Origin of the sequence: Chromohalobacter sarecensis (assembly GCF_023061135.1) — a bacterium.
Classification (GTDB): domain Bacteria; phylum Pseudomonadota; class Gammaproteobacteria; order Pseudomonadales; family Halomonadaceae; genus Chromohalobacter; species Chromohalobacter sarecensis.
The window spans coordinates 226,859-278,344 of the sequence record NZ_JAKGAN010000006.1 but is presented as its reverse complement, the minus strand read 5'-3'; the positions used below and the strand labels follow the sequence as shown (position 1 = coordinate 278,344).

Annotated in this window: 40 protein-coding genes (1 of these 40 running past the window's edge); 18 read left to right on the top strand and 22 right to left on the bottom strand. The window is 62.3% G+C overall.

The features are described 5' to 3' along the window. From L1071_RS11785 to L1071_RS11765, 5 genes are all read right to left on the bottom strand, one after another. The coding region (locus tag L1071_RS11785; protein WP_246975092.1) for an ABC transporter ATP-binding protein at positions 1 to 848 on the bottom strand (848 nt) is incomplete at its 3' end. Continuing rightward, positions 845 to 1,969: a FecCD family ABC transporter permease gene (locus tag L1071_RS11780; protein WP_378109689.1), complete on the bottom strand. Its 1,125-nt coding sequence runs from the start codon at positions 1,967 to 1,969 to the stop codon at positions 845 to 847. The genes L1071_RS11780 and L1071_RS11785, both read right to left, overlap by 4 nt. Before the next feature lie 49 nt (positions 1,970 to 2,018). After that, positions 2,019 to 2,990, bottom strand: coding sequence for a FecCD family ABC transporter permease (locus L1071_RS11775; RefSeq protein ID WP_246975098.1), 972 nt, complete (start codon positions 2,988 to 2,990; stop codon positions 2,019 to 2,021). A 115-nt stretch (positions 2,991 to 3,105) separates the two neighbouring features. After that, on the bottom strand, positions 3,106 to 4,023 hold the full coding sequence (locus tag L1071_RS11770) for an ABC transporter substrate-binding protein (protein WP_246975090.1): 918 nt from the start codon (positions 4,021 to 4,023) through the stop codon (positions 3,106 to 3,108). Between the two features lie 410 nt (positions 4,024 to 4,433). After that, on the bottom strand, positions 4,434 to 5,144 hold the full coding sequence (locus L1071_RS11765; protein WP_246899586.1) for a dienelactone hydrolase family protein: 711 nt from the start codon (positions 5,142 to 5,144) through the stop codon (positions 4,434 to 4,436). A gap of 226 nt (positions 5,145 to 5,370) precedes the next feature. Between L1071_RS11765 and L1071_RS11760 the strand changes: the two genes are divergently transcribed. After that, complete coding sequence (locus L1071_RS11760; RefSeq protein ID WP_246975089.1) at positions 5,371 to 7,161, top strand: assimilatory sulfite reductase (NADPH) flavoprotein subunit; 1,791 nt, start codon at positions 5,371 to 5,373, stop codon at positions 7,159 to 7,161. A 10-nt stretch (positions 7,162 to 7,171) separates the two neighbouring features. Next, on the top strand, positions 7,172 to 8,902 hold the full coding sequence (locus L1071_RS11755) for an NADPH-dependent assimilatory sulfite reductase hemoprotein subunit (RefSeq protein WP_246975088.1): 1,731 nt from the start codon (positions 7,172 to 7,174) through the stop codon (positions 8,900 to 8,902). A gap of 60 nt (positions 8,903 to 8,962) precedes the next feature. Here the strand turns inward: L1071_RS11755 and L1071_RS11750 are convergent, their stop codons facing one another. The 10 genes from L1071_RS11750 to L1071_RS11705 form a co-directional block, all read right to left on the bottom strand. Then, the gene (locus tag L1071_RS11750) at positions 8,963 to 9,898 is read right to left on the bottom strand and encodes a diiron oxygenase (RefSeq protein ID WP_246975087.1); all 936 of its coding nucleotides are present in this window, start codon (positions 9,896 to 9,898) and stop codon (positions 8,963 to 8,965) included. Positions 9,899 to 9,924: 26 nt separating this feature from the next. Next, positions 9,925 to 10,545 (bottom strand): anthranilate synthase component II, encoded by a 621-nt coding sequence (locus L1071_RS11745; protein WP_246975086.1) that lies wholly within the window; start codon positions 10,543 to 10,545, stop codon positions 9,925 to 9,927. Further along, positions 10,529 to 12,418, bottom strand: coding sequence for an aminodeoxychorismate synthase component I (gene pabB, locus L1071_RS11740; protein ID WP_246975084.1), 1,890 nt, complete (start codon positions 12,416 to 12,418; stop codon positions 10,529 to 10,531). The genes L1071_RS11745 and pabB overlap by 17 nt, the downstream gene beginning before the upstream one ends. A gap of 242 nt (positions 12,419 to 12,660) precedes the next feature. Continuing rightward, positions 12,661 to 12,930 (bottom strand): DksA/TraR family C4-type zinc finger protein, encoded by a 270-nt coding sequence (locus tag L1071_RS11735; RefSeq protein WP_246975082.1) that lies wholly within the window; start codon positions 12,928 to 12,930, stop codon positions 12,661 to 12,663. A gap of 53 nt (positions 12,931 to 12,983) precedes the next feature. Next, the gene (locus L1071_RS11730; protein WP_246975080.1) at positions 12,984 to 15,335 is read right to left on the bottom strand and encodes an FdhF/YdeP family oxidoreductase; all 2,352 of its coding nucleotides are present in this window, start codon (positions 15,333 to 15,335) and stop codon (positions 12,984 to 12,986) included. 196 nt (positions 15,336 to 15,531) lie between these two features. After that, a complete protein-coding gene (locus L1071_RS11725; RefSeq protein ID WP_246899575.1) occupies positions 15,532 to 15,933 on the bottom strand; it encodes a GlcG/HbpS family heme-binding protein in 402 nt (133 codons plus the stop codon). A 31-nt stretch (positions 15,934 to 15,964) separates the two neighbouring features. Next, on the bottom strand, positions 15,965 to 17,233 hold the full coding sequence (gene glcF / locus L1071_RS11720) for a glycolate oxidase subunit GlcF (protein ID WP_246975078.1): 1,269 nt from the start codon (positions 17,231 to 17,233) through the stop codon (positions 15,965 to 15,967). 2 nt (positions 17,234 to 17,235) lie between these two features. Then, positions 17,236 to 18,360, bottom strand: coding sequence for a glycolate oxidase subunit GlcE (gene glcE, locus L1071_RS11715; RefSeq protein ID WP_246975076.1), 1,125 nt, complete (start codon positions 18,358 to 18,360; stop codon positions 17,236 to 17,238). A 26-nt stretch (positions 18,361 to 18,386) separates the two neighbouring features. Next, positions 18,387 to 19,886: a glycolate oxidase subunit GlcD gene (glcD, locus tag L1071_RS11710; RefSeq protein ID WP_246975074.1), complete on the bottom strand. Its 1,500-nt coding sequence runs from the start codon at positions 19,884 to 19,886 to the stop codon at positions 18,387 to 18,389. A 207-nt stretch (positions 19,887 to 20,093) separates the two neighbouring features. Further along, on the bottom strand, positions 20,094 to 21,788 hold the full coding sequence (locus tag L1071_RS11705) for an L-lactate permease (RefSeq protein WP_246975072.1): 1,695 nt from the start codon (positions 21,786 to 21,788) through the stop codon (positions 20,094 to 20,096). A gap of 385 nt (positions 21,789 to 22,173) precedes the next feature. Here L1071_RS11705 and L1071_RS11700 point away from each other — a divergent pair, with 385 nt between their 5' ends. After that, positions 22,174 to 22,884 (top strand): glutathione S-transferase N-terminal domain-containing protein, encoded by a 711-nt coding sequence (locus L1071_RS11700; RefSeq protein ID WP_246899568.1) that lies wholly within the window; start codon positions 22,174 to 22,176, stop codon positions 22,882 to 22,884. Positions 22,885 to 22,937: 53 nt separating this feature from the next. After that, the gene (locus tag L1071_RS11695; RefSeq protein ID WP_246975069.1) at positions 22,938 to 23,696 is read left to right on the top strand and encodes an SDR family NAD(P)-dependent oxidoreductase; all 759 of its coding nucleotides are present in this window, start codon (positions 22,938 to 22,940) and stop codon (positions 23,694 to 23,696) included. 1 nt (position 23,697) lies between these two features. On the opposite strand, the gene L1071_RS11690 is transcribed toward L1071_RS11695, so the two are convergent. The 5 genes from L1071_RS11690 to L1071_RS11670 all read right to left on the bottom strand — a co-directional run bounded on the left by L1071_RS11690 (position 23,698) and on the right by L1071_RS11670 (position 28,474). Then, positions 23,698 to 24,117 carry a GNAT family acetyltransferase gene (locus L1071_RS11690; protein ID WP_246975067.1) on the bottom strand — a complete coding sequence of 140 codons (420 nt, stop codon included), beginning with the start codon at positions 24,115 to 24,117 and terminating at the stop codon, positions 23,698 to 23,700. A gap of 27 nt (positions 24,118 to 24,144) precedes the next feature. Then, positions 24,145 to 26,196 (bottom strand): FUSC family protein, encoded by a 2,052-nt coding sequence (locus tag L1071_RS11685; protein ID WP_246975066.1) that lies wholly within the window; start codon positions 26,194 to 26,196, stop codon positions 24,145 to 24,147. 7 nt (positions 26,197 to 26,203) lie between these two features. Next, on the bottom strand, positions 26,204 to 27,073 hold the full coding sequence (locus L1071_RS11680; RefSeq protein ID WP_246975064.1) for an efflux RND transporter periplasmic adaptor subunit: 870 nt from the start codon (positions 27,071 to 27,073) through the stop codon (positions 26,204 to 26,206). Then, complete coding sequence (locus L1071_RS11675) at positions 27,074 to 27,292, bottom strand: DUF1656 domain-containing protein (protein ID WP_246975062.1); 219 nt, start codon at positions 27,290 to 27,292, stop codon at positions 27,074 to 27,076. A 192-nt stretch (positions 27,293 to 27,484) separates the two neighbouring features. After that, entirely contained in the window at positions 27,485 to 28,474 is a 990-nt protein-coding gene (locus L1071_RS11670; RefSeq protein WP_246975060.1) for a LysR family transcriptional regulator, read from the bottom strand. A gap of 199 nt (positions 28,475 to 28,673) precedes the next feature. Between L1071_RS11670 and L1071_RS11665 the strand changes: the two genes are divergently transcribed. From L1071_RS11665 to modC, 4 genes are all read left to right on the top strand, one after another. Continuing rightward, a complete protein-coding gene (locus tag L1071_RS11665; RefSeq protein ID WP_246975058.1) occupies positions 28,674 to 30,653 on the top strand; it encodes a ligand-gated channel protein in 1,980 nt (659 codons plus the stop codon). A 151-nt stretch (positions 30,654 to 30,804) separates the two neighbouring features. After that, complete coding sequence (modA, locus tag L1071_RS11660) at positions 30,805 to 31,602, top strand: molybdate ABC transporter substrate-binding protein (protein WP_246975056.1); 798 nt, start codon at positions 30,805 to 30,807, stop codon at positions 31,600 to 31,602. Next, on the top strand, positions 31,602 to 32,297 hold the full coding sequence (gene modB, locus L1071_RS11655) for a molybdate ABC transporter permease subunit (protein WP_246975054.1): 696 nt from the start codon (positions 31,602 to 31,604) through the stop codon (positions 32,295 to 32,297). Before modA ends, modB begins: the two co-directional genes overlap by 1 nt. Then, positions 32,290 to 33,384 carry a molybdenum ABC transporter ATP-binding protein gene (gene modC / locus L1071_RS11650; protein ID WP_246975052.1) on the top strand — a complete coding sequence of 365 codons (1,095 nt, stop codon included), beginning with the start codon at positions 32,290 to 32,292 and terminating at the stop codon, positions 33,382 to 33,384. Before modB ends, modC begins: the two co-directional genes overlap by 8 nt. Positions 33,385 to 33,390: 6 nt before the next feature. Here modC and L1071_RS11645 read toward each other — a convergent pair whose 3' ends face one another. Beyond that, positions 33,391 to 34,251, bottom strand: a complete 861-nt coding sequence (locus L1071_RS11645) for a DMT family transporter (RefSeq protein WP_246975049.1) — start codon at positions 34,249 to 34,251, stop codon at positions 33,391 to 33,393. A 242-nt stretch (positions 34,252 to 34,493) separates the two neighbouring features. Between L1071_RS11645 and L1071_RS11640 the strand changes: the two genes are divergently transcribed. The 10 genes from L1071_RS11640 to ilvD all read left to right on the top strand — a co-directional run bounded on the left by L1071_RS11640 (position 34,494) and on the right by ilvD (position 49,705). Next, the gene (locus L1071_RS11640) at positions 34,494 to 34,979 is read left to right on the top strand and encodes a DUF192 domain-containing protein (protein ID WP_246975045.1); all 486 of its coding nucleotides are present in this window, start codon (positions 34,494 to 34,496) and stop codon (positions 34,977 to 34,979) included. A gap of 205 nt (positions 34,980 to 35,184) precedes the next feature. Further along, positions 35,185 to 35,991, top strand: a complete 807-nt coding sequence (locus tag L1071_RS11635) for a sulfite exporter TauE/SafE family protein (RefSeq protein ID WP_246975042.1) — start codon at positions 35,185 to 35,187, stop codon at positions 35,989 to 35,991. 250 nt (positions 35,992 to 36,241) lie between these two features. After that, positions 36,242 to 37,219 carry a TAXI family TRAP transporter solute-binding subunit gene (locus L1071_RS11630; protein WP_246975039.1) on the top strand — a complete coding sequence of 326 codons (978 nt, stop codon included), beginning with the start codon at positions 36,242 to 36,244 and terminating at the stop codon, positions 37,217 to 37,219. 158 nt (positions 37,220 to 37,377) lie between these two features. Next, positions 37,378 to 39,975, top strand: a complete 2,598-nt coding sequence (locus tag L1071_RS11625) for a TRAP transporter permease (RefSeq protein ID WP_246975036.1) — start codon at positions 37,378 to 37,380, stop codon at positions 39,973 to 39,975. 220 nt (positions 39,976 to 40,195) lie between these two features. After that, positions 40,196 to 40,987, top strand: a complete 792-nt coding sequence (locus tag L1071_RS11620) for an MOSC domain-containing protein (RefSeq protein ID WP_246975033.1) — start codon at positions 40,196 to 40,198, stop codon at positions 40,985 to 40,987. 167 nt (positions 40,988 to 41,154) lie between these two features. Then, positions 41,155 to 41,652, top strand: coding sequence for a putative pterin-binding protein (locus L1071_RS11615; protein WP_246975030.1), 498 nt, complete (start codon positions 41,155 to 41,157; stop codon positions 41,650 to 41,652). 2 nt (positions 41,653 to 41,654) lie between these two features. After that, positions 41,655 to 43,862 carry an ATP-binding protein gene (locus L1071_RS11610; protein ID WP_246975028.1) on the top strand — a complete coding sequence of 736 codons (2,208 nt, stop codon included), beginning with the start codon at positions 41,655 to 41,657 and terminating at the stop codon, positions 43,860 to 43,862. A gap of 28 nt (positions 43,863 to 43,890) precedes the next feature. After that, on the top strand, positions 43,891 to 45,132 hold the full coding sequence (locus L1071_RS11605; protein ID WP_246975025.1) for a DUF945 family protein: 1,242 nt from the start codon (positions 43,891 to 43,893) through the stop codon (positions 45,130 to 45,132). A gap of 91 nt (positions 45,133 to 45,223) precedes the next feature. Continuing rightward, positions 45,224 to 47,680, top strand: coding sequence for an endopeptidase La (gene lon, locus L1071_RS11600; RefSeq protein WP_246975022.1), 2,457 nt, complete (start codon positions 45,224 to 45,226; stop codon positions 47,678 to 47,680). Positions 47,681 to 47,995: 315 nt separating this feature from the next. Further along, entirely contained in the window at positions 47,996 to 49,705 is a 1,710-nt protein-coding gene (ilvD, locus tag L1071_RS11595) for a dihydroxy-acid dehydratase (RefSeq protein ID WP_246975019.1), read from the top strand. Positions 49,706 to 49,767: 62 nt separating this feature from the next. On the opposite strand, the gene L1071_RS11590 is transcribed toward ilvD, so the two are convergent. Beyond that, on the bottom strand, positions 49,768 to 51,486 hold the 3' portion of the coding sequence (locus tag L1071_RS11590) for an aconitate hydratase (RefSeq protein WP_246975017.1). The gene runs 225 nt beyond the window's last position; 1,719 of the gene's 1,944 nt are visible here — the last part of the coding sequence; the start codon falls outside the window, past its right edge; the stop codon is at positions 49,768 to 49,770.

Sequence of the window (51,486 nt, the reverse complement as noted above, 5' to 3'; positions counted from 1 at the left end):
GTCGCGCTGCCGTCGAGGGCGTCGCGTGTACGGCGTACATTGGTGAGCAGTGGGGCACCGGTGGCGGGGTCGGTCATCAGCGTGCAATCGACGCCATAAAGCCGCCGCACTAGATCGGCCGTGACCGTCTCTCCCGGCGGCCCTTCGGCGAGAATCTGACCTTGATGCATGGCGATCAGGTGATCGGCGTAGCGACAGGCGCCGATCAGATCGTGGATGACCATGACGATGGTCTTGCCCGCAGCAGTGAGCGAGCGAATGAGCTCGTAGACCTCGACCTGATGCCCAAGATCGAGCGCCGAGGTGGGCTCGTCGAGCAGCAGCGTCGGGGTCTGCTGGGCGATGGCCATGGCGATCCAGGCACGCTGCCGCTGGCCGCCGGAGAGCGCGTCTACCGGGCGCTCGGCAAGCGTCGTCAGCCCCGTCAGCTCGAGCGCTTCATCGACGCAAGCCTTGTCGTCAGGAGACCACTGGCGTAGCCAGCTTTGGTGCGGGTGACGCCCGAAACGCACCAGTTCGGCCACGGTCAGCGCCTCGGGTGCATGGGGTTGTTGCGGGAGTAGCGCCAAACGCTTGGCTAACTGTCGGCTTGGTACGCGCTGGATGTCGGCGCCATCGAGCAGGACCGCGCCCGCGCGCGGCTTGAGCAAGCGCGACATCCCCGACAGCAAGGTCGACTTGCCACAGCCGTTGGGGCCCACGATGGCGGTGACCTGGCCGGCAGGAAGGCGCAACTCGAGCCCCTCGATGACGGGCACGTCGCCATAGGCGAGCGATAGCCCCTGCGTCGCGATGTCCGGGGCGCTTTCGTCATCGGGGGGTGCGGAAACGAATGCCTCTTGGGTCATGGGGTCGTCCTGGCATTGGGGTTCAAGAGTATCCATAGGAGCAGCGGGCTGCCGATCAAGGCGGTGACGATGCCCACCGGCACTTCGATGGGGGCGAGTATCACGCGCCCTAGCAGGTCGGCGGCGAGCATGACGATGGCACCTGCCAGGGTCGCGCCGACCACGGGTACTGTGTTTCGAGTGCTGATCTGGCGTGCGAACTCCGGGCCGATCAGCGCCACCATGCCTACCGGGCCGGCCACCGCCACGGCCAGCCCGGTGAGGATCACCGCTACGCTCAACGCCATCAGCCGACAGCGGCTTGCCGAGACGCCCAGGCTGGTGGCCACGGCGTCGGAGAGGCGCATCACGGTCAGCGAGCGTGTCAGCCGGATGGCCGCCAATAGCGCGGGCAGTAACGCCAGTGAGAGTATCGATACCGCATGCGCGGGGCGTGCGTTGAGGCTGCCCACCGTCCACGGATAGGCGGCGTTGGCAGCATCGATGGAAACCCGCGTCAGCATGAGTTGGGTAATGGCGCCGAATACCGCGCCCACGCCGATGCCGGCGACCAGGAAGCGATAGCCGCGCACGCCGATGCTGCCGGTCAGTCCGAAGGTCAGCGCGGCGGCGACGGCGGCGCCGGTCAAGGCCATGGCAGGCGGCGCCAGGCTGATCCCAGTGCCGACCACGGAGGCTACCGCGAAGGCCGTGGCGCCATTGTCGAGCCCCACGATGCCTGGTGTCGCCAGACGGTTGCGCGCCACCGTCTGCATCAGGCAACCGGCCAGCGCGAAAGCTCCCCCGGTGACGAGCCCGGCCACGACGCGGGGGAGGCGCAGTTCATGGACCACGAAAATATCCAGCGCACTGCCGTGGCCGAGCAGTGCCCCGAGCATTGCCGGCCCGGACAGCGTCGCGGCACTGCCGGTCGCCAGCGATACCCCAGTCAGCACCATCAGGAGCCCCGCCAGCAACAAGTTGGCGAGCAAGTTGCGCTTGTCGATGATGATCCGTAGTGGCGGACGTTTGCCCAGCGGCAGCGTAAGGAGAAGTTTGCCCGTTTGCGCCTGGTTCGACGCCTGCGTTCGAGAGAACGGTGTCACTTCGTATTTTGTGGCACGCGAGGCGGTGGAAAGCATATTCGACATGGGCGGCTTGTTCGTTATGGACGACTTCGACATGGATGGCTTACAGCATCGGGAGTCGGCGGCGGCGGACTACGGCGATCAGCACGGGGGCACCGATCAGCGCGGTGATTACCCCTAGCGGCAACTCGGAAGGTGGCACCACGAGTCGCGAGACGATATCGGCACTGACGACGACAATGGGCCCTAGTGGCAGACAGAACCACAAGGTGCGCCGAATGTCGGGACCGGCCAGCGCCCGCGCGGCGAAGGGCACGACCAGCCCCACGAAGGTGACGGGGCCGGCGATGGCCGTGGCGCCGCCGACCAGCAGCGCGACCACGACGATCACCAACAGACGCACCACGCGGGGGTGATGCCCCAGGCCGATGGCGACATGCTCGCCGAGCGCCAGCGCCGCGAGCGGGCGCGCGAGAATGACGGTCAGCAATGCAGCTAGCGCCAGGCTGGGAGCCAGCGGCATCAGGTCTGTGGCGTCCCGGCCGGCGAGGCTACCCACCACCCAGAAGCGGATCTCATCCGCCGTGTATTGATCGAACAGCAGGATCAGCGACGATAGAGAGTGCAGCAAACCCGACAGAATCGCCCCAGCGAGAATGAGGCGCACCGGGTCATTACCGATGCCTTGCAGGCGCGCTGCAGCCAGCACGCACAAACATCCCCCCAGGGCGCCGAGTTGAGCGACCGAGATCCGCAGCGTGGCGGCATCCGCTCCCCACAGGATCGCCAGCGTCACGGCGAAGGCACTGCCCGCGCTGACGCCCAGCAGCCCGGGTTCCGCTAAGGGGTTGCGCGTCACCGCCTGCAGCAGCGCGCCCGCGATTCCCAGAGCGATTCCCACCACCAGGCCGATTCCCAGGCGCGGCAGGCGTAGCTCGCCGATCACGAAATGGGCTTCGCTATCGTGCATGGCGGCGGCGTCGAAATCGCTCAGCGCTTGCCAGGCGCGTCCGGGACCGACGTCCCCGGCCCCGAACAACAGACTCAGCAATGCGATGGCCGCCAGCAAGATCATCAATAGGCCCCATGTGACGACCGGCGAGGGCGACGCACCGGACCAGCGACAGGCTTTCAGGCTTCTCATGACGCGGCTATCGGCGTGACGATTGATGAACGACGCCATGAAGCAGTCACTTCATTTCGTGCATGGCGGTGTCGATGTCGTCGAGGATCGCCTGCGCTGCCATCGGACCGGAGGCGCTGGTCCATAGCTGGCCGCTGACGCTGATGACGTGGTCCTGCTGCACGACGTCGAGGCGGTCGAAGGCCGGCGACTGTTTGGCCGCTTGGTAAGCCTCATCGCCCTCGGCATTCAGCGTGGCCAGGAACAGCCAGTCATTATCGATCTTCGACAGATTCTCCAGGCTCAACGGATCGCTGTGTGGGCGCCCTTCCTTGACGGTATCGCCGTCATCGACCGTGAAACCGCTGCGCGCGAGAAGCGTATTGGAGAAGATTTGCGGCGCCATGACGATGGCACCTTGCGGCATCCAGCGAATCAGGCTGGCCGTGGGTGAGTCCGCGACGTCCTCGCGAATTGCCTGTGTCTGAGCATCGACCTCGTCGATCGCCTCGTTGACGGCATCAAGTTGTCCGAGGGCCTTGCCATAGACCTGCGCCTCCTGCTCCCAGCTATCCATCTGGTAGGGCGTGACATCCGGCACTACGGTGGGGGCAATACGCGATAGCAACTGATATTGAGACTCGGACAACTGCGGCGAGGCGAGAATCAGGTCCGGCTTGAGCGCCGCCACGGCCTCGATGTTGGTTTCCCGCGGTGTGCCGACGATGGAGATATCGCCGGTGGCGTCGCTCAGGTAGGCGGGTACGCCGTCTCCGCCGCGCGTGGCGACTGCACCGAGGGGCGTCATGCCCGTCGTCAGTGCCGTATCCAGCGCCCCTGTGTAAAGCGTGACCACTCGCGAGGGATCGTCATCGACCTCAACCGAGCCGAAAGCCGTTTCCAGGGTTGTGGCGCTGGCCGGCAAGGTCGCGGAAAGCGCGGCGATGCCGGTCGCGGTCATGCAAAAGCGACGTAGAGATGTCATGGCGAGGTTCCTACCTGTTGATCCCGTGAGGAATGATCCGTCGTAAAAGCGCCAAGAATAGTAAACGAGAACGAATGTAAATGAGAAGCTGTCTCACGATGGGGCAGGCGGTGTTGTCTCCATGAGAGACGCAAAGACAGGCATATGGCGGGCCGAATTTAGGTGGCGGATGGCAAGAGTGATGCATGAAAAGAGTGGGTATGTTTTTTCAAGTCCTTGATTTTTAGTGTTTTTAAAAGAAGTTACGACACTTTTCTTAACGGCGAGAGCGTTTCGATGGAGGCGCCTCGGAAAGCGCGTTCGCCATAACGAAACATGGTGTTCGTGAGACCGCCGCCGGCAGCGGGAAGGAAGGGGAAGAACCCCGTCTTGGCTGGGGTTCTCGTTGGTAAGATATGCGTGGCTGAGTGTCAGGCGCGATTTTCGAGGAAGACCAGGGTGCGGCCGTGGGAGAGCGCTGCGGCGTGACGATGGTAGGCGCTGCGGGCCCAGCAGTTGAAGCCGTGATCGGCACCGTCGTAGACGTTAATGGTGACGTCGTCGCGGTCGGCGAAGGTGGCGCGTACCTGATCGACGGTCTCGGCGGGAATATGCCCGTCGTTACCGGCGAAATGGAACTGCACCGGCACGTCGAGCCGTGCGGCCTTGTCCAGATGCTTGTGGATGCCACCGGGATAGAAGCTCGCCGCACGGTCGACGCCGGCGTCGATGGCCGCCAGGTAGGCGAGGATGCCGCCCATGCAGTAGCCGATGGCGGTGACGTCGCCGTCGCATTCGCTGCGTTGGCGCAATGCCTGGGTGGTGCTGGCGAGGTCCTTGACGGCCACCGTGAAATCGATATCGCCGACGAGCTTGAAGGCCTTGTCCATGTCGGCACCTTCATAGGCGAGCTCGACGCCCGGCTCCTGACGCCAGAATACATCCGGCGCGAGCACTACGTAGCCGTCCTGAGCATATTGCTCGGCGACGCTGCGAATGTGGGCATTGACGCCGAAGATTTCCTGAATCAAGACGATGCCGGGGCCTTTGCCGGCGGGTGGCAGGGCTAGATAGCCTTTGAAGGTCTGAGCGTCGTGGGATGTGATATCGATCCACTGGATAGTGACGGCGGAATCGCTCATGGTGTCTCCTTGGAGGGATGAAGCGTTCGAGATATGGCTCTAGTCTAGAGAGCTGACACCATGAAGGCCAGGATGTTTGCAGGCGAACGATGCTCCAGGCTTGTCGCTCGGGGCTTAAGCTTTTAAAGAATATAAAGATCGTGTTTTAGAATTTTTCATTCTTTTAAGTCTTGCCTAGCCTAGAGGTCTTCATCCCCGATTATTCACGGCAACGATGAGAGGTCCAATGTCGCAAGGACGCTTGTCCGAATCGAACAGCCCCCTCAGCGCCGATCAGGCGCGGCGGCTCAATGAAGCGCTGGCCGATCTCGACGCCCGGCAACGTGCCTGGTTGCAGGGCTATCTGGCCGGTCTGGATGCGCATGACGCGCCCGCGGCCGCCGAATCGCCGGCCTCGACGCCCGGTGAGCCGCTGACCGTGCTGTTCGGCAGCCAGACCGGCAATGCCGAGGGCGTGGCCGAGCAGGCCGTTGAGCGCGCGCGGGCCCGGGGGCTTGAAGTCGAGCTGAAGGACATGGCGTCCTTCGGCAAGCAAGATCTCAAGCAGGCCACTCGCTTGATGGCGGTGGTCAGCACTCAGGGCGATGGCGATCCACCGGATAGTGCGCTGAGTTTTTATGAGTTGCTGGCGGGGCGCAAGGCGCCACGTTTGAGTGACGATCATCGCTTCGCCGTCTTTGGACTGGGCGATGCCAGCTACGAGTATTTCTGCGAGTCCGGCAAGGTGCTCGATTCGCGCCTCGAGTCGCTGGGGGCGCAGCGCCTATGTGCGCGGGTCGATGCCGATGTCGATTACGAAGAGACCGCGACGCAATGGATCGACGCGACGCTCAAGGCCTTCGCTGCGCTCTCGGGAAGTGCTGCGCCAGAGCCGGCGTCCGATACGTCCGGCGGCGCGGCCGCCAGCTACTCGCGTTCGCATCCCTTCCAGGCGGAAGTGCTGGAGGTGCAGCCGCTCAATACCCAGGATTCCGACAAGCAGACACTGCATGTCGAGCTCTCGCTGGAGGAGTCGGGACTGGAATATCGCCCCGGCGATGCGGTGGGCGTCGTGCCGCAGAATGACCCCGCCTATGTCGATGAGCTGCTGGACACCTTGCGGCTGGATGGCGAGGCGCCATTCGAGGAAGGGCGCCAACTGCGCGACGCCTTGCTCAACGATTTCGAGGTCACCACCCTGACGCGTCCCTTCCTCAATCACTGGGCCGAGATCAGCGATGATGCCGAGCTGCGTCGCCTGCTCGACGAAGAGTCGCGCGACGAGTTGCGCGAATGGCTGCAGGGGCGGCATATCATCGACGTGCTGGAGCATTTTCCGGTCGAGGGGCTGGAAGCGGACACCTTCATTCGTGCGCTGCGCAAGCTGCCGCCGCGCTTGTACTCGATTGCCTCGAGCCAGGCCGCGGCCCCCGACGAAGTGCATCTCACGGTGGCCGTGGTGCGCTATGAAACCCACGGTCGCGCGCGCGGCGGCGTGGCGACGACCTACCTCGCCGACCGCGTCAGCCCTGGCGATCACGTGCCGATCTACATCGATCATAACAAGCACTTCAAGCTGCCCGACGATGACGCGGCACCCATCGTGATGATCGGGCCGGGCACTGGTGTGGCGCCGTTCAGGGCCTTCCTTCAGGAACGCGAGGCGCGGGATGCGAGCGGCGACAACTGGCTGTTCTTCGGCGACCGGCGGCGGCGCAGCGACTTCTTGTATCAGGCCGAATGGCTGCAATGGCGCAAGACGGGGCTCCTGTCGCGGCTCGACGTGGCGTTTTCCCGCGACCAGCAAGACAAGGTCTACGTGCAGGACCGCCTGCGCGAACAGGCCGCCACCCTCTATGATTGGCTGCAGGCCGGGGCCTATGTCTTCGTGTGCGGCGACGCCGAGCGTATGGCGCCGGACGTCCACCAGGCCTTGCTCGATGTGATTCGCGAGCAGGGTGGATACGACGAGGAAGCCGCTGCCGAGTACCTGCGTGACCTGCAGCAGCAAAAGCGCTATCAGCGCGACGTCTATTGAGGAGACCGACATGGATATCATCGCCAAGCTGCGTGACGTGTCGCTCGACGAGCTGCACCCCAACGAACGCCTCAAGGTCGAGAGCCACTATCTTTATGGCACCCTTGAGGAGAGTCTGGCCGACCGGGCCACCGGCGCGGTCAATGAAGCGGACACCCAACTGACCAAGTTTCACGGCTTCTATCAGCAGGATGACCGTGATGTGCGCGACGATCGCCGCCATCGCAAGCTAGAGCCGCTTTACTCGTTCATGGTGCGTCTGCGCCTGCCCGGCGGGCGGGTATCGCCCGAGCAGTGGTTGACGCTGGATGACAACGCCAGGCGCTATGCCAACGGCACGCTGCGCATCACTACGCGTCAGACCTTTCAGTATCACGGGGTGTTCAAGGAAAACCTGCGTGGCCACTTGCAGGCGCTGGACAAGTCGATGATGGATACCATCGCCGCCTGTGGTGACGTCAATCGCAACGTGATCTGCACCGCCAACCCGCACCGCTCGGCGGTGCACCGTCAGATCTACGACCTCGCGCACGAGATCAGCACGCGTCTGTTGCCGAGCACGCGGGCCTATCACGAGATCTTCCTCGGCGAGGAGCGCGTGGCGGGTGGGCCTCAGGAAACCGACGACGAGGTTGAGCCGCTCTATACGCGGCATTACCTGCCGCGTAAGTTCAAGGTCGCGCTGGCGATCCCGCCCGAGAACGATGTCGATGTGTTCGCCCACGATGTCGGCTTCATCGCCGACGTACAGGCGGGCGAGCTCAAGGGCTTCAATGTGTGCATCGGTGGTGGCATGGGCATGACGCACGGCGAGACCGCGACCTTCCCGCGGCTTTCTGACATCGTCGGCTACTGTACGCCGGATCGCGCGGCGGCCGTGTCGGAAGCGATCATGCTCGTGCAGCGTGATAACGGCAATCGTTATGACCGCAAGCAGGCGCGTCTCAAGTACACCGTCGAGGCCTTAGGCGTCGAAGGCTTCCGCGAGCGCGTCGAGGAGTACCTGGGCGAGTCGCTGGCGCCGCCAATCGAGCTGCCGCTTACCCATAACGGTGACCGGCTGGGTTGGTATCAGGGTGAGGATGATCTCTGGCACTACGGCTTGTTCGTTCAGAACGGTCGCCTGGCGGATGTCGACGGAGGTCCGCAGCTACTGAGCGGCATGCGCGAGATTGCCAAGGCGCATGACGGCGATATCGTCCTGACCACCAACCAGAACCTGATCATCACCCAGGTGCCCGAGGCGCGCCGCGAGGCCATCGACACGCTGCTGGCGGATTACGCGATGACGTTCGAGACGACGCCGCTGCGCCGCCACGCGATGGCTTGCGTGGCATTCCCCACTTGTGGCTTGGCGATGGCCGAAAGCGAGCGTTACCTGCCGTCGCTCATCGACCGGCTCGAGGCGATCATGCAAGACGTGGGCCTGGGTGACGACGCCATCGTCGTGCGCATGACGGGGTGCCCGAATGGCTGCGCGCGGCCCTATCTGGCGGAAATCGGCTTCGTGGGCAAGACCTTGGGACGCTACAACCTCTATCTGGGCGGCGGTTTCGCCGGCGAGCGTCTCAACAAGCTCTACCGCGAGAATATCGACGAGGCGACCATCCTCGAGGAACTCACGCCGCTGATTCAGCGCTACGCCGCCGAGCGCGAAGCGGGCGAGGCCTTTGGCGACTTCGTGGTGCGCGCCGGGGTGATCGCACCGACCCTGGCGGGGCGTGAATTCCATACTCACTGAGTCTGCTAGCCTTGGCGCCTGGATGGGCGCCAGGTAGTGGTCTGTTCGCGCGATGTCGTGTTACTGAAAGACGAAACTCGGCCCTTCGTGAATGCCGATCTGCTGCAACAGTTTGACCAACGCGCCATAATCGCGAAGTGAGCGCTTCGTGCGGCTCTTCGCGGCCATGTCTTGCAGTATGCTCCCGCGTTCGGGGATCGCCAGATAGTCGAGAATGGCGCGCCAGAATCCCACGTCGAGTTCGACAAAGTCGTCGATGGCGCGCATCAAGTGGGCGCGAAAAATGGCCTGCTGTCCGGCGCCGAGACGTTCATACACGGCGCGGGCAATCTCACCGAAAATGGCGGCGTGCGAGGCTTCGTCCTGGCGGTGGAGCTCGGTGTTCAGACGGTTGAGCGGCTGGATGCTGCGGTCCTGCGAGAGACGTTTCAAGAACACGTTGATGGTCATCTCGGCCACGGTGGCATAGGCCATGCGGATCAAGGCGAACTCACGCTCGTTGTCCGCCTTGGAAAGCGCTGTCTCCATGCGCTGCTCGAGCAGGGGCGTGGGAATGTGCAAGTCCTGAAGCTGATGCTGACGACGCGCGCAGTCGCAGACCTCTAAGCACATCAGTATATGGAACTGCTCGTCCACCTGGGTCTGCGCGATGGCCTTCTTGGATATGCTGTCGCCGACGCCGGGCAGGGCATCCCGCAGCAGCAACGAGCACATGGGATTGATGACCTTGTCCTCGACGAAGATCGTCTTCTCGTTGTAGTTGATCCAGGCGCCAGCGAGGACGCGGCGTTTGTCCGCTTCGTCGATGGCCTGGAAACGCGGGTCGTCCCAGAACGGCACCATTGACGGCGGAAAGTCCGGCGCCGTGGTGTCGTAATATTCGCTCAGGTCGAGTCGCGCCTTGCGCACCGCGACGCGCTGGTTCCAGTTTTCGGTGAGGCGCGCGAGTATCTCGCTTTCGCGGGCCGTCGTGGGTTGATCGATACCAGTGTACATGTAGGTTCTTCCTTGAAAATCCTTGCCTAGAAGCCGGCCGCTTTCCCGAGCGATGGGCGCTGTCGATCGAGCCGACGTAGGAAGTTCGCCAGCATGAGATGGCCGTGCTCGGTGAGGATGGATTCGGGATGAAACTGCACGCCCTCGATATCCAGGTCGCGATGCCGAATGCCCATGACGTCTTCGATATTGCCTTGTGCGTCACAGGTCCAGGCGCTGATCTCGAAATCGGCGGGCATGCGCTGGCGGGTGACGATCAGCGAGTGGTAGCGCGTCACGCGCACGGGCTGGCTGACACCGGTGAACACGCCGCGTCCGTCGTGATAAACGTGCGATACCTTGCCGTGCATGACCTCGCGAGCGTGCTCGACATACCCACCGAAGGCCTCGGCGATCGCTTCATGACCCAGGCAGATGCCCAGAATCGGGACCTTGCCTGCGTAGGCCTTGATAACTTCGAGCGTGATGCCGGACTGCGACGGCGTGCAGGGCCCCGGCGAGATCAGGATGCCCTCGATGTCGTGGCTTGCTAGCTGGTCTAGCGTCATCGCATCGTTCTTGACGATCCATGGCTGGACGCCCAGTTGGTTGAGGTAGGACACAATGTTGTAGGTGAACGAATCGTAGTTATCAATGAGACACAGCATAAGTTGCCTCCTGTCCCGCCCAGGCGGTAAGGGTTTGTATGGCCTGCTCGCTGAGCGTGACCGGGACGACGCCACGCACGGCATTGGTCAGCCATATGGCGTCGGCGTCGAGTAGATCCTGCGGGGTGATCGGGCGTTCACAACAGCGCTCGCAACTCGCTTCGATGAGCGTCTCGCGGGCGATGCCGGGGAGTACACCTTCGTCGAGAGGCGGTGTCAGCAACAAGCCATCTTTTTCGATGAATAGGTTATGGCGACTGGCTTCGGTGACGCGGCCTTGGTGATTGAGGAAGGCCACGTCGTAATCACCCTGGGCTTGGTGTCGTCGATATTCGCTGTCGTAGATATCGCGTGCGGTGGTCTTGTAATGCAGCAAGAAGGCGTGCTGGTCGATGGATCGGTCGCTGATACCCAGTCGCGCCGTAGATGGCGTTTCGTCCTCGGGCCCCAGCGACGTGGTGGTGATATCGAACTGGCCGTCGTGGGCGAGTGAAAGGCGCACCCGCGTGTCGTGATCGAGTCCGTCGATGGTCTCGGCGAGGGCCAGCCGGACGCTGGTCGCCTCGAAGGCGAAGTGCAGATCGTGTGCCGCGTGTGACAGTCGTTGCAGGTGTTTTTCGAGGTGCGCGATGTGGGCACCATCCGCTTGGTAACGCATGGTCTCGATGAGCTGCAGGTCCTGATTGAGCCCGCTCAAGAAGCGCGCCTTGAGCAGGCATTCCGCGTATTCGGCCTCAGGGTCGGACTCATGGAGTACGCCGCCGCCGATGCCCATCTCCGCATGGCCGTCGGCATGGACTATGCAGGTGCGGATGGGCACGTTGAAACAGAAATCGTTGTGAGGCGTTAGGTAGCCGATCGCGCCGGTATACACGCCGCGCGGTTCGTGCTCCAGCTCTTCGATGATCTGCATCGTGCGTATCTTGGGGGCACCGGTGATCGAGCCGCAGGGGAATAGCTCGCGGAACACTTGCTCGATCCTGGCGTTGGTGTCGATCTTGCCGGTCACCGTGGAAATCATCTGATGCAGCGTCTCGAAGGTCTGTATCTCGAACAGATTCTTGACCGCCACGGAGCCCGGCGAGGCGACGCGGCTGACATCGTTGCGCAGTAAATCGACGATCATCACGTTCTCGGAGCGTGTCTTCGTATCGTGGCGCATCGTATCGAGAATATCGGCATCCTCCTCGGCCGATGCTCCACGCGGGAAGGTGCCCTTCATGGGCTTGGATTCCAGCGCCGTCCCTTGTTTACGTAAGAAGAGTTCCGGCGATAACGAGAGTACCGAATACTCCGGAAAGTTGAGCAGTCCTCCGAACTCGACTTTTTGGCGGTCGCGAAGTTTGCGATAGAGTGCAACGGGCGTACCCTGATATTCGAAGCGATATTTAAGTGTGTAATTGACCTGGTAGGTATCGCCTTCACGAATATACGATTTTATTTTTTCTATGTTGTCGAGATATTCTTCGCGCCGCGCGTTGAGCGCTAGGTGGCGAATAGCCGCGGGTGTCGTGTCGGGTGTTTGGGCTTCGAGAAACCGGCTGGCTTGATGCTGTGATAAACGGCGCACGTCGCGAAACGCATAGAAATGCACCAGTGGGGTATCGCTCTTGACGCGACGGCAGAACTTGAAATCCGGCTTGTCGGCAAGCGCATAGCCCGCCTCGTAGGCGAGGTAGCCGGATAGGTAATAGCCTTGCTTACGCAATTCATCGAGCTCGCGCAACGCGCCCTGTAAGGCATCGTTGCGGTAACAGATCACTTCGTATTCGGGGTTTTCGAACAACAACGAAGCACGGTGATCGCTCGAGCAACGGGTATTCTCTAGCAGTATGAAAATACTGTCTGTTTGTTGTTTATTCAGGCTGCGCATCACCCTTGCTCCCTAGTATTAATTATAGGTTTATTTAAGGGCGTGCAGGTGTTTATGTCAACGATGATTATATTGGTATTATTGTGTTGTTTATTTAGTGTAAAGAGTTTGCTGCGTGTGTAAAAGTTACCTCAAAAGTAGAGTGATAAATCTACACAATGCGTGGCAGGAAAATACTGCGTGTCGATGAGAATGATCGTTCCGCCGTCAGTCGCAATGCGATTCACCGACGGCGGAACGACTCAACGCAATTGGCTGTCCTTGCTGCCTCGGCGGTTGTAGCCGCTGGCATCACGGCTCTGATGCCGATCACGCTCACTCTGACAGGCAATGCACAGGCGTACCCCGGGCACGGCATCGCGCCGCGCCTGGGGAATGGGATCGCCACATTCTTCACAGTGACGCAGGCTCTCGCCACTGGGTAGCTGGTGGCGCGAGCGTTGCACGGCGTCTTCGATGGTGCTGTCGATCTGATCCTGAACGGCACCGTCCTTCGACCATCCTCCTGCCATGTCGTCTCCTCGGCATTTGGCATGCCGCGCCTGTGGTATGGATCCGCGGGCCCTCAACTCGTGGCGAGCATTCCCGTGGCGTTTTCGACTTCTTCGCTCGACATCAGCGACAAGGTGACGGGGATCGACTTGCCGGCGATGGTGTTGCTTTGGCGGTCCCGGTTGGTGACTGGAATCAGGTCGTTGACCTCCGGATAGTACGCGCCCAGGCAGTTCTCGGGTAAATCATAGGCGATGAGCTTGAAACCTGACACCTTGCGTTCGATGCCATCGTCACTGACGGCGGTCAGCGTGACGCGATGCCCTGCCTCGACGCCGTGTTTTTCCATGTCCGTGGGATTCATCATCACCACGCTGCGGGTGCCGTAAATATCGCGATAACGGTCGTCATAGGAATAGACGGTGGTGTTGTACTGATCGTGACCGCGAATCGAGAGCAGTTGGAAGTGCGTATCGTCGGGAACGGAGTCGTCTTCGGCAAGCATGTCGCCGGGGAACAGGAAATTGGCCTTGCCCGAGTCGGTGTGCCAGAGACGGTCACGCGCGGCGATATCGAGATGGAACACGCCTTCCGCCTCGAGACGGCGGTTGTAATCGCGGAACGTCTCGGGCTGCGTGGCTTCGATCTTGTCGCGGATGCGCGCGTAATCCTCGCTGAGCCATTCCCAGTCGACCCTGGGGTTGGGGGCGAGCGTGGCGCGTGCCAGCCCGGCGACGATGGCGATCTCCGAACGCAAATGTGGCGATGCCGGCTCCAGCGCACCGGTCGAGCCTTGCACGTTGCACATGCCGTCCTCGATGGTGATGGTCTGTTCTACCCCGGCCTGGATATCCTTCTCGGTACGCGCCAAAGGCGGCAGCAGGTAGGCGGCCTTGCCGTGAAGGAGGTGGCTGCGATTGAGTTTGGTGGCGATCTGCACGGTGAGCGGAATATTTTTGACACGTGCGGCGACGCGCGCCTGATCCGCAATCGCGCGGAAGAAGTTACCCCCCATGCCGAGGAAGGCGTCGACCTCGTTACGCAGGATGGCCTCGCAGCACAGCGCTACGTCGTGGCCGTGCTCGCGCGGGCATTGGATACCGAAGACCTCGTCCATCTTTGACAGGAACGTCTCGCCCGACCGATGAAAGATGCCCACGGTACGATCGCCCTGGACGTTGGAATGGCCGCGCACCGGACAGGCGCCTGCGCCACGGCGGCCGATGTGACCGCCCATCAGCAGTAGGTTGAGGATCTGGTGAACGTTGTCGCCGCCACGGATGTGCTGGGTGATGCCCATGCCCCAGCAGCAGATGACGCGCTCGGCGCGCATCCAGGCTTCGGCGGCTTCCTCTATGGCCGCACGCTCGAGGCCGCTATGGCGTTCGAGACGTTCCCAGGGCAATGCCCGGCAGTGCGCGGCGAAGGCCTCGAAACCGGCGGTGTGCATGCTGATGAAGTCGTGATCGATTACCCGTTTGCCACCGCTGGCGCGAGCCTCGTCGTCGACCTCGACGATGCGCTTGCACATGCCTTGAATGGCGGCAATATCGCCGCCGATACGCACTTGATGGTATTGCGAACTGATCGGCACACCGTGGTTGGTGAGCATGTCCTTGGGCGTCTGCGGATTGGCGAACTTGACCAGCGCCCGCTCGCGAAGCGGATTGAAGGTGATGACTTCGGCGCCGCGTTGGCGGGCCTCGTGGAGCAGGCCCATCATACGTGGGCTGTTGGTACCGGCGTTCTGGCCGAAGATGAAAATTGCGTCCGCGTGCTCGAAATCCTCCAGCGTCGTGGTGGCCTTGCCTACGCCGATGCTCTGGGGTAACGCGACGGAGGTTGTCTCGTGACACATGTTGGAGCAATCCGGGAAGTTGTGCGTACCCAGCATGCGACCGTAAAGCTGCCACAGAAACGCCGCTTCGTTGGAGGTGCGCCCCGAGGTATAAAGCTCGACCTTCTGGGGATCGTAGGTCTTGAGGCGTTCGCCGATCTCGCGAAACGCGGTGTCCCAGTCGATAGGATCGTACTTGTCGGTGGTGGCGTTGTAGCGCATTGGATGCGTCAGTCGGCCTTGCTTCTCGAGTGCGTGATCCGACCAGTCGAGGAGTTCGGTCAGTGTGTGCTTGGCGAAGAACTCCGGTGTGGTGCGTGCTGCCGTGACCTCCCAGGCGACCGCCTTGGCACCGTTCTCGCAGAATTCCATGGGCCCGGGGCGCTTGGGATTGGGCCAGGCACAGCTGGGGCACTCGAACCCGCCTTGGGGTTGGTTGATCTTGAGCATCAAGGCGTTGCCCTTGAAGGGCACCCTCTCACGCAGGAAATGCGCCTCGGTGGCCTGGATCGATTGCCAGCCGCCGCCCGGTGCATCGTGCTCGGCTTGCTGGCCGTGTACTGCATCATCTGTGAGCGAACGTGCCATGTTGGTTCCTTCTACTGTCGCCCACCCACGATAGAACACGACACGTCGCGGGCTTATCGTATGGTGGCTAGTGAGTATGTGACTAGCGAGTATGGCAACGAAAACACGATCTTGCAGGGGGAAAGAGGAGGAAACGGAGAGGAGAAAGGGAAGAAAAGGGAGACACGCCAGCGGCGTGTCTCGTGGCAAGCGAAGATCAGGTCAAGGCGGCGACGGCGGCCTTGGCGATCTGGACGTCTTGATCGGGTTTGACGCCGGAAACGCCGACGCTGGCGATGACGTTGCCCTCGACGATCAGCGGCACGCCACCGGCGAGCAAGGCTTGCATCGGCGCGCTGACGAAGGCGGTACGGCCGTTGTTGATCATGTCCTCGAAGACTTGGGTCTCCTTACGGCCGATGGCGGCATTGCGTGCCTTCTCGGTAGCGATGTCGGCGCTGAACGGTGCCGCGCCATCGAGGCGACGCAGGCCGAGCAGGTGGCCACCGGCATCGGCGACGGCGACGGTGATTGCCCAACCGTTGGCATCAGCTTCTTTTTGGGCGGCGTCGAGCAACTGGTTGACGTCGCTAAGTTCAAGTACTGCGTGAGTCTTCATTTGTGTCTCCTTGGTAGATCATGGCTACGGGCTACGGGACGCTCGCAGCTCGAGGCGCGTCGCTCGTAGCCGGGGTCAGGGCCTCATCGACGATTTCGATCCAATGCCGAACCGGGGTACGGCCCGCGCCCGCCAGATGGGTCTGGCAACCGATGTTGGCGGTGACGATTTCCTCGGGATGACCCGCTTCGAGCGCGTCGAGTTTGTCGTCGCGCAAGCGTGTCGCCAAGGTCGGCTGGGTGATGGAGTAGGTCCCGGCCGACCCACAGCATAGATGGGGATCGCGCACCGGGGATAGCGTGAATCCCAGACGCGTCAAGACGCCTTCCACGGCGCCGCCGAGTTTCTGGGCGTGTTGCAGCGTGCACGGGCAATGGAAGGCGAGGCGCTTGTCGTGGCGCGGCGCCAGCGCCTCGAGGTCTTCGTCGCGCAGGATCTCCACCAGGTCCTTGGTGAGTGCGCTGATGTGGCGTGCCTTCTCGGCATAGCGTGGGTCGTCGGCGAGCATCTCGCCGTATTCCTTGACGAAGGCGCCGCAGCCGCTGGCGGTCTGGACGATGGCCTCGGTGCCTGCTTCGACGTGTGGCCACCAGGCGTCGATATTGGCGCGCATGCGTGCACGACCGTCCTGCTGGGCATTGAGGTGATAGTCGATGGCGCCGCAACAGCCGGCCTCCGGGGCTGAGCTCAGGGCGATCCCCAGACGGTCGAGAACGCGGGTCGCGGCGGCATTGGTGTTGGGCGCTAGCCCCGGCTGGACGCAGCCCTCGAGGACCAGCATGTGGCGGGCATGGGTCGCAGGCGTGGCGGCTCCCACGTTGACCGCGTGGGGCGGGATCTTGTCCTTGAGCGGCGCCGGCGCCAGCGGGCGAAAGGTTTGCCCCAGTGAGAGCAACGCTTGAAAACGACGCGGCTCGACCAGTGCCTTGCGCAAGCCGTAACGCAAGGCGCGTTCCTTGTAGGAGCGCCCGACGCGCCGCTCGACCTCGGCGCGCCCGATATCCAGCAGCTTGTGGTATTCGACGCCGGAGGGGCAGGTGGTTTCGCAATTGCGACAACTCAGGCAGCGGTCGAGATGTGTCTGCGTTTCTTGCGTGACCTGGTCGTCATCGTCGCGGCTTTCGAGTAGCTCCTTCATCAGATAGATGCGTCCGCGCGGGCCATCGCGTTCGTCGCCCAAGAGTTGGTAGGTCGGGCAGGTGGCGTTGCAGAAACCGCAGTGCACGCACGAGCGCAGGACGCGGTCGGCCTCGCGAATGTGCGGTTGGCGCAGGGCCTCGTCGGTGAAATTCGTCTGCATGGCTATAGCCCCTCGTAGAGTCGCTCGGGGTTGAAGATGCCGTGTGGGTCGAGCTCGGCCTTGAGTCGGCGGTGGTACTTGGCCAGCACCGGCGAGAGCGGCGTGAAAGGCATCTCGATGCCGTGGGGTTGGTCGAGGTCGATACGCGTCGCGTGCCCGCCGACATGGGCGGCATGCTGGCGTATCGTCTCGGCCGGCGTATCGCTGCGCCACCAGCGCTGCGCGCCCGCCCAATCGATGAGTTCGTCGCCGTCGAGCGGTACGGCGGGGGCGCGATGCGGCAGCGACAGCCGCCATAGCGGGCGGCTGTCGTGGTGGCGCGAAAAGAAGGCCAATTCGAGTTCGCGCAGTCGTCGCCAGAAGTCGGCATCGTCCGGCTCGCCACCGAGTCGCTCTCGCGTGGTGGCTACCGAGCCGGCGCCGCCTTCCAGACGAATATGCAGAGTCTCGCCATCGTGTGCGGCCCCAGTGATGGGCAGTGGCTCGCGGCCCCACTCGGCGAGGCGCGCCATGGCCGCATCACGGGTCATCTCAAGACGCAGCGTGGCGCTGGCGGCGGGGCGTGGCAGGACCTTGAACGAGACCTCGTCGATCACCCCCAGCGTGCCCTGAGCGCCGACCATCAGCCGTGAAAGATCGTAGCCGGCGACGTTCTTCATGACCTCACCACCGAAGCGCAGCCGCTTGGCGTCGTGGGTGATGAGCCGCGTGCCGAGGACGAAATCGCGTACGCTGCCTGCCCAGGGGCGGCGTGGGCCGGCGATGCCACAGGCCACCATGCCGCCCACCGTGGCGGTAGCGGCGAAATGCGGCGGTTCGAAGGCCAGTTGCTGCCCTGCCTCGGCAAGCGTCTGTTGTAGCGCGGTCAGGCGAGTACCGGCGCGCACCGTGACCACCAGTTCGACCGGATCATAGTGGACGATTCCCGTGTGCGCGGCGAGCGAGAGCGTCTCGCCGCTGACGGGGCGACCGTAGAAGCCCTTGCTGTTGCCGCCGACCAGACGCAAGGGTGTGTTGTCCCGCGCCGCTTCGCGCACGCGTTCGAGCAGGGCGTCGCTGGCATCGTGATCGGCGGCCGGCAGGCTCTCGGGCGCGGGGGCCGGGCGTTGATCCTGAGAGTGAGTCATGCGGGTTTCCCTTTCTTCACGCAGCGTTAGAAGCGCGGCAATTCGGGGTGTGGCAATTGCCCCTGGTGAACGTGCATGGCGCCGAATTCGGCGCAGCGCGCCAGCGTGGGGATATTCTTGCCGGGGTTGAGCAGCCCGCGTGGATCGAAGGCGGCCTTGACGGCATGGAAGACCGTGATCTCGTCGGGATTGAACTGGGCGCACATCTGGTTGATCTTCTCGCGGCCCACGCCGTGCTCGCCGGTGATGCTGCCGCCGACCTCGACGCACAGCTCGAGGATTTTGCCGCCGACTTCCTCGGCCAGCGCCAGCTCGCCCGGGGCGTTGGCGTCGAACAGGATCAGCGGATGCATGTTGCCGTCGCCGGCATGGAAAACGTTGGCCACGCGCAGGCCGTGCGTCGCCGAGAGCTCGGCGATGCTCTTCAGCACGTGCGGCAGTTCGCGGCGCGGAATGGTGCCGTCCATGCAGTAGTAGTCGGGCGCCATGCGTCCCACGGCAGGGAAGGCGGCCTTACGTCCGGCCCAGAAGGTGGCGCGTTCGGCGTCGTCTCGCGCGAGGCGGATATCGGTGGCGCCGGCCGCTTCGAAGACGTCGCGCACCGTCTCGCAGTCGGTGTGGACATCGGCCTCGACGCCGTCCAGCTCGCACAGCAGAATGGCTTTGGCGTCGACCGGGTAGCCGGCCTTGACGAAGTCCTCGGCGGCTTGAATGGCGAGTTTGTCCATCATCTCCAGGCCACCGGGAATGATTCCCGCAGCGATGATGTCGCCTACCGCCTTGCCGGCCTTCTCGACGTCATCGAAGCTGGCCATCAGTACCTTGGCGACCTCGGGCTTGGGCAGCAGCTTGACGGTGATCTCGGTGATCACACCGAGCATCCCCTCGGAGCCGGTGAACAGCGCCAGCAGATCGAAACCCGGCGTATCCAGCGCCTCGCTGCCCAACGTGATGTGCTCGCCCTCGAGGGTAAGAATGTCCACCGCGAGCACGTTGTGAACGGTCAGGCCGTATTTCAGGCAATGCACGCCGCCGGCATTCTCGGCGACGTTGCCACCGATCGAACAGGCGATCTGCGAGGACGGGTCGGGCGCGTAGTAGAGCCCGTAAGGCGCCGCCGCCTCGGAGATCGCCAGGTTGCGCACGCCAGGCTGTACGCGGGCGATACGCGCTTCCGGATCGACCTCGAGAATGCGACTGAAGCGCGACATCACCAGTAGTAGGCCCTTTTCGAGGGGCAGGGCGCCTCCAGAGAGGCCGGTGCCCGCGCCGCGCGTCACCACCGGCACGCCCCAGGCGTGACATGTTTCGAGTAGCGAGGCGATCTGCTCGAGCGTTTCAGGAAGCGCCACCAACATGGGGAGTACGCGGTACGCGGAGAGTCCATCGCACTCGAACGGACGCAGATCCTCCTCGCGATGCAGCAGCGTAAGCTGGGGAAGCGTGGCCTGCAGGTGGGCGATCAATGCCTCGCGGTCGACGCTGGGGAGCGCGCCGTCGAGGCGTTCGTCAAAGAGGATGTTCATGAGGCCTCCTCGGGCGGCGCAGGGATTGAATCAAGATGATATCCACCTCGAAGTTGCATCGAATATGGAAAGTGTTTCCATGTTCGCGCATGGCGAATGATCGTGCCTATTAGCCGAAAGGATAAAATCTGGGGAATTGGTAAGACCAATAAAAGGAGCCCCGGCGATGAAGCCGGGGCGCGGGAGGTGGGTCAATACTCTAAGCGATTAACCCATTAACGGGTCGCTTATCCCGACCACGTAGAACGCGATCAGACCGATGAGTCCGGTGAAGATCAGGTAGTAAAGCGTCGGCAGGATCGTCTTGCGTAGCGTGGTGCCTTCGCGGCCCAGCAGCCCCACAGTGGCGGAGGCGGCGACGACGTTATGAATGGCGATCATGTTGCCCGCTGCGGCGCCCACGGCTTGCAGGGCTACCATCATCGCGGTGGACAGCCCCAAGGCCTCGGCGACGTTGAACTGGAAGTCCGAGAGCATCAGGTTGGAGACCGTGTTGGAGCCGGCGATAAACGCGCCCAGCGCACCGACGGCGGGAGCGAAGAACGGGTAGACATGCCCCACGCCATCGGCGACGAGTTGTGCCATGGCCACGGGCATCGAGACCAGATCTGCCTGATTGACGCCGGAATTAATCAGGATGCGCACCATCGGCACGGTGAAGATCAGCACGAAGCCGGCGCCCAAGAGTGTCTTGGTCGACTCGCTGAAGGCGGCGCCCAGCTCGCTGGCGCGCATGCGGTGCAGCAGCACGGTGAGCAGTACTACGACCAGGATGATGCCGCCGGGCAGGTACAGCGGCTCGAGGCTGCCGGAGACGCCGCTCTCACCGAGGATGTCGTTCCAGCTCATGCTGAGCGATTGCAGCGTCGAGGTGACCGACGGCACGGTGCGCGAGATCACTAGGAGTACGGCCAGCAGCACATACGGCATCCAACCCATGAAGACCGACATTGGCGCCTTGCCGGCGACCTGGTCCATCTTGATGTCTAGACGTCCCAGCCACTCGTCCGGCCATGTCGAGCTGTCCGGGAAGTCCCAGGTGTCCTTGGGCAGTAGGAAACCTTTTTTGGCCGCAGGAACGACAATTGCTAAGCCCACCAGAGCACCGATCATCGACGGGAATTCAGGGCCCAGGATGACGCCCACCAAGGCGTAGGGCACCACGAAGGCGACCCCGGTGAACAGTGCGAAGGGCGTGATCGAGAGACCTTCCTTCCAGGAGCGATTGGCGCCGAAGAAGCGCACCATCACGATGACCATGATCAGCGGCATCAGAACCCCCACGATGGCGTGGGTGATGGCAACTTCCGAGGCGATCAGACGGAAGAAGCTTTCCCAGCTCGAGCCGCTGGCGGTCAATTGTTCGGTGATGGCGTTACGGTTGAGGCCGCCGGTGACGCCCACCACGACAGGGGTGCCGACCGCGCCGAAGGAGACCGGCGTGGACTGGATCATCATGCCCACGGTGACGGCGCCCAGGGCGGGGAAGCCCAGCGCCACCATCAGCGGTGCCGCCACCGCCGCCGGGGTACCGAAACCCGAGGCCCCTTCGATGAAGCAACCGAACAGCCAGGCGACGATCAGCGCTTGCACGCGGCGGTCGGGGCTGATGCTGGAAAAGCCGTTGCGGATGGCGGTGATGCCGCCGGAATGCTTCAGCGTATTGAGCAGCATGATGGCGCCGAAGATGATCCACAAAAGGCCCACGGTGAGAATCAGCCCCTGGAACGTCGAAGCCAGTACCCGGGTGAAGGTCATGTCCCAGGCCAGCAAGGCGATCAGTGCGGTGACCACGAAAACCACGGGCATGGCGACCTTGGCCTGAACCCGGAAGCCAATCAGTAGTACGCCGGCCAGTACCAATGGCAGGAAGGCGAGTAGTGAGAGCAGCGTTTGATTCATGAAAGTGCCCCTGACGGTGTTGTTGTGCAGCGCCAGACGGAGGCATGCAGATGCCGCCCGTCATTGAGCGAAAGATAAACGTGAAAAACCGTGGGGCCAATTGTTGGATAATTGGTATGACCAATAATGCTGGCAGGCTAATGATCTTGAAATACCCTTCAAAATCAAATTTCTATAGCCTTGCTTGTGACCTTCGTCGGAGCCTTGTGGCGTGTTGACGAGGTGTTTAGTACGCCTTGAGTTCGACTAATAGACGAGCCTTTTCAAGGACATCGCGGCCCGGACGCGGGCGCCGTAGGCGCGATTGCGTGGCATGTGGTAGCGTCGGAGGTCCGGCGCGTGAGCTATTCTCACGCTAAGCCTATGAGCAAAAAGGAGCGGTGGCATGACGTTGCAGATGTACGATTTGAGCGGGCGTGACGAGCGGCTACGGTTCTCGCCATACTGCTGGCGTGTGCGTTATGCGTTGGCACACAAGGGCCTGGAATGCGATTTCATTCCGTGGCACTTCACGCAGAAGGACGCGATCGCGTTTTCGGGACAAGGCAAGGTGCCGGTGCTCGTCGACGGCGAGACTACGGTCACCGATAGCTACGAGATCTTCCGCTACCTGGATCGCGTGTATCCGCAAAACCCGCTGTTGGGCGACGACACGGCCGAGTCGCGGGCGCGTTTCTTCAAGTTCTACAGCGAGCGAGCGCTGGCGCCGGGGATCCTGAAAACCGTCATCATGGACTTGTTCAATGTCGTGCATCCCGACGATCAGGCGTACTTCCGTGAAACGCGCGAAAAGGCGCTGGGTCGCAGCCTCGAGGAAATGCATGCGCCAAGCAAAGGGCTCTCGGCACTCGATGCGGCCCTCGAGCCACTGCGTGGGCGCCTCGAAGAGGCCGATTTCCTCGACGGTGAAGCGCCCGGCGGCGCCGACTACATGGTCTTCGGCCACTTCATGTGGGCGCACTGCGTCTCGACGGCGGATCTCGTTTCCAATGCCGACCCGGTCTATGCCTGGATCGAGCGCATGCTGGACCTGCACGGCGGCGTAGGGCGCAATGCCACGCGTATCGTCGACATCGAAGGCGGCTATCCCGGCTGATGGCGCCGTGAACGCGCATCGGCGGCAAGGCATATGTGGATAAGGAGCGAAGCATGAGCGATATCGTATTGATTACCGGCGCGACCTCGGGCTTCGGTCGCGCGGCGGCGCGGCGTTTCGCTGAGGCCGGCTGGTCGTTGATTCTCACTGGGCGGCGCGCGGAGCGCCTCGAGGATATCGAGAAGGAGCTGAGCGGTAAGGTGCCCGTGCATACTGCAGTGCTCGACGTGCGGGATGCCGAGGCAGTCAAGGAGGTCGTCGCGGCGTTGCCGGAGGGTTTTCGCGCGGTCAAGGCGCTGATCAACAATGCCGGGTTGGCCCTGGCGCCGGAGCCAGCGCCGAAAGCGGACCTGGCCGATTGGCATACCATGATCGATACCAATATCACCGGGTTAGTCAACGTGACGCATGCGCTGCTGCCCACGCTGATCGAGACCGGGGCCGGTGCAAGCATCGTCAATCTGGGCTCGGTCGCCGGGCAGTGGCCGTACCCGGGGAGTCACGTCTACGGTGCGAGCAAGGCCTTCGTGCAGCAGTTCACCTACAACCTGCGTTGCGACCTGCAGGGTACCGGCGTGCGCGTCACCGATATCGCGCCGGGCATGGCTGAAACCGAGTTCACGCTAGTGCGTACCGGTGGCGATCAGGCGGCCTCCGACAAGTTATATGGCGATACCACGCCGCTCGAGGCTGAGGATATCGCTGAATTGATCTTTTACACGGTCTCGCTGCCGGCGCATGTCAACGTCAATCGCCTCGAGGTCATGCCGACACGCCAGGCGTGGTCCGCCTTCGCCGTCGACCGCGACTGAGTCAGTCGTCGGCGATCAAGCGCTTGCCAAGGGTCACGAAGTCACCATCGTCGTACCCTTGGCGGCGGTAGTAGTCGATCAGTGCGGGATGCTCGTTGCGTACCATCAGCATCAGCTTGGGGCAGCCCCGAGCCTGCAAGGCGCGCTCCACGGCGGCGAGGAGTTGGCGGCCAAGCCCGCAGCGCTGACGGTCGGGGCTGACCGCCAGATAGTGTACCCAGCCACGATGACCGTCGTAGCCCGCCATGGCGCTGGCGATCACCGTGTCTGCTTCTATCCCGACCAGGAACAAGCTGGGGTCTTCCGCGAGCTTGCGGGCGATGTCACGCCGCGGGTCGTTCCATGGTCGCGTCAACTCGCAGTGTTCCCATAGCGCAATGACGCTCTCTTCATCGCCGGGCTGGAAAGGTCGGATCTGCATATTAACTCTCTTGGATGGCTTTAGCTGTCAGGCGGTCTTGGCCGTGGAAATGGCCGGTTTTTGGCGCTTGGCCATGACCTCGGCCTGATGTTCCAGCACCAGCACAAGTCGCTCGATCAAGCCTTCGATGAGTTCGCGCGTGTCTTCCTCGATGCCGCCATGGCGTGCGATGGCGTCGTCCAGTGCTTGGCCAGCTTCGTTTATTCCTTGGGGCGAGCGGCCATGGGCACTGGCCTCGAAGCCGTCGGCCAGCGTGGACAGAAGATGTCGCATAGCGTCATGTACCGGTGCTGATGCGTCATCCAGGCGGTGGCGCAGGCGCAGACACGAGCGCCCCAAATCGAGGCCATTGAGGCCGATCATGAACAGATGGCGATGATCTTCGGGCAGCATGTCGTCGTGCCGGGCGAGTTGCAGCAGGCGGTCGGCCATACGGCCGCTGAAGCGGCTTTCGGCTTCATGCAAGGGCTGCTGGTCGATATGCCGCAAGTCGTGGCTGATGGCGCCGATCAAACGCCGGCGTCGAATGGGTGTGCCCAGGCCAGGGAATAGCCGGAAGCCCATCACCACGGCGCTGAGCCCGACGATAACGGCGATAGCGCGATTGGCGAAGCTGTCGAAGGAAAAGTCCATGCCATTGCCGGGCATGGTCAGCAGAATGTTGAAGATGGTGAAGGCCAGGCAATAGCCCATCAGGCGTGGATTGGAGGCCCCGAGCATTCCCAGGAAAAGTGGCGTGATAAATAGCATGGCGAGCATGGGAAAGCCGTTGGCCTGCGAGAGCAGCACATGGCCGAACAGAAAGGCGCTGGGTAATGCGGCCAGCATGCCTTTGAAGAACATCATGCAGATCGTCACGGGGTTGTCGCGGGTGGCGAAAAACGCCGAGAACAGCGTGCCGAGCAGCATCGCCACCTGGCCGTTGCCCCAGTGGGTCTGCAACCAGAAGATCGCCAGACACGAGAAGACCAGCCCCGCACGGCCGGCATTGAGCCGCGCTACCAGGTGATCGCGATGCCAGGACAGCGAGCCGGCGCGGAGTTGCTTGCGCCCGGGGTGGGCGATGGCCTCACGCGCATCGAGCATGATCATGGCGTGGCCGAGCACCTCGCGCAGGGCCAGGATCACGCGGCGCTGCAAGGGGTCGAGCTGGGTGTCGGTGTAGGCATGCGCTCGCTTGCGCAGTTCCTGTAATTGGCGACGTGCCGCCGGGACGCCTTGCACATGCTCGGCATTGCGAAAGCCATCGGCGATTTCGCTGGCCAACTGGTGCAAGGGAGCGCTGATGCGCTCGCGGTGGTCGTGCAGCAACTGATAAAGCGCGCCCAGCGTGGCGAAAAAACGTAACGTGCGCCGGGTGAGTACGTGCGTGGCACGGATGCGGCCGGCGCCATCGGGGCCCTCGTAGCGTGCCGCCTGGCTGTCGGTTTCGAGCATCGTCAGCGGTTCGAGACTGGCGGTCAGCGATTGCTGCATGGTGTCCAGGCCATCCCCGGCATCGAGGCGTTGCCCGGCGTGGGTGAAGGCCTGGTTGATCACCTCATCGGCTTGGCTGGCCAGGTGATCCTTGACGCGAGTGGGCCATAGCAAGGCACTGACCAGGGTGGCGCAGAGGGCGCCGAGCCCCAGTTCGGAGAGCCGAGCGATGGCGATATCGAAGATACCGCTAGGAGGCTGATTGGCGGAAATCACCACGATCAGCATCGCCGTGACGGCGCCCATGATGCAGCCGTAGGAAAAGTTATTGCGCAACAGCGAACTGCCGTAGGCGCAGAACATGATCCACAGCGTCAGCACCACCAGCGCGGGCACGCGTGCCTGAGCGAAGAAGGCCATGATCACGATGCCGACCAGCGCCCCGATGAGTGTGCCGCCGATCTGGCAGATGCCCTTCTCGACGACCATGCCGCTCATCGGTCGGATCTGCAGGAAAGCCGCCGAGATCAATGCCCAATAGGGGCGGTCGAGATCGCACCATAGCGCGATGTAAAGCGCCAACAGCATCGCCAGTGTGGTTTTGGTGGCGAACTGCAGTGACGTCTTCGAGGGGGTGAGGTAGGTTTCCAGCCAGGGCGACATGGGCGACTCAGTCGGTATCCGTCTCATCGACGATATGGATGGTGGCGGTCATGCCGGCACTGAGCAGTGTCTCGTCGGGGACCTCGTCGAGCGTGATACGCACCGGAATCCGCTGGGCCAGTCTGACCCAATTGAAGGTCGGCTCGACCTGGGGCAAGAGCTGGTCGTTGGGCGAGGTGTTGCTATCGGCGATCCCGCGACCGACGCCCGTGACATGGCCACGCAGTTCGGTATCGCCGTTCATCAGCGTGATCTTGGCGGTGTCGCCTTCTTCGATACGCGACATCTTGGTTTCTTCGAAATACCCGGTCACGTAGTAGGAGTCCGCTGTGACCAGCGCCATCACGGGATTGCCGGCCGAGACGTAGTTGCCCTCGGTGAGGCGCAGATTGAGGATATGCCCGTCGGCGGGGGCCTCGACCACGGTGCGCTTCAGGTCGAGCTGGGCGCTTTCAAGATCGGCTTGGGCCTCGTCGAGGTTGGCTTTCGCCACGCGGGTATCGATCCGCGCGACTTCGCGATCCTCGCTGCTGATGGCCTGGTTGCTCAGGTTGTTGCGGCGGTTCTCCTCGTGTCGCTTGAGCTCCAACTGCGCCTGATTCAACGCAACCACGGCCTGGGCCTTGTTGACGGCAGTTTGGTAACGCGACTGATCGATCTGGAACAGAGTATCGCCTTGCTCGACATGTTGCGTATCGCCCACCGGCAACTGGCGCACCCAGCCCGAGACATCCGGGGCGATCGTGACGACATCGGCGCGAACGCGGCCGTCGCGGGTCCATGGCGTATACAGGTAGTAATGCCAGAGCCAGACGCCGGCGGCGATGGCCAGTGCCACGACGACGAGAGTGACCAGCATGCGTAGTGGTGTGCGCATTTAAACGATTCCAGCAGTGGACGAGAAGGCAAAGGCGACGGCGGCGGTAATGATGACGAACAAGGCGACATCGAACCACGCTTCGAACCAGGGGATATTTTGCCCGACGAGTCGGTGCAACACAGTACGCACGATGAGTGCGCCGATGAACCCTAACAGGGCATAAATAAGCAGCGGGCTGAGATAGATGCCACCGACCGTGATTTCCTTGAGACCCATTCCCTCTCCCGTTCGCCAAGGCAAGCGCATATGTTAGCACGCTATCGAAATGCGCGACACCTGCCTATCGGCATTTCGCATGAACCGGCTTCCTCATGCACCGACTTTCACATGAACCCGTCTTTTATATGATTCGGTATTTTATATAAACCGATCTTTTATAAAAGAGTACAGCATGCCGTATTGAGGTTGTCAGTCTAGCGTTAAAACGCGCTCGGGCGGGATACGCGAATGCAGGCGCCAGCTCTCCGGCACAGTCTGGCGGATCTGTTCGAGAAGCGCGACGCTCTTGCGGGGCAAACGTCCGAAGGGGTAGAGCAGGGTGATGGGGAGCGACGAGGGCGCCCATTCTGCAAGGCAGGGCGTCAGGCTACCGGGATGATGTTGGAGGCGTTTCTCGGCCATCCAATGGGGAAGCAGGCCCAGGCCGCGTCCCCGCGCGATGGCATCGATATGCAAGACGTATTGATCCACGTGCAGGCGTGACGGCGGTAATGTGATCCGGGTTTCCCCTTCGCGGGCGTGATGCAACGTCACGCCCTGTTCGCTGGTACCGAGCAGGTCGACCCAGGCGTGTTCGGTCAGTTCGCGCGGGTGACGCGGTATGCCATGGCGCCGGAAATAATCGGGATGCGCGTAGACCCCGCGCCGCATGTAGCCAAGCGTCTCCTGACGCAGGCCACAGTCGGCAATATCGCCCAGCCACAGGCACAGGGTCTCGTCTTCGGGGCCCGTGGGCGGCGTCAGACGGGTATGCAGGTTCAGGCGCACGCCTGGATGACGCGCCACGAAATCCTCCATTTGCTGGTTGAACCAACCCCGCGCAAAGGCGTTATGCACCTCGACGGTCAACGCGCCGCTGACATCCGCGCGCAAGTCGTCGAGCGCCTGCTGGCCTTGCTCGGCAAGGTGGAGTATCTGCTGACTGTAGGCGAGAAACAGCGTGCCGGCTTCGGTGGGAAGCAGGCGGTTGGCTTGGCGTCGCAGCAGCGGCTGACCTAGCCGTTCCTCCAACTGGCTGATGCGCCGACTGAGTGTCGACTTCGCGAGTCCCAGTTCACGGGCGCTGGCGGTCAGGCTGCCGGACGCCATGACCGAGGCGAATGCGGTCAGTTCATCGAGATCGTGCATGCCATAGGCCATCGTCAGCGTGGTGCGTGGAGTGGATATCCATTCTGGCATATTGCATGACTCTTTTGAAAATCATTAACGCTTGTAACGATCTCTCGTTGCGTTGCAGATTGCGAAACGCCCCGTACCGTGACCTAGCGTGCTCTCTATGAAAGAATCTAAATGATAAAAATTCGTATTAAATATCAAAATATCATGCAAATGCTTCGGCCGGTGTCGGAGCGGGGTTCATCAGGGAGAACAACGCACTATGTCTTATCACATTCGTACGTCGGCGCTGGCATTCGCCGTTACCACTTTCGGCATGCCGCTGGCCTATGCCGCCGATGACGATGCCCAACTGGATAATGTCGTCGTGACTGCTGCGGGATACGCCCAGCAGGTAAAGGACGCGCCGGCGTCGATCAGTGTCATTTCGCGCGAGCAGCTTGAGAATAAGAGCTATTGGGATGTCACCGATGCGCTCCAGAATGTGCCCGGCGTCATGATCACCGGCGGGGGCGCCTCGCAGGACATCAGCATGCGGGGCATGGGCAGCAAGTACACTTTGATTCTCGTCGACGGCAAGCGTCAGGGGTCTCGGGAGACACGCCCCAATAGCGATGGACCGGGGATCGAGCAGGGTTGGCTGCCACCGTTGTCCGCCATCGAGCGAATCGAGGTGATTCGGGGGCCCATGTCTTCCTTGTATGGGTCCGATGCCCTGGGCGGCGTGGTCAATATCATCACGCGCAAGGTGGCTAAGGACTGGCATGGTAGCGTTACCGCCGAAACCACGGTTCAGGAGGACGCGGACTCGGGCGATTCGAACCGTAGCCGCTTTTATGTCGGCGGCCCGCTCAAAGAGAACACGCTGGGGCTTCAGGTTCACGGTCAATATTCACACCGTGACGAGGATCAAATCGTCGATGGTTTTAACGAGCGGCGGTTAGCGAGCGGTACGGCTAAGCTGAGCTGGACGCCATCGGCGGCGCACGATATTGACGTCGAGGCGGGTTACAGCAATCAGAAGCGTACTTCCAATCCCGGTGAGTCGATTGCCGAAGAAGGGCGAGGCGGTCCCAACGAGCGTTCGGAACAGGATTACGACCGTCGTCATTATGCCGTTACGCACAATGGTCGTTGGGGTTTCGGCGCCACGGAAAGCTATGTGCAGCGTGAAGAAGTCGATAATCCCTCGCGCGACATGGAATATGAAAATACGGTCTTCAACACGCAAAGCGTGATGCCTCTGGGGCGTCATATCTTGACGCTTGGCGGTCAATACCAGGATCAGGCGTTGACGGATGGCGGTAACGAAGCGGGTAACCTGGATGAACTGACACGCTGGCAATGGGCACTCTTCGTCGAGGACGAATGGGCGCTGACGCAGGATTTCTCGCTGACGGGGGGCACGCGGCTCAATAAAGACGAAAACTATGGGACGCATTGGGCACCACGCCTTTATGGGGTCTGGCAGGCGGCGCCACAATGGACTGTCAAAGGTGGCGTCACCAGCGGTTATCGTGCGCCGGATCTGCGTCAGGCATCGCCTGGCTGGGGGCAGATCACCGGCGGACCCAATTCAGCGGTGCCGGCGGTGATTCTCGGCAATGCGGATCTCCAGCCCGAAGAAAGTCTGAGTCATGAGCTGGGCGTGGTATGGGACGATCAAGAAGGCACCCAAGCCGGGGTGACGCTGTTCTATACGGAGTTCGACGACAAGATCACCGAACAACGTGTCTGCGATACGGAAGCGGGTGACGCGACGTGTACCTTCAACAATGAGGAATACCGCTTCATCAGCCAGCGCTTCAACGTCGATAAGGTCACCATGCAGGGTGTCGAGGCGACATTGACATTGCCATTGGGGCTGGATTATTCCCTGACGGCCAATTACACCTATACCGATTCCGAGCAAAAAACCGGGGATTTCAAAGGGCAACCGCTCAACAGACTGCCCGAGCACATGGCCAATGCCACGCTCGATTGGGAGCCGGGTGGCCCGCTATCGGGGTGGGCGCGCGTCAATTATCGTGGCCGCACGACCCAAGGATTGAGTCGCACGAGTATGACTGATGAGATTCCTTCCTACACTTTCGTAGACGTGGGCGCAGCCTACCGGTTGAGCGATGCGGCGACCCTGTTTGGCGGTGTGGACAATGTCTTCGACAAAGATGTGAACTACGACGTTTACGAAAAGGTGCTGGATGGTCGTCGCTATAATGCCGGTATCCGCGTCGAGTTCTGATGCATAAGACAAATTACCGATCATCGTGCAGGGAGGCTTCGGGCCTCCCTTTTGCGTTCGGGCGGTGTCTGGGTTGTTGCCATCGTGCATGCTATTTTCGATAAGCTTACTCACTCGTCATTGGTATCGAAGCCGCTAGGCCCGGAGTTGTATGTTACGTCGTTCGCTGGTGCGTATTTTTATCGTCCATGCCTTGGCACTGTCGCTGGGCATGGCGAGTCTTTCGGCGCTGGCCGCCGAGCGCGTCAAGGTTTTTGCTGCGGCCTCGCTGACCGATGCCGTCGATGCGCTGGCCGAGGCCTACGGGCGCGATCACGATGTCGACATCGTGCCGGTCTATGCCGCGTCGTCGACATTGGCCCGGCAGATCGCCAATGGTGCGCCGGCGGCCGTGTATCTCTCGGCCAACGAGCGCTGGATGGATTGGCTCGGCTCGCAGAACGGAATCACGCTCTCGCATCGCCATGATGTGCTGGGCAATCGTCTGGCATTGATTGCACCCCGGGACAGCGATGTTGACCGTTTCACGCTGGATGAGACCGCCTCGATCGCCGAACGATTGGGAGAAGGCCGCCTGGCACTCGGCAACCCAGAGCATGTCCCCGCAGGTATCTATGCCAAACAGGCGCTGACATCGCTGGGTCAGTGGCAGGCGCTCGTGCCACGGTTGGCGCGCGCCGACAACGTGCGCAGTGCCTTGGCGCTGGTCGAGCGTGGCGAGACGCCGTTGGGTATCGTCTATGCCAGTGATGCTCAAGCCAGCGACAAGGTCAAGACGCTGGGCACCTTTCCCGACGCCTCTCATGACCCGATCGTCTATCCTGTGGCTCTGGTGGGGGCATCACCCAGCGAGGAGGCCACGGCGTTAGCCAAGTGGCTGGAAGGCGATGAAGCGAGCGCTATCTTCCAACGTTACGGCTTTGCGACGCTGACCGACGGGGATAGCTGATGCTGACACCGCTGGAATGGGAGGCGCTGACCCTGAGTCTGCGTGTTTCCGGTGTCGCGGTGGCCGCGATCCTGTTGCCGGGACTAGGCATGGCCTACGTGCTGGCGCGTTTCGACTTCCCGGGCAAGGCCCTTGTCGATGGCATCGTGCATTTACCGTTGGTGCTGCCGCCGGTCGTGGTGGGGTATCTGCTGCTGGTATCGCTGGGGCGCCAGGGCTCGCTGGGCCAATGGCTGCACGAAACGCTGGGCGTGAGTCTGCCCTTCACCTGGCAAGGGGCGGCACTCGCTGGGGCGGTGATGGCGTTTCCATTGCTGGTGCGTGCTGTGCGCCTGTCGCTGGAGTCGGTCGATCGCAAGCTGGAGGAGGCCGCACGCACGCTGGGTGCGAGCCGCTGGAAGACCTTTCTCACGGTGACCCTGCCGTTGATATTGCCGGGCATCTTGACCGGTGGCGTGCTGGCGTTCGCACGCTCGCTATCCGAGTTTGGTGCGACGATTACCTTTGCCGCCAACATTCCCGGTGAGACGCGCACCTTGCCGCTGGCGCTCTACAGCCTGGTGCAGACGCCCGGAAAGGAGGCCGCCGCCGCGCGGCTTTGTGTGATTTCGGTGGTCGTGGCGTTGATCGCGCTGGTGGCGTCGGAATGGTTGGCGCGGCGCGCGCGTCGGCGTCTGGAGGGCCGTCATGCTTGAAGCGCAGGTCTTTCAGCGGCTGGGCGATTTCACCCTCGATACCTCTCTCACGGTGCCGGCGGAAGGCGTCACGGCGTTATTCGGGCGCTCGGGGAGCGGCAAGAGCAGCCTGATTCGGCTGATCGCCGGATTGGGGGCGCCGGAGGCAGGCACCATTCGATTGGGCGATACATGGCTGGTGGATACCCAGCGGCGTCGCTGGGTGCCGCCTCACCGGCGTCAGTTGGGCGTGGTGTTTCAGGAAGCACGGCTGTTTCCGCATTATTCGGTGCGCGGCAATTTGCGCTACGGCATGCCGCGCGCGGCGCGTACGGATTTCGATGACCTGGTCGAACTTCTGGGGATCGGTCATTTGTTGTCGCGTACGCCGGGGCGGCTCTCGGGAGGCGAGGCACGTCGCGTGGCCATCGGCCGGGCGTTGTTGTCGCGCCCGCGCATGCTGTTGATGGACGAGCCGCTCACTGGGCTGGACGGCGCGCGCAAGCAGGAGCTCTTGCGTTATATCCGGCGTCTGGCGCGCGATACTGGCGTACCGATTCTCTTCGTCAGTCACGATACGCGTGAAATTGGCGCACTGGCCGACCGCGTGGCATTGATCGAAGAGGGACGCGTGCTGGCCAGCGGGCCGGTGGACGAGATGTTTGCGCGCCTCGATCTGGGCCCACGCACCGGGCGCTTCGAGGCGTCTTCGTTGCTCGAGGCGCGTATCGTCGCGCACGATGAGGCGCTTTGCCTGACGCGTCTGGCACTGCCGGGCGTGATCGAGGGCGAGACGCTGAGTGTCGCGCGTCTCGATGGCGCGGTCGGCGATGCGGTGCGCTTGCGTCTTCGGGCGCGCGATGTGGGTGTGGCCTCCACGCAGACGCCGCCGCTGCCGGATGTAGCCTGCCTACCGGCGACGCTGCGGGAGATCGGTGATGAAGCCCACGGTCCCTTCGTCGAGGTGATGCTGGATGTCGGTGGGCAGGCGCTGCGGGCGCGTCTCACCCGTGAAGCCGTCGGTCAGATGGGACTGTATGCGGGCCAAGCGTTGCAGGCGCGGCTGCGTAGCGTGACGATCTCCCGCCATGACGTGATCGTGACGTAAGGGCCTTCAGGAGGCGGTGTGCCGCCGCCTTCCCGGTAGATTGATCACCGCCAGCCCGGCGATGACCAGCGCCCCACCGAGCAACTTGTGACTATCCAGGCCATCGCCGAGCAGCCAGACGCCGAGGAAAACGGCGATGACCGGCATCAGCAACGTCAGCGGCACGACCCGGTTGATCGGGTGACGGCGTAGCAGCGCATACCACAAGCCGTAGGCGATGATCGACGACATCACCGCCGTGTAGAATACCGCGCCCCAGCCGATCCAGCCGGCATGGCGAAGCGCTTGTATGTGCTGGGTCTCGAAAAGCCAACTGCCGAGGGCGACCTGGGGAATCGCGAACAGTGCGATCCACCCGGCCAGCGTCAGCGGAGAGATGGCCGGTGCACGCTTGATGATCAACGTCGATACCGCCCAGGCCAGGGCGCTGGTCAAAAGCGTCAACGTGGCCGTTACATTAGGCAGCGCTGGCCCGCCGGCGAGTACCACGGCACCGGCGAAGGCCAGCAGCAAGCCGAGCAGGCGGCGCAGGTCGAGGCGTTCCTTGAGAAAGACGGCGGCGAGCAAAGTGGCGAAGGGTGTGCCCATCTGTACAAGCAGGGCGCCGGTACCGGCCTCGGCTTGGCCCAGGCCCAGAAACAGCAGCGGGAAATGCAGGCCCCCGAAGGTGACCGAGAGCACCAGCAGCCACGGCAGTTGCGGCCGTGTCACCCGAGTGAAGGGCACGACCAATGCCGCGACCAGCATGAAGCGTAGTGTCATCAGCATCAGCGGCGGCATGTCGTCCACGCCGACCTTGATGACGATGATGTTGAAGGCCCAGATGACGATGACCATAAGGCCGATCAGGAGGTCGCGAAGCGGCACGGGGTGTCCTTGTAGGCGAATGGCGTTAGGCATTGTCTGAAAACTGCCTGCGCTCGGCCATACTGCGTTAAAAATCAGCTCGGGCGCGAGTCCGATCAAAATGCTCATTTACACCCGTAAACTGGTGCGCCAGCCCGGTCCGTTTTCGCTGATTTTTGCCTTGTCTGACCTTCGCTCGTCGACTTTTCAGATAGTGCCTAGGCATTATTCGCACTGGCTGATAGAACGCAAAAGGATAGCGCATGAAACGGACATTGTACGTGTCGAGCATGATGGTGTTGGGCATGTTGGCGCTGACACTCGCGTCGGCATTCGGAGAGGAGCGCTCGACGCTCGAACGCGCCACTTTGGATATTGCGGGAGATACGCTGTCGGTGGAGGTGGCCAGGCAGGCCGACGAGCGCGCTCGGGGATTGATGGAGCGCGATACGCTCGCATCAGATGCCGGCATGCTATTCGTCTACGCCAATCAGCAATCCCCTGAGGCGGCGTTCTGGATGTACCGCACGCGTATTCCGCTGGATATCGCCTTTCTCGGTGCGGATGGCGAGGTGCGCGCCATCCGGCACATGCAGCCGTGCCAGGCCGAGTCCAGCGCCGAGTGCCCCAGTTATGCGGCCGGGGCATCGTTTCGCGCGGCGCTGGAAGTCAATGCCGGTTACTTTCGTCGACACGGCATTGAGGCGGGCGATTATATCCCGATCGCGCCCTTGCTATCGCCACACTAGGCTTTGTACGAAAACTGTCTGTGCTCGGCCATACGGTGTTAAAAATCAGCTCAAAGTACTCATTTACACCCCGTAAACTCCGTCTTTTCGCTGATTTTTGCCTTGTCTGGCCATCGCTCGCCGACTTTTCGTTCATAGCCTAGGCTAGCGGGCCGCTTGTCAACGCTGACGTGACGCCGAATGTTCTATGATAAGGAGTGAGTACGTGGATCCGATATGGTGGTTGGCTTATCTGGCCTTGGGCGGTGTAGTGGGTATCTTCGCGGGTCTGCTGGGGGTCGGCGGTGGTGGCATCATGGTGCCGCTACTGACGTCGCTGTTCGCCTTGCAGGGCTTTCCGCATGACACCCTGGTACACGTGGCGCTGGGGACGTCGCTGGCCGCCATCGTGCCCACATCGCTGGCGAGCCTGCGCGCGCATCATCGTCGCGGCGGGGTGGTGTGGTCGGTAGTGCGTTCCATCACGCCGGGTATTCTAGTGGGGACGTTTCTGGGTACATTCCTGGCGTCCCACGTGCCGACGTCGGGGTTGGCCATCTTCTTTGCCTGTTTCATGGCCTTCGTTTCGATACAGATGCTGATCAATCTCAAGCCCCAGCCAGCGCGCACCTTGCCAGGCACCTGGGGCGTCTCGGGCGTGGGGTTGGGCATCGGCGGTATCTCCGCTCTGGTCGCCATCGGGGGCGGTTCGTTGACGGTGCCGTTTCTCACCTGGTGCAACGTCTCCATGCGGCGTGCCATCGGCACCTCTGCGGCGGTAGGACTGCCGATCGCGCTGGCGGGGGCGGTCGGCTACCTGATCAACGGCTGGGGAGAGCCGGGGTTGCCGGTGGGAACGTTGGGCTTCGTCTACTGGCCGGCGGTGATCTTGATGTCGAGCGTGAGTTTCTTCACTGCGCCACTGGGCGCCCGGCTCGCCCATCGTCTGCCCGTGTCCGCACTCAAGCGCATCTTCGCGTTTGTCTTGATGGCGTTGTCGGTGAAGATGTTGTTCACCGTCTTGTCGGGATAGACGTCGGAATTGAGTTAGACGTTAGTCGAATATGAGCGGGATATGGAAAACGTCTGTTCCGGTCGACGCAACGGACGGTTATCATGCCCGCCGGCTATCGACTTGGGCACATATTGCCTAAGCTGAGGGCAAGGGAACCGAATGCATCTGAAGAGGCCGCGCCGAGGTCATCTTCAGGTAGCTCCCTGTAACTGGCGCGGGCATTGGCTCTGCGGCTGGTTCGTCAAAATAATGTTAAAGAGGTGCATGCATGAAACGTTACGCTTTTACCGCTGCGTTATTCTCAGGGGCCCTGCTGGGTGCCGCCGCACTATCGACGCCGGCGATGGCTCAGGATCAGGAGCGCTTCGTCACCATCGGGACCGGTGGACAGACAGGGGTCTACTACGTGGTGGGTCAGTCGGTCTGTCGTCTGGTCAACCGCAACTCGGAGGACACCAACATTCGCTGTAATGCGCCGTCCACCGGGGGCAGCGTGGCCAACATCAACGGCATCAAGTCCGATGAGTTGAGCATGGGCGTCGCGCAGTCCGACGTGCAATATCGTGCTTACAACGGCGAGGGTGATTTCAAGGAGCCGATGGAAGACCTGCGTGCGGTATTTTCCGTGCACGGCGAACCGTTGACCGTTCTGGCGCGCAAGGATGCCGATATTAACGGTATCGAGGATCTTAAGGGCAAGCGCGTCAACATCGGCAACCCGGGCTCCGGTCAGCGTGCCACCATGGAAGTGTTGATGGACGCCGAAGGCTGGGACACCGATGTGTTCTCGCTGGCCTCCGAGCTGGGCGCTTCCGAAATGGCCTCGGCGCTGGCGGATAACAACATCGATGCCATGGCGTACGTGGTCGGCCATCCCAATGGCGCGATTCAGGAAGCCACCACGACCGTGGATGCCAATCTCGTCCCGCTGAACGACGATGCGGTGGATGGCTTGGTCGAAGAGTATCCCTACTATGCCAAGTCGGTCATTCCCGGCGGGATGTACAAGGGCAATGACGAGGACGTCGAGACCTTTGGCGTCAAGGCCACCTTCGTGACCTCTTCCAAAGTGGATGACGATGTCGTCTACGAAGTGGTCAAGGCGGTATTCGACAACTTCGATCGTTTCAAGCGTCTGCACCCGGCTTTCGCCAACCTGGAACCGGAAGAAATGATTTCCGACGGCCTCTCCGCGCCGCTGCACGAGGGCGCCAAACGCTATTATAAAGAGCGTGGCTGGCTGTAAGCGTTAGCTTAATGTCGTGCTAGACGATGCGCGGCCGCTTCGGCGCCGCGCATCGTTGGTTCTGGCCACGCGGTAGCGAACGCAACAAACGATTGTGATGTTTTTTGTCGGTCAGGGCGCACTTTGTGGGCCCTGATTAACACTACCGGGACAACAATATGCAAGACGATAAGTCGACGGCGTCTACACGTAACGCCGAGCTTGAAGAACTGGCCGCCAACGAGACAGGCGCCCGCAAGCCTGCCGGGCCGGTTGGCAAGCTGCTGCTTAGCGTGGCGGCGATCTGGTCGCTATTTCAGCTCTGGATCGCTTCGCCCTTACCCTTCGTATTCGGCTTTGGGGTGTTCAGTGCCACGGAGGCACGTTCCATCCATCTGGCCTTTGCCATCTTCCTGGCGTTCATGTCCTACCCGGCCTTCAAGCGCTCACCGCGCGGTAGAGTGCCGTTATTGGACTGGGGATTGGCGTTGGTAGGCACCTTCGCGGCGTCCTACATGTATATCTTTTACGAGCAACTGGCACAGCGACCCGGTGCGCCGATTCTGCAGGACGTCATCATCGGTGTGATCGGTCTGATACTGCTGCTGGAGGCCACGCGTCGCGCGCTGGGGCCACCGCTGATGATCGTGGCGCTAGTGTTCATCGTCTATTCGCTGGCCGGGCCTTATATGCCGGGGATGCTGGCGCATCGCGGGGTGAGCCTTTATGGTCTGGTCAATCACCAGTGGTTGACGTCGCAAGGCGTGTTCGGCATCGCCTTGGGGGTATCGACCAGCTTCGTGTTCCTGTTCGTCTTGTTCGGTGCCTTGCTGGATAAGGCGGGGGCCGGCAACTATTTCATCAAGATGGCGTTTTCCATGCTGGGCCACTATCGCGGCGGCCCGGCCAAGGCGGCAGTCGTCGCCTCGGGGATGACCGGCCTTATTTCGGGCTCCTCGATTGCCAATACCGTGACCACCGGTACTTTTACCATTCCCATGATGAAGCGTGTCGGGTTCAGCCCCACCAAGGCTGGTGCGGTCGAGGTGTCCTCATCGGTCAACGGGCAGATCATGCCGCCGGTGATGGGAGCCGCCGCGTTCTTGATGGTCGAGTATGTGGGCATTTCCTATGTCGAGGTCATCAAGCATGCCTTCCTGCCGGCGTTGATTTCCTATATCGCACTGATCTATATCGTTCACCTCGAGGCGCTCAAGGCTAATATGCAGGGGCTTGAAAGCAGCAATCCCGTGCGCCCGTGGCTACAGAAAATCGTCGGCTTCTTGACCGGGCTGGTCGGGATCATGGCCCTGGCCTTGATCGTGTATTACGGGCTGGGATGGCTCAAGCCGGTGTTGGGTGAGGCCATGCCGTGGGTGGCCGCTGTGGGTCTGGCGGTAATCTATGTGGCGTTGCTCAAGTTGGGGTCACGCTACCCCGAGCTCGAGAAGGACGATGCCAAGAGCGACATCACGGTGCTGCCGCAAACGCGGCCCACGGTGATGGTGGGACTTTACTTCCTGCTGCCCGTCGTGGTGCTGGTGTGGTGCCTGATGGTGGAACGCTTGTCACCGGGTCTTTCGGCCTTCTGGGCCACCGTGCTGATGATCGCCATTATCTTGACTCAGCGCCCGCTGGAGGCGTTCTTCCGCGGTCGCGGCGAACTGGGCAATGAAGTGAAGCGTGGCTTCATCGATCTCTGGGAAGGTTTGATCGACGGCGCGCGCAACATGATCGGTATCGGCATTGCCACGGCGGCGGCGGGGATCATCGTCGGCGCCGTCTCTCAGACCGGGGTAGGTCTGGTGTTGGCCGGGTTGGTCGAGACACTGTCGATGGGCAACCTGTTGCTGATGCTAATGCTGACGGCGGTGCTGAGCCTGATCCTGGGCATGGGCCTGCCGACCACGGCCAACTATATCGTGGTTTCCGCGCTGTTGGCGCCGGTCATCGTCCAGTTAGGTGAGCAGAATGGCTTGATCGTACCGTTGATCGCAGTGCATCTGTTCGTCTTCTATTTCGGCATCATGGCCGATGTGACGCCCCCGGTAGGGCTGGCCTCGTTCGCTGCTGCGGCGATTTCCGGGGGCGACCCCATTCGCACCGGTTTCCAGGCGTTCTATTACAGCTTGCGTACGGCGGCGCTACCATTCCTGTTCATCTTCAATACCGACCTGCTGTTGATCGATGTGAACTGGTGGCACGGGATACTGATCTTCGTGGTGGCGACGGGGGCGATGCTGATCTTCGCCGCCGCCACGCAGGGTTACATGGTGGTGAGAAGCCGCTGGTACGAGAGTCTTTTGCTGCTGCTGGTGGCTTTCACGCTATTCCGGCCCGGGTTCTGGATGGACATGATTCACGATCCGTATCGTGACATCCCGCCCGCGCAGTTCGAGCAGGCGTTAGGCGCCATCGACGACGACAGCAATCTGCGCGTTCGTGTCGACGGTCTCGACGCCTATGGGTCACCGACCAGCTTCGTGATGCTGGTACCGGCTCCGGACGGCGATACTGGTGCCGAGCGCATGCAGAACCTGGGGCTGACCCTGATGCAGGAGGACGGCAAGACGCTGGTCGACATGACCGATTTCGATAGCCAGGCAGAAGAATTGGGCTTCGACTTCGATCAAGAGATCGTGTCGATCCGTGCGCCCGTCGAACGCTGGCCGAAGGAATGGATGTGGATACCGGGACTGGCGGTATTCGCACTCGTCGTCTGGCTGCAACGCCGCAGGCGGCCGACGCCGAGCCGGCACGCCGACGCCACGACGTAAACGGCCTCATCGTGTCGGTACGTGGTGCAACAAAATGCGCCCGCTTCGCAAGAGGCGGGCGCTTTTGATGACGGCCGTTGCCTGCATTGGCTATGCCATCGCCTCGGAGTGAGCACCCGGAAGGGTCAATGGCGTGTCACTATCGAGGCGGCAGTCAGTATTTTTTGCGACAATGCTCAAAAATACCCTCACAATTTCTCAGACTCCCAATGAGGCTGCCATGGCGTCGCTGTCAACGATTCATCTTTATCCCATCAAGTCCACTGCGGGACGCGAACAGGAATCGGCGTGGGTCGGTATGGAAGGGATAGTAGGCGATCGGCGTTTCATGGTTGCCAAGCCCGATGGCACTTTTCTGACGGCCCGCACGCATCCTCAACTACAGCGCGTGACCGCGACGTTCGACGGTCAGGCGTTGAGCCTGTCGCATCCCGAATTGCCGGCGCTGGAACTGGCGGTGGGCGCCTTCGATCTGACGACCTTCGCCACCACAGTATGGGCCGACGACTTCGATGCCTGGACCACGCATGCGCGCCTCGACGCCTGGTTCAGCGAAGCGGCGGGAGAGCCCGCACGATTGTTGTGGCTGGGCGATCAGTCCCCGCGCTATCGGCGCTCCATCGAACAACGCGTCAGCTTTGCCGACGGCTATCCGTTGTTATTGATCTCCGAGGCCTCGTTGGCCGATCTCAACACGCGTACCGCTGAACAACACGTCATGGCACAGTTTCGTCCCAATCTGGTGATCGCCGGTACCTCGGCGTATGCCGAGGATGAGTGGCGACGCATCCGCCTGGGCGAGGTCGTGTTTCGCGTCGACAAGCCTTGTGCTCGCTGCGCGATGGTCAGCGTCGATCCCGCCACGGGCACGTTCAAGGAGGGCCGTGAACCTTTGCGCACGCTGGCCGGTTATCGGCGCGGCGAAGGCGGCAAGGTGTATTTCGGGCAGAACCTGATTGCCGAAAACGAAGGCCGTGTCACGCGTCACGATCGTCTCGAGGTGCTGGAGTGACGAAGATGGATCAGCCAGGCTACTCGACGACTGCGCATGGCATGCAAGCGCCTTATCGCGGTGGTAGGGTCATTGATAGCGGTATGACGTTTCTTCTCACACTCGGATGGGAACGGCTAATCATGAGTGTCTTGATGACGCTGAGGCAATGCCTGGGATGCCGAGGCATGGCAGCCGGACTGGGCTTCTTGTTGCTCATGACCGGTGCTACGGCGGTACATGCGCACCCATTGCCGGCCCCTGAAGGGAAGGTCATGTTGACCGTGGAGGGCGATATCTCGCGTACCAACGGTGATGGTGTGGCGCGTTTCGACCGCGCCATGCTCAAGGAATTGCCACAGAGCACCATCGTCACGCACACCCCTTGGACCGAAGGCACGTCGCGCTTCGAAGGTCCTTTGCTGGGCGCGATTTACGATGCGGTCGGCGCTCACGGCGATTTGCTGCACGTCGTCGCGTTGAATGATTTCGCTGCCGACGTACCGCTGGCCGAGGCAAAGCAGTACGACGTGATTCTGGCCATGCGGCGTGACGGCGAGCCGATGCCGGTGCGTGAGTACGGCCCGCTGTTCGTACTCTATCCTTTCGATGATCACCCCGAACTGCAGACTGAGGAAGTGCGTTTCCGCTCGGTCTGGCAGGTCGCGCGTATCATCGCGGAATGATGATGGCCTGGCGCTCCCGCATCCACCTCGTGTCGCGCTTGCCGCTACGGCTCAAGCTCGGGGCCTGCGCGGCGATCCTGTTTTTCGTCGCCGCTCTGGTGGTGGTCAGCCTGATCATCTGGCGTCAGGAAGTCCTGGCCAAGAGCGTTGCCGGCGACGCCGCCTGGGCGGCCTACAAGCTGGACCGGGAAACCATCCAGATGCGCAATGCCGTCTTGCAGGCCGAACAGAATCCGAGTGAATTCGATGACGTGCGCATGCGCTTCGAGCTGCTGTATAGCCGTATCAATCTGCTGCGCGAGGGTGAAATCGCCGCGCTTTTCCAGTCGCTGCCCGAGGCGCGAGCCTTGCTACCGGAGATCCTGTCGCGCAGCGATGCACTCGATGCTGCCCTTTCGCGTATGTCCACAGCATCGCCCGATCTGAGCTCTCTGGAAGAGCGCCTGAAAACGTTGAGCGGCCTCAGCGAGCGCCTCGTCGTGTCGGTCAACGCCTATCTCGCCGAATCCAAGACGCGTGAGCGCGAGGTGCAATTGGCGCTGTATGCGGCCTTGCTGGCGTTGATCATGTTGATGTGCGGCGCCACCGTGCTGGTGATCCGCTTCCTGTTCCAGGAAGCGGGAGAGAATATTGCGGCGCGACGGGCATTGGAGCATCTGAGCCAGGAGCTTCAGGAGACCGCGCGTCATGCCGAGTCTGCGAACCAGGCCAAGTCGGACTTCCTGGCTACCGTCAGCCATGAGATACGCACGCCGCTCAACGGTGTGCTGGGCATGACGGAACTGCTGCGCGAGCGCGCGCTGGATGAGACCTCGCATCAATATGTCGAGACCATCCACGATAGCGGTTCACAGCTGCTGGCGTTGATCAGCGATCTGCTGGATTTTTCCAAGATCGAGGCCGGGCATCTGGATATCGAGCACGAGACGTTTTCGCTCCCCGAGTTGGTTGCGTCCTTGATGCGGCTGCTGGAGCCGCGCGCCACGCATGTCGAGTTCGCGAGTGTCGTCTCGCCTGCGGTATCCGAGTACCTGGTCGGCGATGTGGGACGCTTGCGCCAGATATTGCTCAACCTGCTCTCCAACGCGCTCAAGTTTACACGGCAAGGCAATGTGACGTTGATCGTCAAGCCCATGCGCGGCGATTGGATACATTTCGAGGTGAGCGACACCGGTTGCGGCATCCACGATGTGGATCGCGAACGCTTGTTCCAGCCCTTTTACCAGGGGGGCGCCACGCAGGGCGGGACCGGCCTGGGCCTGGCGATCAGCAAGCGACTGGTGGAAGCCATGCAGGGGCGTATCGGCGTCTCGAGTCCGGCCGACGAGGGCAGCCGCTTCTGGTTCGAGCTGCCATTGCCCCGCAACGACGGGAATGACGAAACGTATATTCCGTCAGGGGAAACATGGGACGCGACGGCGGCACGTACCGCGCCGCTGCTGGTGATCGAGGATAATCCCGTTAATCGCCAGGTCGCCGTGGCCATGCTCGAACGTCTCGGGCATACGGTGAAGGTCGCCGAGAGTGGCGAGGCTGCCTTGGCGCTGACCGAGCACACGGCTTTCGCCTTGATTTTCCTGGATATCCGCATGCCCTCGCTCGATGGGCCGGAGACCGCACGGCGGATTCTCGCCCAGAACGGCCCCAACCAGGCCACACCCTTGGTCGCGATGACCGCGAGCGTCACTACTCAGGAACACCAGCGGGCCCTGGCATCCGGCATGGCGGAGGTGTTGACGAAACCCATACGCCAGCAGGTGCTGGTCGATATCCTGGTGCGTTTCGGCGTACGCGATCCGCAAAAAATGATCACGCCTGACCATAACCGGCCCTCTGCTGTGGCTGAGTCGGCGGATACGCGACCGGCGCTTCTCGATCGCCAGGAATTCGCGACGCTCGGGGAGACGTTGGGCGCAGCGCAACGTAGTGCGTTGGTGGCCGCCTGGCAGTATCAGTCGCGGGTGTTGGAGGCGGCGCTCGAGGCGGCCATCGCCGACGCGGACATGACGCGTACGGCCGAGCTGGCACATCGTCTCAAGGGCGAATCGTCGTCACTGGCCTTGATGCGCCTGGTACGCGACAGCGACTACCTGGAGCGGGTGGCACGCCAGGCAGATTCGGAGGAAGCTGGCCGCCAATGGACCATGCTGCGTCCCATCATCACCTCGTCGCGGCAAGCGCTGCGCATGGCCAACGATATGCCTGCTTGAAGGGCACCTCTCATCAGGAGACATCGCGATGCACAAGAAACGCTGGATCGGCGGGGGCGTTCTGCTGCTATTGCTGGGAGTCGGCTGGTGCGCCGCGCAGGCATGGTCGAGTCATGTCGGCGAACAGGCGCTGGAGCGTCTGACCGCACAGTTGGACGCTCGCGAGGGCTGGCAGGCCTCGCGGCATGAGGTCGAACAAGGGTGGTGGCAGTCCTCCGGCGTTCTGCGCCTGGAAACCGTTGCGTCGGAAGGCAGGCCGCTGCGCGTGACGCTTCCTTATGGTGTCCGCCACGGTGTACTGAGCAGCCACCTCGATGGCGAGGCGGTTGTCACCTACGCGGGGGAGACGCTGTTGGCGGCGGAGGCGGCCCCGACATGGCAGGCCACCTACCGGACCTTATCGGGCGATATGCAAGGGCGTCTGGAATGGCCGGCGTTCACCTCACGCGCTGTGCTGCCGGAGGCGGCATCACTGGAAGTCGGCGCCGGCGAGCTGGCATTGCGCGGGCACCCCGGGGACGTGCGTTATCACTTGCGCTCGGCGCCGTGGCACGTCTCGCTGGACGAGACGTCGCTCGAACTCGGGGCGCTCGACGTCGAGGGTCGCCATCGGGGTGATGAGCGAACTTTTCATCACAGTATGGCTCTCTCTCTGGCGTCGCTGACCTGGCAGGGCGGTGCGCCGTTTTCGCTGAATGCGTTGGACTACGAGGCCGATATGCGTCTCGGTGATGACACCTTCGGCTATCACGGCGAAGGCGATGTGGCAGATATCGCCGTAGCGGGGCAGTCAGTGGCCTCGGGGCGCATGTCGCTGGGGCTGGAGCGCGTCGATGCCGACGCCCTGCGTGCGCTGGTCGAACGCATGCGCGAGGATAATTCGGGCGCCGCCACCGGTGATGATGCGACTTCCGTCGACGCGACGTCGCGGTGGGCGCGTTTGACCCCTTTGATAGTGAATGTGCTGCGCGATTCACCGCGACTCACGCTGGAAACCTTGCAAGTGACCAGCGAGGCCTTCGGCGTCGATAGTCGCGCCTTTGGAGAGTTGACGCTCGACGGTGACGATGTGACCTCGCTGGCAGCCATGCCGGTGACGTCACCCGCCTTCTGGCGCCACCTCCAGCAGCGTCTCGATGGCCGTGTCACGCTTGTCGATGCGCCGGCGCTTTTGGCCTTGCATCTGGGGCTTGTGCCGGAGACGCCGCGTCTGGTGTTTCGCGTCGATGCCGGTCAGTGGCGCGTCAATGAACGAGCACTGCGCTGGTAAGCATCATCCCGCGTAGACTTGAAGTTCGCCGGTGACGCCCGCATTCCTCTTGGCAAATGGGCCATTTGCCCGACGACTTTCAAGGTGAATGATGAGCGAACGCGATCAGGATCAATCCCGGGATTTTTACGCCGAGCTCGAAGAGGCTCAGCAAGACGCCGAAGAGGCAAATTCCCCGACGCAAGACGATCAAGAGTCGACCTCCGAAGGGCGCGCGATGGTGCCGACGCAGGCTTATCTGCCTGAGCGGCTCTACCTGCTGCCAATTCACAACCGGCCGTTCTTCCCCGCGCAGGTGCAGCCGCTGGTCATCCACCGCGAACGCTGGGAAGACACCATGGAGCGGGTCGGCAACACGCCGCACCAAAGTGTCGGGGTGGCGTTCGTCGGCGATTCCGGCGTCGATGAGCTAGGGCCCGGCGACTTCCCGGAGATCGGCACGGCGGTAAAGGTTCATCGCTCGCAGACCGAAGAGCAGCAGATCCAGTTCATCGCCCAGGGGGTGCGGCGTTTTCGCATCGTCCGCTGGTTGTCGAAGACACCGCCGTACCTGGTCGAGGTCACCTATCCCAAGGAACCCATCGAGGCCAGCGACGAGGAAGCGCGCGCCTACGCCATGGCGATGATCAACGGCATCAAGGAGTTGCTGCCGATCAATCCGCTGTACGGCGAGGAGCTCAAGCATTATCTCAATCGCTTCAGCCCCCATGAGCCCGGGCCGCTGACCGATTTCGCTGCGGCCATCACCTCGGCCAAGGGGCCCGAGCTGCAGGAAGTGCTCGAGACGCTACCGGTGATGGCGCGCATGCAGAAGGTACTGCCGCTGCTGCGCAAGGAAATCGAGGTGGCGCAGCTGCAAAGCGAGATCAGCGAGCAGGTCAACGCGCAGATGCAGGACCGCCAGCGCGAGTTCTTCCTGCGCGAACAGCTCAAGGTCATCCAGCGCGAACTAGGTATCTCCAAGGACGACCGCGAGAACGATGTCGATACGTTCCGCGAACGCATAGAAAACCTGGAAGTGCCCGAGCGCGTCATGGAGCGCATCGATGACGAACTGGGCAAGTTATCGGTACTCGAAACCGGCTCACCGGAATATGGCACCACCCGCAACTACCTGGACTGGTTGACCTCGCTGCCGTGGGGGATTACCTCCGAGGACCAGCTCGATTTACCCCGGGCACGCAAGATTCTCGATCGCGACCATGACGGCCTGACGGACGTCAAAGAGCGGATCGTCGAGTTCCTCGCCGAAGGCACCTTCAAGGGCGATGTCGGGGGCTCCATCTTGTTGCTGGTCGGCCCGCCAGGGGTTGGTAAGACCTCGGTGGGGCGCTCCATCGCCGAAGCCCTGGGCCGCGAATTCTATCGCTTCTCGGTGGGCGGCATGCGTGACGAGGCCGAGATCAAGGGCCACCGACGGACCTATATCGGTGCGATGCCAGGTAAGCTGGTGCAGGCGCTCAAGGAAGTCGAGGTCGAAAACCCGGTGATCATGCTCGACGAGGTCGACAAGATGGGCCAGTCGTTCCAAGGCGACCCGGCCTCGGCGCTGCTCGAAGTGCTCGACCCCGAGCAGAACGTCGACTTCCTCGATCATTATCTCGACGTGCGCATGGACCTTTCCAAGGTGCTGTTCGTATGCACTGCCAACACCCTGGATTCGCTACCGCCGGCGCTGCTCGACCGTATGGAACAGATTCGTCTGTCGGGCTACATCGCCGAGGAAAAGATGGCCATCGCCAAACACCATCTGTGGCCCAAGCTGCTTGAGCGCGACCGCATTCCCAAGAAGCGCATCAATCTCACCGATGCCGCGCTCAGGAAGGTTATCGAGGGTTATGCGCGCGAAGCCGGGGTGCGTCAGTTGGAAAAGCAACTGCATCGCATCGTGCGCAAGGCGGCGGTGACGATGCTCGAAAACGAGCAGGACACGGTCAAAATCTCGGTCAACAACCTCGAGGATTTCCTCGGCGCGCCGACATTCCGCAAGGAAAAAGTGCTCAAGGGCGTCGGCGTGGTCACCGGACTGGCATGGACCTCGATGGGCGGGGCGACGCTGCCGGTCGAGGCGGCGCGTGTGCATGCGAAATCGCGCGGTCTCAAGCTCACCGGCCAACTGGGCGACGTGATGCAGGAGTCGGCCAATATCGCCTATAGCTACACGGTGGCACATCTCAAGGAATTCGGCGCCGATCCGACCTTCTTCGACGAGGCGCATGTGCACATGCACGTGCCCGAGGGTGCCACGCCCAAGGATGGCCCCTCGGCCGGCGTGACGATGACGACGGCGCTGCTGTCGCTGGCCAAGCAACAGCCCCTTGATCGCCCCCTGGCGATGACCGGTGAGCTGACGCTGAGCGGCCAGGTGCTGCCGATAGGTGGCGTTCGCGAGAAGGTGATCGCCGCGCGGCGCAGCGATATCTTCGAACTGATTCTGCCCGAGCCCAACCGCCGCGATTACGAGGAACTGCCCGACTATCTCAAGCAGGGGATGACCGTGCACTTCGCCAATCGCTACCGGGACGTGGCCAAGGTAGTCTTCGGCTAGCCGTTTAGTACCGGTCCGAAGGGCCGTGTTCATGTGCTCACTATTGGGCGCGATCGGATGTCCGATCGCGCCCAACGTCGTTACAATGGGCTTACCCCTTTTCTGCGCGGGGCGTGGCGAGTCGCTTTATCCAGATCGTTTCACTAGAAGAGCCGCTTCACGAGAGCCGCCTTATCAAGAAATACAAGGCCCGCGCAACGTCATTTGACCGTGACATTGGACGCACGTCGCTCGTCTTTATCGCTGCATCACCACAGCCGGCATGCGTCGCCCATAATTCGCCCTCGGGCCTACCAGACGAAACAGGAGCACTTGATGAGCCAGGATTTTCCGGAGAACACCGATCACCGTCGCCGCCATTCCGCCAATGTGGTCGACGGTCCGGGCAAGGCGGCCAGCCGCGCGATGCTGCGTGCGGTGGGCTTCACCGACGAAGACTTCAAGAAGCCGCAGGTAGGGATCGCCTCGACCTGGAGCCGTGTGACGCCGTGCAATAGTCATATCAACGTGCTCGCGGATGCCGCCAGTGAGGGCGCCGATGCTGCCGGGGGCAAGGGCGTGGTGTTCAACACCATCACCGTTTCCGACGGCATCGCCAACGGCACCGAGGGCATGAAGTATTCGATGGCCTCGCGCGAGATCATCGCCGATTCTATCGAGGCCGTCTCCGGCTGCGAGGGCTTCGATGGCGTGGTCGCCATCGGCGGCTGCGACAAGAACATGCCCGGTTGCATGATTGGCCTGGCGCGCCTCGACCGTCCCAGTATCTTTGTCTACGGTGGCACCATTCAGCCCGGTGCCGGGCATACCGATATCGTCTCGGTGTTCGAGGCGATGGGTGCCTATTCTCAGGGCAACAAGTCGCTGATCGAGGTCAAGCAGATCGAGGAAACGGCGATCCCCGGGCCGGGTTCCTGCGGCGGCATGTACACCGCCAACACCATGGCGTCGGCAATCGAGGCGCTGGGCATGAGTCTGCCCAACTCCTCGGCCCAGGAAGCGGTCTCGCAGACCAAGAACGACGACTGCCGCGCCGCCGGCGAAGCCGTGCTCAAGCTGCTCGAGCTGGACCTCAAGCCGTCCGACATCATGACGCGTCAGGCGTTCGAGAACGCTATCACCGTAGTCATCGCCCTGGGTGGCTCCACCAACGCCGTGTTGCACCTGCTGGCCATGGCCAACACTGTCGGTGTGGAACTCTCGCTCGATGATTTCACGCGGATAGGCAAGCGCGTGCCGGTGCTGGCCGACGTGCGTCCCAGCGGCCATTACATGATGAGCGAGCTGGTGGCGATCGGCGGTATTCAGCCGATGATGAAGATCCTGCTCGACGCGGGCTTGCTGCACGGCGACTGCATCACCGTGACCGGTAAGACGCTGGCCGAGAACCTTGCCGGTGTGACGCCGTACCCGATGGACCAGGCGATCATCAAGCCACTGGATAACCCGGTCAAGACGAGCAGCCATCTGCGTATTCTCTATGGCAATCTGGCACCGGAAGGCGCGGTCGCCAAGATCACCGGCAAGGAGGGCACGCGCTTTACCGGCCGCGCTCGGGTCTACAATTCCGAAGAGGAGGCGCAGGCACGTATCAACGACCTCACCGTCGTCGCCGGCGATGTCGTCGTCATCCGCTACGAAGGGCCTAAGGGTGGCCCTGGCATGCGCGAGATGCTGACGCCGACCTCGGCGATCATGGGACGCGGCTTGGGCGACCAGGTGGCCTTGATCACCGACGGGCGCTTCTCCGGCGGTAGCCACGGTTTCGTGGTCGGCCATATCACGCCGGAAGCTTTCGTCGGCGGCCCCATCGGCCTGATCGAAGACGGTGACGAGATCACCATCGACGCCGAGAATGACGTGATGACGCTGCATATCGACGACGCGGAGATGGAACGTCGCCGTGCGGCCTGGAAGCGCCCGGCGCCGCGTTATACCCGCGGTACCCTGGCCAAGTACGCCAAGACGGTCAGTTCAGCGTCGAAAGGGGCGGTCACCGACCTGCCCGAAGCGCTGGAAGACTGAGTCGGCGTGTGCCGTGTTGTTACCCAAGCGGCCCTACGGGGCCGCTTCTCGTTGGGGGCTTGTCAGGCTGCCTGCTGGTCGCGCATCCAGGCAATCAGGCCGCCGCTGAACAGGATCTCGACTTGGCGTGGGGTCAAGGCGTGTTCGAGCGTCAGCGTTCGGCCTTCGGCTTTTGCCGTCACGGAACCGCCCGCTTCCAGTGCTTCTTGTAGCTTGTCGAACGTGATTCGGGTATCGACGTCGAGCGCGTCGTAATCGTTGCCGTCGGCGAAGGTCAGCGGCAGCACGCCGAAGTTGATCAGGTTCTGGTGGTGGATACGGGCAAAGCTCTTGGCGATGACCACACGCAGCCCCAGGTAGCGCGGGGCGATGGCGGCATGCTCCCGGCTCGAGCCTTGACCGTAATTTTCGCCGCCGATGACGATATGATCGCCCGTCTCGCGGGCACGGTCGGCATAGCCGTCGACGACGCCGCGGAAGGAGAACTCGGCGATCTTGGGAATGTTGGAACGATAGGGCAGCACCTCGCCGCCGGCCGGCATAATCTCGTCGGTGGAGACATCGTCGCCGGCCTTGACCAGAATCGGCAGGTCCAGTTGTGTCTCGAGCGGCTCGAAATCCGGCAGCGACTCGATGTTCGGCCCCTTGATCAGGTGGATCTTGCGCGCCTTGGTGGCCTCCATCGGGGCGATCAGGGTGCGAGTGTTAATGATCGGATCGTCGGGCTCTTGCACCTGAGGGTAGGCCATGCCCAGCGTTCGGGGATCGGTGATCACACCCTTGAGCGCCGAGGCTGCGGCGGTTTCCGGGCTGCACAGGAAGACGCGGTCTTCGCGGGTGCCCGAGCGTCCGGGGAAGTTGCGCGGCACCGTGCGTAGGCTGTTGGTGTCGTTGGCCGGCGCCTGGCCCATGCCGATGCAGCCATTACAACCGGCCTGATGCAGGCGGGCGCCGGCGCCGAGCAAGCTCAGCAGGTGCCCGTCGCGAGTCAGCGTTTCGAGAATCGAGCGCGAGGTGGGGTTGATCTCCAACGACACGTTGTCGTCGATGGTCTGATCCTTGAGCATCGCGGCGACGATGGCGAAATCGCGATAGCCGGGATTGGCCGAGGAGCCGACATACGCCTGCGACAATGGCTCGCCGGCCACCTCGCGCACGGGAACGACATTGCCGGGGCTCGAGGGTTTGGCAATCAGTGGCTCGAGCTGCGAGAGATCGATCGTCTCGTGGCGATCGTAGCCACAGCCGTCGTCCGGCAGCAGTTCGTGCCAATCCTCGCCGCGCCCCTCGGCGGTGAGGAATGCCTTCACCGCCGCGTCGGAGGGGAACACGCTGGTGGTGGCACCGAGTTCTGCGCCCATATTGGCGATGACATGGCGGTCCATCGCGGAAAGATGCGCGAGGCCGGGCCCGTAATATTCGATGATGCGCCCCACGCCGCCACTGACGCCATGGCGGCGTAGCATCTCGAGAATCACGTCCTTGGCGCTGACCCAGTCGGGTAGGCGACCGTCGAGGCGCACGCCCCAGACCTCCGGCATGCGCGTATGAAAGGGTTCACCGGCCATCGCCATGGCGACGTCGATGCCGCCGGCGCCGATTGCCAGCATGCCCAGCGACCCGGCGGCGGGCGTGTGGCTGTCGGACCCTAGCAGCGTCTTGCCGGGCTTGCCGAAGCGTTGCTGGTGCGTGGGGTGGCTGACGCCGTTGCCCGGACGTGAAAACCACACGCCTAGACGTTCCGCCGAGGTCTGCAGAAAGCGGTGGTCGTCGGGGTTCTT

Excerpts from the sequence above, each read along its gene's own strand:
- L1071_RS11780 (WP_378109689.1), bottom strand. The coding sequence starts at position 1,969 with ATGCTTTCCACCGCCTCGCGTGCCACAAAATACGAAGTGACACCGTTC.
- L1071_RS11775 (WP_246975098.1), bottom strand. The coding sequence starts at position 2,990 with ATGATCTTGCTGGCGGCCATCGCATTGCTGAGTCTGTTGTTCGGGGCC.
- L1071_RS11770 (WP_246975090.1), bottom strand. The coding sequence starts at position 4,023 with ATGACATCTCTACGTCGCTTTTGCATGACCGCGACCGGCATCGCCGCG.
- L1071_RS11765 (WP_246899586.1), bottom strand. The coding sequence starts at position 5,144 with ATGAGCGATTCCGCCGTCACTATCCAGTGGATCGATATCACATCCCAC.
- L1071_RS11760 (WP_246975089.1), top strand. The coding sequence starts at position 5,371 with ATGTCGCAAGGACGCTTGTCCGAATCGAACAGCCCCCTCAGCGCCGAT.
- L1071_RS11755 (WP_246975088.1), top strand. The coding sequence starts at position 7,172 with ATGGATATCATCGCCAAGCTGCGTGACGTGTCGCTCGACGAGCTGCAC.
- L1071_RS11750 (WP_246975087.1), bottom strand. The coding sequence starts at position 9,898 with ATGTACACTGGTATCGATCAACCCACGACGGCCCGCGAAAGCGAGATA.
- L1071_RS11745 (WP_246975086.1), bottom strand. The coding sequence starts at position 10,545 with ATGCTGTGTCTCATTGATAACTACGATTCGTTCACCTACAACATTGTG.
- pabB (WP_246975084.1), bottom strand. The coding sequence starts at position 12,418 with ATGCGCAGCCTGAATAAACAACAAACAGACAGTATTTTCATACTGCTA.
- L1071_RS11735 (WP_246975082.1), bottom strand. The coding sequence starts at position 12,930 with ATGGCAGGAGGATGGTCGAAGGACGGTGCCGTTCAGGATCAGATCGAC.
- L1071_RS11730 (WP_246975080.1), bottom strand. The coding sequence starts at position 15,335 with ATGGCACGTTCGCTCACAGATGATGCAGTACACGGCCAGCAAGCCGAG.
- L1071_RS11725 (WP_246899575.1), bottom strand. The coding sequence starts at position 15,933 with ATGAAGACTCACGCAGTACTTGAACTTAGCGACGTCAACCAGTTGCTC.
- glcF (WP_246975078.1), bottom strand. The coding sequence starts at position 17,233 with ATGCAGACGAATTTCACCGACGAGGCCCTGCGCCAACCGCACATTCGC.
- glcE (WP_246975076.1), bottom strand. The coding sequence starts at position 18,360 with ATGACTCACTCTCAGGATCAACGCCCGGCCCCCGCGCCCGAGAGCCTG.
- glcD (WP_246975074.1), bottom strand. The coding sequence starts at position 19,886 with ATGAACATCCTCTTTGACGAACGCCTCGACGGCGCGCTCCCCAGCGTC.
- L1071_RS11705 (WP_246975072.1), bottom strand. The coding sequence starts at position 21,788 with ATGAATCAAACGCTGCTCTCACTACTCGCCTTCCTGCCATTGGTACTG.
- L1071_RS11700 (WP_246899568.1), top strand. The coding sequence starts at position 22,174 with ATGACGTTGCAGATGTACGATTTGAGCGGGCGTGACGAGCGGCTACGG.
- L1071_RS11695 (WP_246975069.1), top strand. The coding sequence starts at position 22,938 with ATGAGCGATATCGTATTGATTACCGGCGCGACCTCGGGCTTCGGTCGC.
- L1071_RS11690 (WP_246975067.1), bottom strand. The coding sequence starts at position 24,117 with ATGCAGATCCGACCTTTCCAGCCCGGCGATGAAGAGAGCGTCATTGCG.
- L1071_RS11685 (WP_246975066.1), bottom strand. The coding sequence starts at position 26,196 with ATGTCGCCCTGGCTGGAAACCTACCTCACCCCCTCGAAGACGTCACTG.
- L1071_RS11680 (WP_246975064.1), bottom strand. The coding sequence starts at position 27,073 with ATGCGCACACCACTACGCATGCTGGTCACTCTCGTCGTCGTGGCACTG.
- L1071_RS11675 (WP_246975062.1), bottom strand. The coding sequence starts at position 27,292 with ATGGGTCTCAAGGAAATCACGGTCGGTGGCATCTATCTCAGCCCGCTG.
- L1071_RS11670 (WP_246975060.1), bottom strand. The coding sequence starts at position 28,474 with ATGCCAGAATGGATATCCACTCCACGCACCACGCTGACGATGGCCTAT.
- L1071_RS11665 (WP_246975058.1), top strand. The coding sequence starts at position 28,674 with ATGTCTTATCACATTCGTACGTCGGCGCTGGCATTCGCCGTTACCACT.
- modA (WP_246975056.1), top strand. The coding sequence starts at position 30,805 with ATGTTACGTCGTTCGCTGGTGCGTATTTTTATCGTCCATGCCTTGGCA.
- modB (WP_246975054.1), top strand. The coding sequence starts at position 31,602 with ATGCTGACACCGCTGGAATGGGAGGCGCTGACCCTGAGTCTGCGTGTT.
- modC (WP_246975052.1), top strand. The coding sequence starts at position 32,290 with ATGCTTGAAGCGCAGGTCTTTCAGCGGCTGGGCGATTTCACCCTCGAT.
- L1071_RS11640 (WP_246975045.1), top strand. The coding sequence starts at position 34,494 with ATGAAACGGACATTGTACGTGTCGAGCATGATGGTGTTGGGCATGTTG.
- L1071_RS11630 (WP_246975039.1), top strand. The coding sequence starts at position 36,242 with ATGAAACGTTACGCTTTTACCGCTGCGTTATTCTCAGGGGCCCTGCTG.
- L1071_RS11625 (WP_246975036.1), top strand. The coding sequence starts at position 37,378 with ATGCAAGACGATAAGTCGACGGCGTCTACACGTAACGCCGAGCTTGAA.
- L1071_RS11620 (WP_246975033.1), top strand. The coding sequence starts at position 40,196 with ATGGCGTCGCTGTCAACGATTCATCTTTATCCCATCAAGTCCACTGCG.
- L1071_RS11615 (WP_246975030.1), top strand. The coding sequence starts at position 41,155 with ATGGCAGCCGGACTGGGCTTCTTGTTGCTCATGACCGGTGCTACGGCG.
- L1071_RS11610 (WP_246975028.1), top strand. The coding sequence starts at position 41,655 with ATGGCCTGGCGCTCCCGCATCCACCTCGTGTCGCGCTTGCCGCTACGG.
- L1071_RS11605 (WP_246975025.1), top strand. The coding sequence starts at position 43,891 with ATGCACAAGAAACGCTGGATCGGCGGGGGCGTTCTGCTGCTATTGCTG.
- lon (WP_246975022.1), top strand. The coding sequence starts at position 45,224 with ATGAGCGAACGCGATCAGGATCAATCCCGGGATTTTTACGCCGAGCTC.
- ilvD (WP_246975019.1), top strand. The coding sequence starts at position 47,996 with ATGAGCCAGGATTTTCCGGAGAACACCGATCACCGTCGCCGCCATTCC.